This is a genomic window from Mesoflavibacter sp. CH_XMU1404-2 (assembly GCF_037029465.1).
Classification (GTDB): Bacteria; Bacteroidota; Bacteroidia; order Flavobacteriales; family Flavobacteriaceae; genus Mesoflavibacter.
In genome coordinates, this window is record NZ_JAYMEM010000028.1 from 113137 (window position 1) to 170807 (window position 57671).

57 protein-coding genes and 1 tRNA gene (2 of these 58 only partly in view) are annotated in these 57671 nt (G+C 31.0%); 22 read left to right on the top strand and 36 right to left on the bottom strand.

Translation table 11 applies throughout. The annotated features are described in order from the left end of the window. The 25 genes from WA327_RS12100 to WA327_RS12220 form a co-directional block, all read right to left on the bottom strand. Window positions 1-1372, bottom strand: the 5' portion of a protein-coding gene (locus WA327_RS12100; RefSeq protein ID WP_336070111.1) for an Eco57I restriction-modification methylase domain-containing protein. 224 nt of this gene lie to the left of the window's left edge; only the first 1372 of its 1596 coding nucleotides appear in the window; it begins with the start codon at window positions 1370-1372; its stop codon lies beyond the left edge, outside the window. Beyond that, window positions 1369-1986 carry a hypothetical protein gene (locus tag WA327_RS12105; protein ID WP_336070113.1) on the bottom strand — a complete coding sequence of 206 codons (618 nt, stop codon included), beginning with the start codon at window positions 1984-1986 and terminating at the stop codon, window positions 1369-1371. Before WA327_RS12105 ends, WA327_RS12100 begins: the two co-directional genes overlap by 4 nt. Beyond that, window positions 1986-2645 carry a response regulator gene (locus WA327_RS12110; RefSeq protein WP_336070115.1) on the bottom strand — a complete coding sequence of 220 codons (660 nt, stop codon included), beginning with the start codon at window positions 2643-2645 and terminating at the stop codon, window positions 1986-1988. Before WA327_RS12110 ends, WA327_RS12105 begins: the two co-directional genes overlap by 1 nt. Window positions 2646-2647: 2 nt before the next feature. Next, on the bottom strand, window positions 2648-4993 hold the full coding sequence (locus WA327_RS12115) for a sensor histidine kinase (RefSeq protein WP_336070117.1): 2346 nt from the start codon (window positions 4991-4993) through the stop codon (window positions 2648-2650). Then, window positions 4993-5196, bottom strand: coding sequence for a helix-turn-helix transcriptional regulator (locus WA327_RS12120; RefSeq protein ID WP_336070118.1), 204 nt, complete (start codon window positions 5194-5196; stop codon window positions 4993-4995). Before WA327_RS12120 ends, WA327_RS12115 begins: the two co-directional genes overlap by 1 nt. A gap of 61 nt (window positions 5197-5257) precedes the next feature. Then, window positions 5258-5920, bottom strand: a complete 663-nt coding sequence (locus WA327_RS12125) for an ATPase (RefSeq protein ID WP_336070120.1) — start codon at window positions 5918-5920, stop codon at window positions 5258-5260. Continuing rightward, window positions 5917-6453, bottom strand: coding sequence for a hypothetical protein (locus WA327_RS12130; RefSeq protein ID WP_336070121.1), 537 nt, complete (start codon window positions 6451-6453; stop codon window positions 5917-5919). The genes WA327_RS12125 and WA327_RS12130 overlap by 4 nt, the downstream gene beginning before the upstream one ends. A gap of 39 nt (window positions 6454-6492) precedes the next feature. Then, window positions 6493-6771 (bottom strand): helix-turn-helix domain-containing protein, encoded by a 279-nt coding sequence (locus WA327_RS12135; protein WP_036124021.1) that lies wholly within the window; start codon window positions 6769-6771, stop codon window positions 6493-6495. A gap of 363 nt (window positions 6772-7134) precedes the next feature. Then, a complete protein-coding gene (locus tag WA327_RS12140) occupies window positions 7135-7980 on the bottom strand; it encodes an RteC domain-containing protein (RefSeq protein WP_336070123.1) in 846 nt (281 codons plus the stop codon). Window positions 7981-8005: 25 nt separating this feature from the next. Then, complete coding sequence (locus WA327_RS12145; RefSeq protein ID WP_336070125.1) at window positions 8006-9649, bottom strand: serine hydrolase domain-containing protein; 1644 nt, start codon at window positions 9647-9649, stop codon at window positions 8006-8008. A 119-nt stretch (window positions 9650-9768) separates the two neighbouring features. Then, a complete protein-coding gene (locus WA327_RS12150; RefSeq protein ID WP_336070127.1) occupies window positions 9769-10881 on the bottom strand; it encodes an AraC family transcriptional regulator in 1113 nt (370 codons plus the stop codon). Between the two features lie 75 nt (window positions 10882-10956). Then, window positions 10957-11829, bottom strand: coding sequence for a hypothetical protein (locus tag WA327_RS12155; RefSeq protein ID WP_336070129.1), 873 nt, complete (start codon window positions 11827-11829; stop codon window positions 10957-10959). A gap of 258 nt (window positions 11830-12087) precedes the next feature. Beyond that, the gene (locus tag WA327_RS12160; protein ID WP_336070131.1) at window positions 12088-12453 is read right to left on the bottom strand and encodes a hypothetical protein; all 366 of its coding nucleotides are present in this window, start codon (window positions 12451-12453) and stop codon (window positions 12088-12090) included. Between the two features lie 126 nt (window positions 12454-12579). Further along, entirely contained in the window at window positions 12580-13692 is a 1113-nt protein-coding gene (locus tag WA327_RS12165) for a glycoside hydrolase family 3 N-terminal domain-containing protein (RefSeq protein WP_336070132.1), read from the bottom strand. 11 nt (window positions 13693-13703) lie between these two features. Beyond that, complete coding sequence (locus WA327_RS12170; RefSeq protein ID WP_336070134.1) at window positions 13704-15182, bottom strand: serine hydrolase; 1479 nt, start codon at window positions 15180-15182, stop codon at window positions 13704-13706. Between the two features lie 11 nt (window positions 15183-15193). Continuing rightward, window positions 15194-16468, bottom strand: a complete 1275-nt coding sequence (locus WA327_RS12175) for a hypothetical protein (protein WP_336070136.1) — start codon at window positions 16466-16468, stop codon at window positions 15194-15196. An 18-nt stretch (window positions 16469-16486) separates the two neighbouring features. Further along, a complete protein-coding gene (locus WA327_RS12180) occupies window positions 16487-18679 on the bottom strand; it encodes a S41 family peptidase (RefSeq protein WP_336070138.1) in 2193 nt (730 codons plus the stop codon). Window positions 18680-18747: 68 nt separating this feature from the next. Then, a complete protein-coding gene (locus WA327_RS12185; protein WP_336070140.1) occupies window positions 18748-19440 on the bottom strand; it encodes a DUF6624 domain-containing protein in 693 nt (230 codons plus the stop codon). Between the two features lie 190 nt (window positions 19441-19630). Then, window positions 19631-20020: a DUF6326 family protein gene (locus WA327_RS12190; protein WP_336070142.1), complete on the bottom strand. Its 390-nt coding sequence runs from the start codon at window positions 20018-20020 to the stop codon at window positions 19631-19633. 10 nt (window positions 20021-20030) lie between these two features. Then, on the bottom strand, window positions 20031-20651 hold the full coding sequence (locus WA327_RS12195) for a hypothetical protein (RefSeq protein WP_336070143.1): 621 nt from the start codon (window positions 20649-20651) through the stop codon (window positions 20031-20033). A gap of 94 nt (window positions 20652-20745) precedes the next feature. Then, window positions 20746-22638 (bottom strand): serine hydrolase domain-containing protein, encoded by a 1893-nt coding sequence (locus WA327_RS12200; protein ID WP_336070144.1) that lies wholly within the window; start codon window positions 22636-22638, stop codon window positions 20746-20748. A gap of 328 nt (window positions 22639-22966) precedes the next feature. After that, complete coding sequence (locus WA327_RS12205) at window positions 22967-23242, bottom strand: hypothetical protein (protein WP_336070146.1); 276 nt, start codon at window positions 23240-23242, stop codon at window positions 22967-22969. 77 nt (window positions 23243-23319) lie between these two features. Beyond that, the gene (locus tag WA327_RS12210; protein ID WP_336070148.1) at window positions 23320-23901 is read right to left on the bottom strand and encodes a cyclic nucleotide-binding domain-containing protein; all 582 of its coding nucleotides are present in this window, start codon (window positions 23899-23901) and stop codon (window positions 23320-23322) included. 57 nt (window positions 23902-23958) lie between these two features. Beyond that, window positions 23959-25194: a site-specific integrase gene (locus tag WA327_RS12215; RefSeq protein ID WP_336070149.1), complete on the bottom strand. Its 1236-nt coding sequence runs from the start codon at window positions 25192-25194 to the stop codon at window positions 23959-23961. 236 nt (window positions 25195-25430) lie between these two features. Further along, window positions 25431-25505: transfer RNA gene (locus tag WA327_RS12220), tRNA-Pro, on the bottom strand. A 114-nt stretch (window positions 25506-25619) separates the two neighbouring features. On the opposite strand from WA327_RS12220, the gene WA327_RS12225 reads away from it, so the two are divergent. The 15 genes from WA327_RS12225 (at window position 25620) to WA327_RS12295 (ending at window position 41350) form a co-directional block, all read left to right on the top strand. After that, window positions 25620-26726 (top strand): PQQ-dependent sugar dehydrogenase, encoded by a 1107-nt coding sequence (locus WA327_RS12225; protein ID WP_336070150.1) that lies wholly within the window; start codon window positions 25620-25622, stop codon window positions 26724-26726. Further along, a complete protein-coding gene (locus WA327_RS12230) occupies window positions 26723-27136 on the top strand; it encodes a cytochrome c (protein ID WP_336070152.1) in 414 nt (137 codons plus the stop codon). The genes WA327_RS12225 and WA327_RS12230 overlap by 4 nt, the downstream gene beginning before the upstream one ends. A 44-nt stretch (window positions 27137-27180) precedes the next feature. Further along, window positions 27181-27789 carry a uridine kinase gene (gene udk, locus WA327_RS12235; RefSeq protein ID WP_336070153.1) on the top strand — a complete coding sequence of 203 codons (609 nt, stop codon included), beginning with the start codon at window positions 27181-27183 and terminating at the stop codon, window positions 27787-27789. Next, window positions 27786-28085, top strand: coding sequence for a septum formation initiator family protein (locus WA327_RS12240; protein ID WP_336070154.1), 300 nt, complete (start codon window positions 27786-27788; stop codon window positions 28083-28085). The genes udk and WA327_RS12240 overlap by 4 nt, the downstream gene beginning before the upstream one ends. After that, on the top strand, window positions 28078-29409 hold the full coding sequence (locus tag WA327_RS12245; protein WP_336070156.1) for a methylmalonyl-CoA mutase subunit beta: 1332 nt from the start codon (window positions 28078-28080) through the stop codon (window positions 29407-29409). The genes WA327_RS12240 and WA327_RS12245 overlap by 8 nt, the downstream gene beginning before the upstream one ends. A gap of 18 nt (window positions 29410-29427) precedes the next feature. Continuing rightward, the gene (locus WA327_RS12250; RefSeq protein WP_336070158.1) at window positions 29428-30141 is read left to right on the top strand and encodes a hypothetical protein; all 714 of its coding nucleotides are present in this window, start codon (window positions 29428-29430) and stop codon (window positions 30139-30141) included. A 16-nt stretch (window positions 30142-30157) separates the two neighbouring features. Continuing rightward, window positions 30158-32281, top strand: a complete 2124-nt coding sequence (gene scpA, locus WA327_RS12255) for a methylmalonyl-CoA mutase (RefSeq protein WP_336070160.1) — start codon at window positions 30158-30160, stop codon at window positions 32279-32281. A 170-nt stretch (window positions 32282-32451) separates the two neighbouring features. Continuing rightward, window positions 32452-35307, top strand: a complete 2856-nt coding sequence (locus tag WA327_RS12260; RefSeq protein ID WP_336070162.1) for an insulinase family protein — start codon at window positions 32452-32454, stop codon at window positions 35305-35307. 135 nt (window positions 35308-35442) lie between these two features. Further along, window positions 35443-36207 (top strand): AAA family ATPase, encoded by a 765-nt coding sequence (locus WA327_RS12265; protein WP_336070164.1) that lies wholly within the window; start codon window positions 35443-35445, stop codon window positions 36205-36207. A 3-nt stretch (window positions 36208-36210) separates the two neighbouring features. Further along, window positions 36211-37119, top strand: a complete 909-nt coding sequence (locus WA327_RS12270) for a ParB/RepB/Spo0J family partition protein (protein WP_336070166.1) — start codon at window positions 36211-36213, stop codon at window positions 37117-37119. Continuing rightward, window positions 37109-37753 carry a DUF5683 domain-containing protein gene (locus tag WA327_RS12275; RefSeq protein WP_336070167.1) on the top strand — a complete coding sequence of 215 codons (645 nt, stop codon included), beginning with the start codon at window positions 37109-37111 and terminating at the stop codon, window positions 37751-37753. The genes WA327_RS12270 and WA327_RS12275 overlap by 11 nt, the downstream gene beginning before the upstream one ends. Before the next feature lie 47 nt (window positions 37754-37800). Continuing rightward, window positions 37801-38499, top strand: coding sequence for a 4-hydroxy-tetrahydrodipicolinate reductase (gene dapB, locus WA327_RS12280; RefSeq protein ID WP_336070168.1), 699 nt, complete (start codon window positions 37801-37803; stop codon window positions 38497-38499). Window positions 38500-38712: 213 nt separating this feature from the next. After that, a complete protein-coding gene (gene lepB, locus WA327_RS12285) occupies window positions 38713-40404 on the top strand; it encodes a signal peptidase I (protein WP_336070169.1) in 1692 nt (563 codons plus the stop codon). A 21-nt stretch (window positions 40405-40425) separates the two neighbouring features. Further along, window positions 40426-41052 (top strand): WbqC family protein, encoded by a 627-nt coding sequence (locus WA327_RS12290; RefSeq protein ID WP_336070171.1) that lies wholly within the window; start codon window positions 40426-40428, stop codon window positions 41050-41052. Further along, window positions 41045-41350 carry a DUF6122 family protein gene (locus WA327_RS12295; protein WP_336070172.1) on the top strand — a complete coding sequence of 102 codons (306 nt, stop codon included), beginning with the start codon at window positions 41045-41047 and terminating at the stop codon, window positions 41348-41350. Before WA327_RS12290 ends, WA327_RS12295 begins: the two co-directional genes overlap by 8 nt. Here the strand turns inward: WA327_RS12295 and WA327_RS12300 are convergent, their stop codons facing one another. From WA327_RS12300 to WA327_RS12335, 8 genes are all read right to left on the bottom strand, one after another. After that, a complete protein-coding gene (locus WA327_RS12300) occupies window positions 41351-42373 on the bottom strand; it encodes an endonuclease/exonuclease/phosphatase family protein (protein WP_336070174.1) in 1023 nt (340 codons plus the stop codon). Window positions 42374-42399: 26 nt separating this feature from the next. Continuing rightward, complete coding sequence (locus tag WA327_RS12305) at window positions 42400-43257, bottom strand: rhomboid family intramembrane serine protease (RefSeq protein ID WP_336070176.1); 858 nt, start codon at window positions 43255-43257, stop codon at window positions 42400-42402. Then, window positions 43258-44010: a rhomboid family intramembrane serine protease gene (locus WA327_RS12310; protein WP_336070178.1), complete on the bottom strand. Its 753-nt coding sequence runs from the start codon at window positions 44008-44010 to the stop codon at window positions 43258-43260. A gap of 3 nt (window positions 44011-44013) precedes the next feature. Next, complete coding sequence (mutL, locus tag WA327_RS12315; RefSeq protein WP_336070180.1) at window positions 44014-45885, bottom strand: DNA mismatch repair endonuclease MutL; 1872 nt, start codon at window positions 45883-45885, stop codon at window positions 44014-44016. Window positions 45886-45888: 3 nt separating this feature from the next. Further along, window positions 45889-46170 (bottom strand): riboflavin synthase subunit beta, encoded by a 282-nt coding sequence (locus WA327_RS12320; protein ID WP_106689176.1) that lies wholly within the window; start codon window positions 46168-46170, stop codon window positions 45889-45891. A 2-nt stretch (window positions 46171-46172) separates the two neighbouring features. Then, complete coding sequence (locus WA327_RS12325) at window positions 46173-46391, bottom strand: hypothetical protein (protein WP_336070186.1); 219 nt, start codon at window positions 46389-46391, stop codon at window positions 46173-46175. Window positions 46392-46652: 261 nt separating this feature from the next. Further along, window positions 46653-47132: a 6,7-dimethyl-8-ribityllumazine synthase gene (gene ribH / locus WA327_RS12330; RefSeq protein WP_336070188.1), complete on the bottom strand. Its 480-nt coding sequence runs from the start codon at window positions 47130-47132 to the stop codon at window positions 46653-46655. Between the two features lie 6 nt (window positions 47133-47138). Then, window positions 47139-47909 (bottom strand): tetratricopeptide repeat protein, encoded by a 771-nt coding sequence (locus WA327_RS12335; protein ID WP_336070242.1) that lies wholly within the window; start codon window positions 47907-47909, stop codon window positions 47139-47141. Window positions 47910-48042: 133 nt separating this feature from the next. On the opposite strand from WA327_RS12335, the gene recF reads away from it, so the two are divergent. From recF to WA327_RS12355, 4 genes are all read left to right on the top strand, one after another. Beyond that, window positions 48043-49122 carry a DNA replication/repair protein RecF gene (recF, locus tag WA327_RS12340; protein WP_336070190.1) on the top strand — a complete coding sequence of 360 codons (1080 nt, stop codon included), beginning with the start codon at window positions 48043-48045 and terminating at the stop codon, window positions 49120-49122. Window positions 49123-49133: 11 nt separating this feature from the next. Next, window positions 49134-49547, top strand: coding sequence for a lipocalin family protein (locus WA327_RS12345; protein WP_336070192.1), 414 nt, complete (start codon window positions 49134-49136; stop codon window positions 49545-49547). Beyond that, entirely contained in the window at window positions 49547-49843 is a 297-nt protein-coding gene (locus WA327_RS12350; RefSeq protein ID WP_336070194.1) for a DUF721 domain-containing protein, read from the top strand. The genes WA327_RS12345 and WA327_RS12350 overlap by 1 nt, the downstream gene beginning before the upstream one ends. A 112-nt stretch (window positions 49844-49955) precedes the next feature. Then, window positions 49956-50147, top strand: coding sequence for a cold-shock protein (locus WA327_RS12355; RefSeq protein WP_336070195.1), 192 nt, complete (start codon window positions 49956-49958; stop codon window positions 50145-50147). 82 nt (window positions 50148-50229) lie between these two features. Here WA327_RS12355 and WA327_RS12360 read toward each other — a convergent pair whose 3' ends face one another. Both WA327_RS12360 and WA327_RS12365 read right to left on the bottom strand, forming a co-directional pair. Beyond that, on the bottom strand, window positions 50230-52773 hold the full coding sequence (locus tag WA327_RS12360; RefSeq protein ID WP_336070196.1) for a M4 family metallopeptidase: 2544 nt from the start codon (window positions 52771-52773) through the stop codon (window positions 50230-50232). A gap of 85 nt (window positions 52774-52858) precedes the next feature. Beyond that, a complete protein-coding gene (locus tag WA327_RS12365) occupies window positions 52859-53278 on the bottom strand; it encodes a nucleoside-diphosphate kinase (RefSeq protein ID WP_027880679.1) in 420 nt (139 codons plus the stop codon). Between the two features lie 132 nt (window positions 53279-53410). On the opposite strand from WA327_RS12365, the gene WA327_RS12370 reads away from it, so the two are divergent. Genes WA327_RS12370 through WA327_RS12380 form a run of 3 tightly spaced genes read left to right on the top strand, consistent with a single transcriptional unit; the run spans window position 53411 to window position 56185 of the window. Then, on the top strand, window positions 53411-54430 hold the full coding sequence (locus WA327_RS12370; protein ID WP_336070199.1) for a bifunctional oligoribonuclease/PAP phosphatase NrnA: 1020 nt from the start codon (window positions 53411-53413) through the stop codon (window positions 54428-54430). Further along, window positions 54420-54968, top strand: coding sequence for a gliding motility-associated peptidyl-prolyl isomerase GldI (gene gldI / locus WA327_RS12375; protein ID WP_336070200.1), 549 nt, complete (start codon window positions 54420-54422; stop codon window positions 54966-54968). The genes WA327_RS12370 and gldI overlap by 11 nt, the downstream gene beginning before the upstream one ends. A gap of 32 nt (window positions 54969-55000) precedes the next feature. Beyond that, window positions 55001-56185, top strand: a complete 1185-nt coding sequence (locus WA327_RS12380; RefSeq protein WP_336070202.1) for a peptidylprolyl isomerase — start codon at window positions 55001-55003, stop codon at window positions 56183-56185. Window positions 56186-56919: 734 nt separating this feature from the next. Here the strand turns inward: WA327_RS12380 and WA327_RS12385 are convergent. Beyond that, a protein-coding gene (locus WA327_RS12385) for an aminoacyl-histidine dipeptidase (RefSeq protein ID WP_336070204.1) crosses the window boundary here: on the bottom strand, window positions 56920-57671 show its 3' portion. It continues 709 nt past the right edge of the window; 752 of the gene's 1461 nt are visible here — the last part of the coding sequence; its start codon lies off the right edge, out of view; its stop codon occupies window positions 56920-56922.

The following is a 57671-nucleotide window of genomic DNA, read 5'->3' on the forward strand; positions in this document are numbered from 1 at the left end:
AAACGCCACCGCCATAGTAACGTCCTTCCAGTTCTGCAAAAGCTAATGTTAATGAATTATAGAATGAAAATATAAAATCATTTAAATTATTACCTTTTTTAACGGTTACATTATAGGCACTATCAGTTACAAATACATTCGCTTCATTTTTTAATAATTTTGGGTATTCGTGAGCACGTTTAAAGAAAAAAGCTTTTGATTGTTTAGCAATATTGGGCACTTGATACCAATGGTCTCTTTGTTTACATTTGAATCTGTCTTGAAGCTCTTCCAGTTCACCTAAATCTATATAATCCTGCACATTAGAAGGAATATTTTCAACATCCAAATTATTAAAGTCCAATAAAAAAGCGGGTTTATTTTCCTTAATTAACTTTGAATAATCATGCCTATTAAAAGATACAGAACCATTAACAAAAAAACCTTTTTGTACTATTGGTTTTGCATATTCCTCTAAACCATATTTATCTAAAGTTTCTTTATCAATAATGAAATAATTATTGGCAGCAGTAACTATACCTGCTTTATTATCTACATAATCAGAAACAAGATTTAGGTCTTTTTTTATGTTCTCAAGGAATGTATGCTCTTCTGGCGTTATAAAATGATGTGTCCATTTTTTACTTGACTCTGATACACTTTCATTACTATACAATCTAAAACTTCTATTTTGAAGCTCATCCATTGATTTAATTGTTGTATAAAATGTACCTGGTACTTTATGCTTTTTATAGCCAATTAACAATACTGTATCTTGACCTTTACACTCCAAAAATTGAAGCTCGTCAAACATAAAAATCTCGATACGCTCAAAAGACATTTTAAGCAAATCTCGAATTTCTTCAGTAAACTTTACTTGTAGCAGTTCTAATGGAAGTACAAAAGCTAAAAGACCATCTTTCTGTAGTTTAGAAATACCGCTAACCAGAAATGATGTCCAAATATTGTTTATTTTCCTATCAGCAAGGTTTTGCTCTAAATGAATTTCTTTAGCTAGTGCCTTTTGCTCATCAGTGAGGTAATTACTTTTTACATAAGGTGGATTCCCCAAGATAGCTGAAAATTTCTTTTTGCTATCAGAGTGGAAAAGAAGATAATCTTTGTTAAAAGCAGATACTTTTATAGAATCATTCGTATTCTTACTTTTTGCCTTTTTTAATTCTTCTTTTTCCCTTTCAACTATGGTTAAATTAATTTTATTGAAATTATTTAATGTTTCAATTTCATTTATAGCCTGTACAAAATTGCCATCACCAACACTTGGTTCAAGCACAGAAATATTAAGCCTATCTATTTGAGATAAACAATAATCTGCAATAAATTTTGCTAGATTAAGAGGTGTGTAATATGAGCCTATGCTTTTTTTATTCATTTTCTAATTTCAGCCAATTTATATGGTCTTATATTATTTCGTTTTTGGGTTGTCTTAAGCAATTCAATTACTCCTTTATTAGACTCCTTTAATAACTCTTGTGTATCTATCACTTCTTGCAGCGCCTCAATAGCTTTCGTAACATTTTCTGCTCTTTGCTGTAAAACTGTTTCACGCCTTTCATACAACAATTGAGGTCGATTTAAATAAAGCCTTTCTGTCATATATCTGGTACTAACATATTTACCATTAACTTTATAATCATCACTACTAACATCAAATAATTCTGAATAATTATATTCAGAGGGATCTGGATAACAAATTATATCTAAATCATCTGCATCATTTGGCCAGTCATTACTCTTAAACCTGTTGCATATTGGACAGCTATAGAATAAGTTGCAAATATCATTCTCTAAAGCTTTAAATCTTTCAATTGATTTTGGCTTATAATGCTCAATGTGATAATGGTCAATGCCTCCAAATTGTGCTTCATTAATTGAACAATAAATGCATTGAAAAAAACACTCTTCTGCTATTTGTTCTTTCCAATCTGTATATGTTCCTTTTTCCGGTTGATTAGCCTTATCTTTAACTATAAGTTTCCAATTCACTACTCCTTGATTTTATTTTCAATTTTCTTCTGAAGTTCTTCTAAAAATTGAATTTTACTTTCATACTCATCTAACCAATCCTTCCTTTCACCTAAACCACTATCAATTTGAACATTTAGCTTAAGTTGTAACGCTTTCAAACGTATTAAATCATTTTCGTCACTCTTACCTGATGCTACTAACTCTGACAAATGCTTTAATTCTGAAAGCTCTGAAATATTTTCATCTAAAAAACTTTGACTTGCACGAATAAACCTCTTTACATATTTCTCACCATCATTAATAAATTCTTCTCTACCTATTATATCTTCAAATTCACTAAACTTTTCCTGTAAGTCATCATCGTTTTTATGTGACGTTATTACATAGATTGGAATATCTTTAAAATATTTTCTTATCTCTAAAACGAGCTGATTTCCTCTATAACCAACAGGACCTTTTCCTCCTTCAGAATCATTATGCATTTGTTCATCAAAAATTAAACAAACTATATCATTTTGCTCTACCCAATCTTTGTATTGAGCTATTGAATCATCAGGAAAAGGAAATGTATCAACCACCTCAATACTAGAATCAAAATTTTCTAAATGAGATTCAAGAATTGATTTTAACGTTTCTCTTTGTGCTTTATCATCATCTATGATGCCTATTTTACTCATAACTAATTTCTTTGTTTTCTTTCTTTTGGAAGCCAAATTTTAAACCTAGCTCCTTTTAATACAGGGTCTTTATCAAAAGAAATATTACCGTTTAAATCGTTTACTATAGAATTGACGACTGTAAGACCAAGACCAGTACCAATACTCTTACTGCCTTGTGTTGGATTTACTTTAGTTGAAAAAAGCGGTTCAAATAGCCTGTGCTCAAACTCTTTAGAAACACCTGGACCAGAATCAGAAACAATGAGAGAATATCCATTTTCAATCAATTTTTTTGGTTCCTTCAAGTCTTCTTCAATTAATCTAACTTCTATCAATCTCTTACCAGACTCCAAAGTAGCAGCGGTATAAGCGTTTGTTAAAAGGTTAATTAAAACTGTTTCAATATCCATTTGAAACGTATATGTATAAATATCTTTAAGTTCTGTATTAATGCTTATTGAAGCTGCTTTATATGCCGGTTCTAACTCATTAACGACAGACTGTATAATTTTAGCAATATTTACATTTTTTTTATTACGTTTCTCTCTTTGAACTCTTGTTAATGCGTAAGCACCCCATGCAGCAACTCTTTTCGATGATTTTACAGCTTTTTCGATTTCCACTATCGCATCATCAACTTTTGGAACTTTTCTAGATAATGCAAGTTTTGCTGCCATTACAGAACCTTTAAGTTGAGTTATAGAACCTTCCGTTTCATGACCAAAAACCGCAGAGGATATACCTATTGTTGCTAAACCACTTAAGGTTCTATTCCAATTAAGAAGTTCTGTAATTGTTTTTTCAACTTTATCAGTTGTACCACTTAAATCATTTACATTTTTTTGAACCCTCTCTTTAATGTGACTAGCTACATCAGAGTTATTTTGAATCTCTAAATTGATGCTATACAAATCCTTTTCAATACTATTTAAAGCTTTTATTATTCGTTCAGTTCTTGACTCTTTACTACGTGATTTTCTTTTAGCCTCGTTAATTTTTGGTATTAATCTCGTTCTGTAAGACTCAAGCATATTTATAGTACCCATTACCAAACTTTTTAAATCATAAAAAGCTTCTGATTCTACCAACCCTTCTCTTGCAGCACTATCCGCTAATTCTACATTAGAATCTCTAGCTATAAAAACAGCACCTACTAATTGATTTGGTGTAACACTATAATTTGCAGACCTACTAATACCAGCTGGATCTTTAGCTTTTCTATCAGCTAATCCTAACCAATCATACCCAAATTGAGAACTAGGGAAGCCATAAGGTTTAACAACTATTCTGTCACGATATATTTTTATACCAGCATTGTTATCGAGAAACTCTCTTAATTTGGTTAGATTAAATTCAAAATCTTTTACTGATGCACTTTCTCTTAAAAAGAAATAAAGTTTAATAGTAGCTGAACCAGATCTAATTTTATTTTCAATTAAATTAGTGGTATCAATACCTGTTCTTGTTAATAAGTTAGACCATTCAATTTTTTCAATAACTTCTTTGTCATTATACTTGTCCCAGTAAGTATAAATTATTTCTGTACCCGTACCAGGATAATAAGCTTCAATTTTAATTTCAGCTGCATCAAGATAATTTGAGTTAATTTCTTCTGATGGAAGAGGATAGACATCGTTAACTAAAGAAATATGAAAATCTTGAACATCTTCAAAAGGCGGTGTTAAGGCAGATAGTTCTTGAAAAAGATTTTCAATATTTGTCTTTGTCCATGATTGACGTTGCTCTTCAATTAATATTTCCGTACCCGTTGCCGAAGGTTTACCATCAGTTAGAGGTAAATTGATTTCTTTCGGCTCAAAAATTTGAACATGAATATCTGAAAGAGATTTACCTTCAACATCAAAATCATCCCAATTGACTTTTAAGCCTATAAGTTTTTCATCTTTAGATTTTGTTCTCAATTCTAGTTTTGAACCTAGTCTATCAGTGGATATACGTCCAATTCCTTTTTCACCAGTTTTTCTACGTCCTAATTTACTTTTCGTTGAAACCCTTTTACCTGAATACCCAATTCGTAACCAGCTATTCTTCAATTCCTCTGGTTTCATGCCAAAACCATTATCAGCGACACGTATTATGTCTTTAGTTTCAGAGAAAATCTCAATATCTACTTTTGTGGCATCAGCATCATAGCTATTTTTTACTAATTCTAATAAAGCAGTTGAATGATCTTTAATACTATCTCTTCCTAAATGAATTAAAGTTTTAGCATCAATATAAAATCTTTGATTTGTAGGGTCTAGCTTTGCCAATTCTGTAGATAATGAAACAATATCATCTAAATTTGGCGGGTTACTTTGTATGGCCAAGAGTAATTTTGCTTGTATTTCTTCTGATTTACTCACTATGAATTAATTAGATTTCTTGGATTCATGTTTAAAACCTTTGCTATTTTGAATAGTGTAGGCAGTGATGGTTGCCTATGATTTGTACACCAATTAGATACGGTTGTTTCACTCATATCCAACTTTTTCGCCAACCATTTATTGGACTTGTTTTTTTCTGCTAGAACAATTTTTATCCTATTGTAACTATTAAATACAGGCATATTATTTACACTAAAACACAAATATATTTAAGTTTTAGCATATTTTATTAAAATATCTTAACTATCTGCGTTTATCTAAACTTTCCTTATCAAAAGCTATCAAATTGAAGAGCTGTCGCATTCTGGAACGTACTCTGTTTCCGTATTTTTCTTCCAATTCTTGAGCATTTAAGTTTGTTGTGGCGTGAGTTCTAATTTTTCGCTGAAGAAATAAATCGTAGCGAGATAAAAGGATTTCGCCCATAACATTGCAGTCTTTTCCAAAATGTCTGCCAGTTGTTTCTACTCCTAAATCATCAAAACAGTAGAAACCACTGTTCCCGTATTCTTGAATGGTTTTGTAGCCAATATTGTTGAAAGCAAACGTGATGTTTCTTGCCGGTATCAATTCGTAAGATTTTTGGTGTGGTACGATGTGTCTTAATAATTTCATTAAACTGGTTTTTCCGCAACCCACAGGACCAGATAATAGAATGCCTTTATTGGGATCTATATTTAGTTTTGCACTGGCTTCAAAATCGCGAATAAAATAAATGCACAGTTTGTAAAGAACGACCTCATCTTCTTCATAAATCTTAAAATTTTTGCCAAATAGCAACTTTCCTTTAGCATCGAGATAAATGAGTATGCTTTTGAAATCGTATTGAATACAATTGTCTTTTAACTCGCCAAGTTTGTATTGGACACCTTTTTCTACAATGATATGTGGTCGCTGATTTTTCATAAAGGTTCGTTGTAGTTTTTATTTTTAGTAGTCTTGAGGTTGTCCGAATTTGGGACACTGCTATTTTGGTTTAAATCATTTTCAGAATCGTTAAAATCTAAATTTTTTAAATTTTTTTGTTTATTAATGTTTTTGTTTTCTATAGTTTGTATATGTTTATATATAGGTACCAGTGCTTGTCCACTGCTTGTCTCGATTTGAGTAGAGTTGTGTCCCACTACTTGTCCAGTACTTGTCCCAAATTTGAACATCTTAATTTTACTCCCTCTATACGGATTGTGAGATGGGAAATACACGATATATTTCCAATGATTTAATTCCTTGATGCATCTGTGATAGGTAGACTTTGAACCTATTTTAGATAATTGCATAACCTCATCACGGTTTATATAAAACTCTTCCAAAAATCGATTTAAATTCCATAACTGAAATAAGGCTATGTATAGGCTTATGTGGGTTGGGTTTAATCGACTATCTTTAGAAAATTGGTTAAAAACTGCGTTGAGATGTTTGATATAGTTTACTTCATTCATACAAATGGATTCCTGCATACGCAGGAATGACAGTGAGCGTTAAAACTTATTATGGATGCGATTTTCTTCCATTACTTTTAGGATTTCTTCGTAATCGTAATAGATAACACCACCAACTTTTGTGTATGGCAATGTTCCATTGATACGAAGATTTTGTAATGTACCTGGTGAAATACTTAAGAGGTCGCGTACCTCTGGTGATTTGAGCCATTTTTTGGGCGCGAAACCTGACTGGTGGTTAATGATTGCTTTGATGTCTTCCAGTAATTCTTCTTTGAATTCTCGAAGATCTTCTGTAGTGATAATTGTTGCTGCCATTATAAACGATTTAAGATTAAAAAGCTACCGCTTTGAACTTTTAGCTTCGCAGCAGTAGCTATTAATGATTTTTAATTATATCCTGAAACAAATTTCAGAATGACAAAAAAACTCTCACAAATATTTCGACTGTGCTCAATATGACAGTGAGAGTTTTATAGTGATTTGACTTTCGTTTGGCAAATATGAAGTGGATTAATGAAGTTTATTCACAAGACACACCCAAGTTGGGTGATTTTAACCAGTCATTTTTAATGGATTACATTGTTGTGTATTGGAATTTAGATTGATTAGTCAATCAATCAAAAAGAAGTAAAAATTATGCCAAAAATAAACACCCAAGATGTACCCAAGTTGGGTAATCTATTCGTCTAATTCTTCCATTTTTTGAAGCAATGATTCTCGAAGGTTATCGATAAATTTTGTAGGACTAATTTTCCTTGAACGAATCTCAAGAAAAGTACGATAGAAGTCTCCTAATTCTATGTTAAACAATTGCTCACAAGCCATTGCCATTTCTTTAATATCGGCAGTTCCACTATTTATACAACCAGAACTTTGTAGTGCGTAAATCAATTCAATTAAGTCTGTTTTGTTTGCTGTCCAAAACAATCTTGACTGACTTTGAAAAGGATTAATTGTTGTTTCCATTCCATTACTATTTTCGAGTTTATTAATTTCTGTTTTTAGATATACAATTAACATATCGTAAGCTAAAATGGTAGCTACTGTGCTATCATGACTTGTAGAAAATTTATCATCAATAAAAAGTGTAAATGTATCGGGAAATAAACGAATGTCTATTTTTCCACGAACAAAATAGTGTTCGTCTAATGATGTTCCACCTCTTCTATAGTAGTGATAAAACTCAAGGTGATCGTTAAAATAATTTTGTAATCTATCTATATGTTTGTTGAAATATTTGATTTGAGATTTATTACTAGACCTTGGCCTTTTACTTTCGATATTAAATATTTTTTGATAGTAAATAAGCTTACTAAATACTTGTGGTTTTAAATTTTTAAAGAAATGAATTTCATCATTTACATTTTTAAATTTTCTTTTTATAACATTTGCTCTTAATTGTTCTAATGCTCTTTTGGTTATTAAAATACCTTCTTCTGCTTTTTCCAAAATATCTTCGTTTTCTGACTCTAAAAAGTCGAGAGATGTTTCTAAAGCAGTTATTATGTTATCGTAGAACTTCAATAGTAAATATAAAATGCTGTTTGTATTATTTGTTTAACTTTTCAAAAAGAATTTCATTAATATTTTGCCCTGAAACTTTGAAACCCTGTATTAGGTTGTTTGTATCATAAATAAAATTTACTTTACCAAAAAAAGCTTCTGACGAATAAAAACTATTTTCAGATAGAGGGTTAAGTGTTATTTTGTAAGTTGTGTTAAGAATAGCAACCAATTTATTGGCTAAAACCTTTATTTCGTATATGATATTCAGTTCTTCGTTTTTATAGAACCCTGTATATTTTTCTAAATCCGATAGTTTGTTATCTACCTCTTTAATTAAATGTATTCTTTTACAATACCTCACAATATCTGCAATTTGAAATTCTATTCTGTTTATATGAAAAATAAATTTTGAATGGGGATAAGGGGGAAACTTAAATGTATTTTCATCAATCATTGGTAGTTCAACTTTACCATCATAGCCTATTTGTTGCCAATATAATTTTTCACCTTCTGTTGTAATGTTATAATACAATCCAGGGTATATTTCATAGGTGCCCTCATATTTCTTTAATGTGCTATTAGAAATAGGGTTTTTTAATTTACTTTCTAATAAACCTCTCTTCAAAATGATCTCTAAAGATTTATATACTATATCTAGCCCTAACATGCTAGCTTTATTTGATAGGAAAATAATTGATATATCATGTTTTGGGGCATGCAAAATATAAGAACGGTAGCTTTCGGTACCGCCTCCATGAAAAACCACGTCAATCCCTTTATGCTTATCGACCTGTAAACCTATTCCATAGTTGGTATTTATTTGGGTAGAGGTAGTTGTGATTTGTTGCATTTTATCAAAATACTCTCGTTTTCCAACTTTTGTTTTTTGATAATTTTTGGCCCACAAGCTTAAATCATTTATAGAAGTGTAAATACCTGACGAACCTATTGTTGCTAACTGAACCGGGAAGTTAATATACACTCCGTTTATAGATTTGTATGAATACGCTTTGTTTTTAATAACATCATCCGTGTATTCTACTAAATGTGTTTGTGTCATTCCAAGTGGCTTGAAAATTTTCTCTTGCAGCTGTTCTTCAAATGATTTTTTACCAACACGCTTTATAATCTCTGCTAATAGTATATAACCAGTATTATTATATTCAAACATTGTTCCTGGTTTAAAGTTTATTTCTCTAACACTTAATAACATATCAAGAACCTTATAATGATGCATCGTTTTAACTCCTTTTAATTGTGCCAATTCATCTGGATTAGGTAATCCATGAGTGTGATTGGTAAGTTGTTTGATGGTAATTTTGTAAGGAAGGTGTTTTAACTCTGGAAGATGTATTCTTATATCATCATTGAATGACAGCTTACCTTCATCTTCTAGCAATAAGGCTAGATATGCTGTAAATTGTTTAGATACCGAAGCTATGTTAAAAAGCGTTGTGTTAGTAATTGGAATTTGATGTTCCAAATTTGCCAAACCTATTTGGTTTGAATACACTATTTCACCATTTTTGATGACAGAAAGAGCTGCACCTAGTTCTAATGGTTTATAATACGATTTTAATACCGAATCTACTTTATGGTATTCTTCTTGTTCAATATTTTGTCCTTGAACTTGACAACCCGATGAAATAAAAAAAATTATAATTGTTATTATTTCTTGAAACCTCATTTTTACATGTTTGATAATTATACTGTAAAAATGAAGTATAATTATAATTTGTACGACCGATTTTAGAAAGTCGGTCTAAAAAATGGTTTCAGTATGCATTTTAATCGTTCGATTTTATGCTAAACCTTTGATTTTCTGTATTCAGTAGGTGTTACTCCTACAAGTTTTTTGAAGGATGTATTGAATGATGATTTAGAATTAAACCCAACTTCATATAGAATTTCTAAAACAGTAAGTTGGCTTTTAGAATTTTCAGATAATAGTTTTTTAGCATTTTCTATACGGTATTCGTTTACAAAATCAAAAAAGTGTTTCCCGATTTGTTGATTTATGATTACCGACAAGTCTCTAGAATTTATTTGTAATTGACCAGCTAATTTTTGAAGTGTTAATGATGGATCTAAATACGGTTTTTCTTTTTCCATAAACTCAAATATTTCCTGAACTCTTTTATCTTCAACTTCTATTTTTTTATCTGATAAAGAAGTGATACTGGAATCTATACCTTGAAAAACTTTTGGTGCTAATAACGCCTTGCTAAACAACCAACTCATCAAACCAACACCAAATAGCAATGTTAAAATTCTAATATTATTAATGACAACTGTATCTTCTGTATTAAATTTTAAAACGTTTTTAATGAAGGTTAATAATATACCTATACTTATTATAATTAAAAACTGCTTTAGCCACTTGTAATTTATCAAACTATTTGGGTTTGAGTAGTTTTGCTTTACTATCTTTCGATACCTTACAACCTGGTATATTTCAGCGACTAAATACGCTAATACCAAAATATACTGCATACCAGTAATAATTTTAATCTCTGGTTGCGAATTATAATTATTGTAGAATATTTCTTGTTGTGAAACAGTAACATCAAAAAAATTAGGGTATAAAATCACTAAACTTATTAGTATTGGTATAAAAAATATTAGATGTGCTACTTTAAGTTTAAAATTGTCATAAATAACTGATAAGATATATAGATAAAACAAAGGTTCTTTGAGTCCAGATAATATTTGAGTTCTTAACATTTCAAATGTGTAAGAAACAGAGATGAATTTATGATAAAAAAAAGAAGATATATCTAATGCAGTAACGATTAGAAAAATTGCAAAAAGTATATTACTTAATTTTTTTGTTGTCTTAACATTTAATAGGTACAAAGCAAAAAACAACAACAAAAAGACAACTAAAAAGCTTAAAATTTCAATAGTGTTAAATGTCATGCAGCAAATATAATAGTATTATTTACTACCAAAATTTATTATTCTTTTAATTTATTTAATTAGTAAGATAACCAATTAATTTAGTTTATATTGTGCCTTTACTTCGTTTTGAATTTCTTGTTTTGCAATTTTCACACCTCCTTGACTTCCAAAAATTTGATAGCCATATTTTGCAGTATATATTCTATCTATTAGCATTTTTAGAGGTGCTTCTGCTAGTTCTTTTTGCTTTACTGCAGCATGAACAATTGGCAAGTATTTTTCCATCATAAATAAATTTGAGTGCTGAATAACCTCCCACATTACATGCTCAAACTTTTCGCCTACTAAAGATTTACCAATATAAGTATTGTACTTATTGAAAAGAGAATCTATTTTTTGTTGATTTATGAGGTCTAACTTATCTTGTATTTTTGGATTATAGCGGTCATATTGATCGTCTTGGTCAATTTCATTAATTATTTTCACTAAACTTTCATCTAATTTATTCTTGATGGCATAATCCTTTATGTTAAAGGATTTATTCTTTTTCTTTGGTTGCTCTACTTGACATAGCTTTAGTTGTTCTTCTAATTTGCTTTTTACAAAAGCACTATAATTTTTGAAATATTTTTCAAAAGAAACCACATATTCACAACTTCTTTCATCTAAAACGAACTTTGCGAAAGCAACAGCCAAATTTTCTTGTGATTCATTAAAGCAGTCTAAAGCTGTTAGTATGTTCCAATAGTCAGCGACATCAAAATTCCCATTCTTCTTCACTCTAGTTTTTGTTTCTTCTAAAAACTTTTCTCCATTTTTAAAATTATTATTTGAATGAACATTTTTCATGGGGGTATATACCAACATTTCTTGATTGAAGTTCTCTAGAGTGAATTGTTTAGCCTTGCTTTGAGATAAAACACTTATGGTAGAAATAATAAATAATGTTAGGATAGAAAATTTCATATTTATTTTTTAAAAATTATTTATTAAGCCTTATCTTATTTAAAAATTTATATATAGCAAAAAAGCCTATCGTGATTAGCAGAAAATGTAAAATGTTTAATAAGGTTTTGGATTGAATGTATAGACCAATGTAAGGTATTGTCAATAAAGATAGACCTATGCTACTTATTAATGATAAAAGTATTTTAAGCACCTTTGCAATCATTTTTTGAGAATTTAAGTTATTCCATAATACATTGAAATTCAAATAATTATTTTCTAACGCTTCCAATGCTTTAAGCTAAAATTGGTTATCATTGAGTCTTTATCAAAATCTATATATAATTCTTTCACCTCTATTGGATCAATGTCCCAGCCGTAGTTGACTGTTATTTCATAAATGATTTCGAAATTATTTTCATTTTGATAATTTCTAGGCTCTCCCAATAATTCAATGACTTTCTTTAATTCCATTCCTTCCTTAAGATGGTTTTTCATTACGTCTTGAACCATATTTTCTCGAAATTCATAAAATCCATCGAAGCTTTTATTCCATTTTGATTTCTCAAATTTCATTTCTTCTACTCCACAACTTAATAGGAGGACATAAGCTAATAAGATTACTATTTTAATTAAGATTTTCAATTTATAAGATTTTGATTTTCAATAAGGTAAATGTTCTTGTGAAATCGTCTTGATTATTTGTTTTTTGGGGGTTACATTATAACAAAACAGTCATTAATGATATAATAAAAGTGAAGATGTAATTTTTCATAATTCATTTTTATTAATTAAACCTAGATACATTTTTAGGCGAATGATTTTTTTTACCGAAGTATATACCTGTTGTTTATAGACTTCATCTTGTTCCATTTCTTCTAAAATTGAGTTAATAGTTTCAGTTTCATCAATGGGCATTAACAACATATCATTACCTGCCTTTGAGGCTAATAAGGGAGCATTATTAATAATAGTAACTGCTTTCATAATATTTAAAGCATCTGTAATTACTATGCCTTTAAAACCCAGAGTATCTTTTAACAATCCTGTTACTATATTTTTTGAGCAACTTGCAGGAAGTCCATTTGTACTGTAGGTTGGGTTATTTTTTATTGTAATATGTGCCATCATTATAGATAAAACTCCTGCTTCTATAAGTGGGGGATATACATCTAACTCTTTTAAGTCACCATCTATATATACTGATTTTTTATGTGTATCTCCTTTAACTAATCCGTGACCTGGAAAATGTTTAGCTGTTGCAACAATGCCTTGTGATTGTGTTGTTTTTATAAATTGTTTACTTAACTCAACTACTTGTTTTTTATCGCTCCCAAAACTTCTATCTTTTATGGCTTCGTTTAGTGGGCTAACATCTACTACAGGAGCAAAATTTTGATGAAACCCGATGTCGAGTAATTGGTTATTAATTATCCTAGCGATGGAGTCAGCCTGTTTATCTGTTTTAATGTCAATAGTATTTATTAAAGGAGAAGTTCCTTGTAACCTTCCATTAACTAAACTGGGCTCTGCATCAATTGAAAAAAGTAAGGGTATTTGGTTGCTTTTATTTGAAATGGCGTTGAGAGTATCTATTAAATTCTTGTGATTCTCTTTTGTTCCTTTAAGAAATACAATTCCGCCTATTTTATTTTTCTCAACTAAATCTAGAACCACATCATTTGGTTTACCTAATTCTCCAGCTGAAGTGATAATCATTTGAGCGACTCGAGTTGTATCATTTAATGAATTAAAAACAAGATCTACTGCATGTTCAATATCTGGATTATAATCATAGAAATTTTCTATAGATGTTTTTTTTGATTGTCCATAAGTAAAAAAACAACTAGCTATAAAGATATATTTGAAAATTAATTTCTTCATAATTTTTGCTATTACTCATTTAGCTTAATAAACTCTACTGGTTTTGATTGTAGATTTATGGTAAACGAAGTTATTTCGCCCCAATTGCTAGTTCTAAAATTCACTGGAAACTCTGGATTCATAATATCAGAAATATCCTCTAGCGGCTTCATAACAAATATGTCGTGATGAAGATGTTCTAAAAAGAATTTGTAATCTGGATAGATAGCATATAAACTATCATGCTCTAAAACAATCTTTATTTTTCCATACCCTTTATGTTCATACTCTCCAACGTATGATTCTAATTGATGTGTTGGTGGTTTTTCTTTATTAATTGATTTGTTTACTGGATTAGTTTGGTAAATATCTGTAACCAAAACTGGATAATCTTTACTTTTCTCTTTCTCTAACATTCTATTCTTAATAATATCAGCAATCACATAAGGTAGAATAGAATCATCTTGATTTGTTAATACTGTAATGCCTAGATTTTTAAACGGATATGTAACAACAAGTGTGCTAAACCCAGAGGTATTACCTCCATGATACACTTTAAATTCTCCGTTTTGAGTTTCAACTCGCCATCCTAATCCATAGCCTGTTAAGAATAACGAGGACTCATAATCTCCTTCTCTTGTATTGTGAAACTTTCTTGCATTTTTAACAAATGCTTTAGGCAGTACCTGGTTATTATTTCTTGCTCCATTGTTCAACCATGCCAACATCCAATGCGCCAAATCAGTCGAAGTACTTCTTATTCCTCCAGCTGGCTTGTAATCATGATATTGTTCAAACTGAACTTGTTTAATATCATTTTTAATTAGTCCGTAACCAAATGAAAAATTATTGGTTTTTTTAGCGGTCTCTAAATCTGTAAAAGAGTGGGACATGTCTAAAGGGTTAAAAATTTTATTTTGTATTAAGTTCTCCCAACTCTCTTCTGAAACTTGTTCTGCAATTGCTCCAGCAATGGTAAATCCCATGTTACTATAAATACTACTTTCTTTAACCTTGCCCTCTGGCTCTATATACTTTAATTTTTCTAAAACTTTTAACCTATTGTCTTCTGGAAATAGTACCAAAGTCCCATTTATATCCCCCAAACCACTTTTGTGTGATAATAAATCCTCAATAGTAATTAATTCATCCATTTTGGAATTATAAAACTGAAGCTTTGGTATATACACAGAGGGTTTATCTTTAAGGAAGAGTTTATCCTCTGCTTCTAAAATTCCTAATAAAGAAGCAGTAAACACTTTGGTGCAAGAAGCAATGGAAAAAACAGTGTTTTCATTAACCCTTTTTTTTCTATCTAAATCTCTATATCCAAATCCTTTATTGTAAAGTATCTTGTTATTTTCAACTATTGATACAGACAATCCAACAGCCTTATAAGTGTTCATCCATTGTTCAATCTCTTGTTCAAGTCCTTTTAATCTATTGTCTTTAATTTGCCCATTCACAGAATAAACTATAAGGATTAATAAGATTGATAAATTTATTTTCATTTTTAACTATTTTATTTATTAAAAGGCCATTCGTTAATCCAATTAAAACCTCTATTCATTAACAAGAAATCCTTTTCTGTTTTACGAATAAAATTGCCGGTTAAAGTATCATTGTCCATAATTACTTTAAAGTTATATATAGAATCTTGTTGTTTATAATTAACTATATATGATTTTGTAGAGTCACTAAACTTTGTTAATGTTATTTTCCTTTCTATTGTGTCTATATTATGTTTAAAGTATAGAGTTTCATTAAGCTTTTTTATGGATAACCATTGGGGATTGGATATCTGTATGTTTTCCCAACGAACCGTATCTTTGAAATGAATTAATTCCTCACCGTTTTTGTTAAAATTTTCCATTTCAAAAAGACCATAGAGTTCTGGTTTTTCAAAATATTTCGGATAAACCTTAAATGTATAATAGTATACGTTATAAAGTGAAAACCCTATAATAAGTACTTTAAGAATATTTAGAGCTTTATTTACTATCTCATTTTTAAAATAAGGTCTTTTAGGATATGATAAAAGTGCCATTTTATTATTAAAGAAAAACTTGACCAGTACATGAAAGTTCTCTGCTAATAAAAATAGAAGCATAAGTACTAAATGTGTTGAAATAATTTTTACAGGTACATCAAAAAAATAATTAACCGCCATTACATTCAATGCAGTCATTAAAGAAATTATAGCACCTATTGTAACCGTTTTTCTAAACAATAGCAATACTGCAGCGACTTCTGCAATACCCATGAAAATATTGTACCCATTAGAAAAACCCATGAACGTCCAAGCAAGACCCATTGGCGAAGAGTCACCATAAGTTTCAGAAAGCCTTAATAAAGATGGATACGGAAATTGTGTTTTAAATAATTTAGCAAAACCATAATTCATAAGCATAAATCCTACATAGAATCTTATAGCCACGGTTAACCAATAATACAATTTATTATAATTAGATGATTTTCTATCTATGATTGACCAGATGAGAGTAGTTAAAATTGCACTCAAAAATATTGTAAAAAGCAACACATAGTCATAAGTAGTATCTCCACTTCCATTAGGACCTGTTCGAATAGTATAAGTTATTCCTAAAAGTGTTTTCCCTACCCAAGGGATAAAATCATAGAGGAAGTTTTGGTAAAGTGCTGAAATACGATGAAATTCAGGAAATGTACTATTGTTATTTATAAAAATGAATAATAAAAAATATATGAAAAAAAACCTGAATGTTATTTTTTGGGTTAAACTCCAAGGTCTTGCTATGTGATTAGTATCTGTTTCCATAGAGATATAGGCTACATTTTATTCATTAATAATTTCAATGGCTTTTTCTAACACCTCATCTTTACCTTCTTTAATTCCCTTAATAGTTGGTTTTATGGTTATATCAGGGACAATGCCTGCACGTTGTGTATTAGTGCCATCAGGATAGTAAATACCTATTCCTGAAATCATTGTTCTTAAACCTCCTGGTAAAATTATTTGTGAAACATTACCATCTGCACCTGCTGTGGTACTACCAATTACGATTGCATTTTTACTAGCTCTAAAAGCCATGGCTTGATACTCGGCACTACTTTGTGTCTTTTCATTAACTAAAATAACTAGCTTGCCACTGTAGTAATTTTCACTTGCAGGAATCTTCGGCACATCACTAAAGGTAAACTGTCCAGGATTATTGATGTTTCCTTTACTAATTTTTACAAAATCTGTAGGCTTATCCATAAAAAAACTCCCTAATGTGTATGGAACAAAAGTTGATGGATAATTACGAATATCGATTATAATTCCTTTGGCGTCTCTTAACTGTTTTTTTATTTCGGGGATGTCTTCATTTTTAATATTTGCTAATGTTATATATCCAATATTTTCGTCAATTATTTTGTAGCATTTCTCATTTTCATTGACCTTAAACCAATAATATTTATCAAGTTCAGTGGTTTTATACAATACTAAATGATGCGTGCGTTTCTTATTATCAGTGATGTACTCAACCTCTATTATATTATCATTAGAACGTAACAAATCTTCAGATATATCTCTTAATCTAGCAGGCTTATTTGAAGCTGGATAATAAATACTTAAACTATCCACTAAATGCTTTATTGACTTACCTTTAATTTTAGTAATTACATCACCAATTTTGAGTTTTGAAACACTTGCCAATTCTGGATTGTAATAATCTGTAACAACAAATTTATTTTCTACAAATTCAGCTTTAAAGGGCGCATAATAATTACCTCTTAATTCTCGAACTTTATCTCCGCCACCCCATAAGTTTGCATGAGTATCATTTACATCTCCAATTATTTGCAAAGCTGCTAACTCATATTCAAGTTCTGTCTCGGCATTTAAAAATTTAGGAATATACTCCTTAAGAACTGTATCCCAGTCTTTATCTGTTATATGTCTATTAGGGAAAAAGTAATTGATGATGTTCCAATATCTATATAGTGAAAGCAATCTAAATCCCTCATCGGGAAAGGGCATATCATAATATGCTTTCTCGCTAGAAAAATCAGGGTTTTGAACTTCTTCCATTAGAGAAACATAAAAATTATCACCTTGATTTCTGTTGTTATAAATATGGTTAATTGAATTCTTCAACTCTGTTGAAACATTGTAGTTTTCTATCCAGGAGAGGTCTGTTTTAGGACCAATGCCCTCAATACTCTTGTTACAGTTTTCACAAATAGGTATTGTAGAATATTTTTTTATCCAATCTGTTAGAACTTTATCTCTTTCATTATTATCACTAACTTTAAGATAGTTTGGTAATATCCTAAAAAGTTCATAATCCCAATTGTATTCTCCAGCAGCAATAGTAGGATGATGATATTTGATAAATCCCCAAACCTTACCTAATAAATCAAGATTATTAATTGTTTCCTCATCTAAATCTGAAAACGAAATGTTAGAACCCTTATCGAAAGTTATATCCTCTTCAGCAGGTTTCAATTCTCTATTGAATATCTCTATATTGCCATCTTCGATACTTTTACCATCTACAGTAATCTGAAGATTGTCTATCCACATCTTTCCTGGTCCCACTAATAATGCACCAAAAACAATTTTATCAGTTTTTTCAGGGTTCATCTGTAATTCTATTTCATATTTCTGCCAATCAGTAGTGCCTTTTACTCCGTTATACATCATATTATCAAATGCAACTTGAGGATCTATTCGCATCCATAAACCAGCATACCCTTTTGTAACATTTTCAGTTTTTATATAGCCCGAAAAGACAATAGTTTTCCCTTTGTAATTTTCAGAAAAGCTAGATACTAAAACATTTACATTATCAGCCTCATCATTACCCTCTATAACTAGCGAATAATTACCACTTTGAACTGTAGTTGAATCTAATTGAGACGTATAACTGCCTTGAGCATTATTTTTCCAATTTTCAGGAAACCTATTACTATTGATTACCTCAAAATCAAGATTTAGGTTTTTATTTGTTTGAGAGAATGCCAATTGCGCAATAAAAAACATTACAAGGGCTTTAAAAATTTGGTTTTTCATATTAGTTTATTTAATTCTAGCTTATCTTAATATTAATCTTATTCTATTATATATAGTTCTGGTTTTAAAACTCCCATTTCTTTATACTGTTGCTTATTCATTTCAAAGTGAATTTTTGTCATTTCATTTAAGTATACCTCTAAAGGTTCTAGCTCTATTTCACGCCTTCTTTTATTAACATTAATGCTATCTGCCAGATTTAATGGATATGCTTGAGCTATTTTAGTATTGTACTCTACTTGAGTTCCATAAATTTGCTGTTTACCAGTATTTATATTCACACGATCTACTAAAAATGCATAGCTATTTGGGTTTGCATTATTCTTGTCGATAGCTAATTTCATTTTTTTAAGAACTTCTTTTTGGAATTCCGGTTCATGGTCACTATGTTGTACCAATAACCAAAAATTTTCAGCTCCCTTTTTACCAGCTAAATCATATCCTACAAACCCTTTAGACTTAAATATTTCTTGTAATTGTCTTTCGTTTAGTTTGTAAATACTGTCTTTAAATTGCTCCCATTGATGTTGTGTTAAATGAGAATAACTTTTTGGAGGAAATGCGTTAGAAGCTACTAATTGATCTAAAGCAACCATTTGCTCAAGTTTATCAGCTAAATCTTTATCAAACTTTTTTTGCGGATTATCATTACAGCTTATGAGAACTAAAACAATAATCAAGATTTGATAAAATTTGATAGAAATTTCTTTGAAAAAAAATATAATATTCATTTAATGATTAATGTAAATACAAATATGCTTTGTGATTAAAGATTTTTCGACCGATTACGTGAAGTCGTACTAAAAAATAGTTTGATTTGGTTCTTTTTGTGTGATAAATACTGGCATTTTCATTTCTTATTGGCACTATTTTTTAGAATTAAACTATAATGTTTGATTATGATTTACTCCACAACTTAAATTATAATTGTTTTAATTTCCACTTCATAGAAAACCATAATATGATTGATAGCGTTATTATTTCAACTAGACTGAAAAAGAGATAATGCAGCGTATTGTTTCCTTCAATCAAACTCCCAACTTGAATGATGATCATAAAAATACTTGCCATGATATTACTTAATCTATTGGGTTTGTAGTTTAATACTCTAGAAAACAAAATCATTAACAATGGCATTTCCATAATGATTGCAAATACGAGAAGAAATTCTTGTGTGAATTCTATTGCTCCTTTTTTACCAGCTATAAGTTGGTTTAAGGTTTCAGAATAATACAATGAAAATACATCACAGAAAAGATAATTTACCGTTAGAAATATCCAGAGTGTTGACAACAGGGGTTTTGTTTTCATTTCTTATATTTTAAAAATTAAAGCCAAAATGCAACCCTGGTTCGCCAAAGAAGAATTTAGAGTACTTTTCATCTTGAATTCTAAACGATTCAGGCATAGTGGTATGATATGGACGATGAGTGATTGCTAATGATGGTTCAATAAAAAACTTCCCTTTAAATAGTTTAATATGATAACCCAATCGATATGTATTAAAAATTTGAAAACCATTGTCAATATTGTTTCCCTTTTTATCTATAAAAGATTGCCAAGCATTCATTACATGTATGGCTGCGTAAAACCGTTTCCAAATAAATCTTTGATATGCGATTGCGAAACCTTTTTCCCTAATATAACCAGGGAAATTTTCTTTAGGATCTGATTTTAGTTTTCCATGAGGAATTCCAATTGGCTCAAAATACCTCCATGTTTTCAATTCTAACGAAACCACATCTTTTGTGGTGATTCGATAACCGAAATTTACCTGAAAGAATTCTGGAGTTTCATAAGAAGAGAGGTTCATTAACATAAAGGCAGAACTACTAATAAAACAAGGATTTGATTTTGTTTCTTCTAGGGTATACTGTGCAAATAACTTGCAAAAAGGAAAACACAAAATTGAAATGATTAAAGCAGTTGAATTAAGACGCATATTTTTAGATTAATAATATGCTAAAGTAATTTAGGTCACTTAAAAAATAGTTCACTTAAGTTAAGAAGTAACACTTGCCTGTTTTAAATAAAAATTAATAATTCCATAGCCTTATAGCGAACCAGCCATAGGTCACACAATAAAAGACAAGGTAAGAGATACTAAAAAACGTAATTATATATCCTATTTTAATAATAGACTTTTTTAAAGTTCCCCATTTTTTAAATAAACTAAAACCTCCTAAAACTAAAACTAAAGGATAAAATAATGTAAACGTAAAAATAGCTGCTGATGTTAAACTAATATTCCCTAAATTATCTAAATCATGATATGTAGAATTTGATAGATACAATATAACAGATGCTACAATCAACCAAAAAGGAAGAATGACTAAAAATGTTAAGTAAGATAATTTTTTAGCCTTGGTGTTAAAAAAAATAGATACTAGTTGAATTAAGAAAACAATAGTTAAAAAAATACCTGTTATTAAACTTAAAGCTAAAAAAAATAGATTACTATAATGAAAGAAAGGGGTAGTTTTAACTAAAGTGTCTTCGTTTAAGGATAATATTTTTTCACCATCAAATTCACATAAAAATATAGAGCGACCATGTTTATCTTGAAAATGATTTTCCTTTACCCATTCATAAACTTCGGTATTGCCGAGGAATCTTTTAACCAAGATATTTTGACCGCTTTTGGTTAATTTTAAAATGTGAGCAGGAGCATTTATAAAATGAATTAATTCATTATTACCATTTAACATTTTGTAACTGCCTGCCCATTCATCAATATTTATCAATTTGGTTTCTAAATCTTTTTGATTTGACTCAATAAGTGTATCATATTTAGCAAAATTATCAACAAGTAAGTTTAAAATTTTAGAGTTTGATGTTTGAAAAAGATTTCTTGAAACTGCTATTCCCAAGTTCAATTCTGGATTAAAAATAAAATCACTACTAAAACCATCAATGGATCCGTTATGCCCCTTGAAGTTTGATTTGTCAGCACCAAAATATCTATCATACATTCCTAGAGAATAACCTGAATTAATATTGTTGAAAATTTCAAATTCAGATTGAAGAGTTTGCATTTTAGCGATTAAACTAGAAGATATAATATTTAGAGAATCTTGCTTACTTTTATTTATAAAGAATTGTAGAAATTTAGCCATATCTCTTTGTGTACTTACTAAACCTCCTGCTGACTCGCCAATCATTTTAGGGTTACTAACATTTTCAACAACGTTTTTTCTTATTTGAAACCCCTGAATTATTTCGCTAGTATTAATCCGCGATAAATAGTCTGAATTGTGCATTTCAAGAGGGATTAAAATTTCATTTTTAATAAATTCTTGGTATGAAATGCCACTGATTTTTTCAATAATATATCCTAAAATAACATAACCTGGATTTGAATATGAATGCACTAATCCTGGTTGCCAATTTGATACATAAGAATTTTTAAAAGTTTTCACTTCATCAGAAGCATTCATTTTTAAATTCCGTTTTTGAATTAAACTTGAAATGTGAATATCATCAAATCCAGACCTATGTGTTAATAGATGTTTGATTTTAACTGGATGTGTACTTTCCCATTTGTTATCAAAATCTATTTCAGGAGCTATTTCATTTAAATGATCTTCTAAAGACAGTTTTTTTTCATCAACTAACTTTAAAATGGCCAACGCAGTAAATGTTTTTGAAATAGACCCTAAAGCAAACTTTTCATTTTCTGAAGAATTTGGAAAATCTAAATCAAATAAAACACTATCCTTTTTTACAACAGTTATAAATGCATTAGGAGTACGTGTTGATTTTAACAAAGTAAAAATACTATCTCTTATTTCTTCATTTGATAATTGGGGCAAATTGGCATTGGAATCATTTTGTTGAGCTTTTGAAGAAAAAATAAAGCAAAACAGTACTATAATGAAAAAGTGATACTTTTTTATAAAAATTTCTTTGTTAAAAAACATTGTTTTCATGTAATGATTTGTTTAATATGCTAATACAAATATGCTTTGCGATCAAGCATTATTCGACCGACTACGTGATGTCGTACTAAAAAAGCAGTTAGATTTAGCGTTTTAATAAGATAAAATCTATATTTATTAGATGTTAAAACAATTAACATTCAACAAAAAAGATTCCTTGAGTCAAGAAATAGAGCTAGTTTATTTTTAAGGTATAATAGAAAAATCACATACCAATCAATTCTTATGAAGGAATAAAAATTTTTTACAATCCTAATTATTGATTGCATGATAAAATAATCACTAATAATTTACTTAAGAAAAAAGCGAGTACTATCTTTTATTTTTTTGATTCAATTATTGTTTCAGTTTTTGTTTCTAACACTTCTTCAGATATTAAATTATGTTCTTCTTCTGTAATAATTTCTTTTGATTTCATGCTTTTTTTCACATTGGAAAGATTTTCTTCTTCTTCAATTGTTTCAAATGCCACTTCGTAAATAACCTCTTGGTTTTTTTCAGAATTTTCAAATATTACATTTGAAGACTTTACATCTGTTTCACATCCTAAAAGACATGTTGAAATAAAAATTATTAGAAAGACTTTAGTTTTCATGGTACATTAATTTTTAATTTGTACCAAATTAGTTCTAAATAACTGCGCTTACATTCACTTAAGTTAAGAAATGATATTTAGCTTTTATTTTTTTTGATAACTCTATTTCTTAATCTACTTAATGATTGTGGTTTAATGCCCAAAAAGCTTGCAAGTTGATATTGAGGAACCCGTTGAATTAAATCTGGCCTTTTCTCTATTAATATTAAATATCTTTGTTCGGGGCTTGATATTTTAAAACTATCAAAATCTATTTGCTGCTTTACTATTAACTCTTCAGAGAATTTATGGCACATAGTTTCAAATTTTGGAAACTTCTTTAAAATTTCGTCTTCTCTACTAGGGCTAGAAATAACAAGTAGTGAGTTTTCCGTACAAGATAAATTATATTCAGAAGGTTCTCCACTAATAATACAATGAGGAATGATATTATCCATTTCGGTGTAAAAACTTGTTGTTTTTTCTTCACCATTTATTGTGTAAAAAGATCTAACACATCCTTTTAGAACAAAAAAACTATTATTCATATATTGTCCTTGCTTTAATAGTATTGTGTTTTTTTTGACTGAATGAAAAATATCTAAAGAGAGTATCGCTTTTTTTTCCTCTTCATTTATAGAAATATATTTTGATATAAAATCAAATAATAAATTTTGCATTGTAAATTTTAATTTTAAAAGCTAAAATATAACATTCGCAACCTAAATTTATTCTTATTAAACATTCTTAACATTTTTGTAAGTATTCTTATCAACAAGTTTTCTCTTCAATAATTCCATATCCTCACTGATTTTCTTTTCAACCACTCTGGCGTAGATTTGGGTTGTTGATAGCTTGGTATGTCCTAAAAGCTTTGAAACGGTTTCGATAGGCACACCGTTGGATAATGTTACCGTTGTAGCAAATGTATGACGTGCAATGTGAAAGGTTAAGTGCTTTTCGATTTCTAATTTTTCAGCTACTTCTTTTATATATTGGTTCATTTTTTGGTTAGAATAAACTGGCAATAACTTTTGTGTTTGTACGCATCGAGGATTGTTCTTGTATTTTTCGAAAATTCTTAAAGCAGCATCTAAAAGCGGCACACGGACCTTGGTTGCTGTTTTCTCTCTTCGTGTGCTAATCCATTTGCTACCATCAATACCTAAAACAATATGTTCTTGAGTTAGTGAAAACACATCACAATACGCCAAACCTGTGTAACAGGAAAACACGAAAATATCCCTTGCAATTTTATGGGTTTGTTTCTCCAGAGTTGAAGTTTCTAAAGTGTTTAGCTCTTCTTCTGTTAGGTAATCTCGTTCCACTTTATCAAAATGCAATTGGTAATTAACAGCAGGGTCTTTTTCCAACCATTCCAATTTCATACCTAGTTTACAAAGCTTTTTAAAGCGCTCAATGTGCTTCATTAAACCATTGTTGTTGAGGTTTGGTAGTTTGTGTAAATACTGCTCAAAATCTATTACGAAAGCATAGTTAAGTTGTTTTAATTGAATATCATCAACTTTGTATATTTTCTTGACAAACTTTTTAAGATAGTTTTCAGTGGTTTTGTAGTTTTTGAGTGTTCCTGGTTTAAGAACCGTTTGCATTGTCTTGTTATGATAGCTTACCAACTGTAAAAGGGTTCTATGCTGTTCGTCTGTTCCCAAATAACGGGATTTAACTGTGGCTACAGTTATTAGTTTTCCTTCTTTTTGAAGTTCACTATAACTATCGTAAAGTTTGTTTCTAACTTGTTGGATGTAATTGTTTAAAGCTCGCGCTTCTGGGGTATTGCCTTTTACTTTGCCTTTGTTTTTGTCCCAGAGTTTTTGCGAAACATTTCGCTTTAAACTGATTTCGGAACGCTTACCATTAACAGTAATACGAACAAAAATTAAGGCATTGTCAGTCTTTTTGGAATTGAGGCGTGTAAAAAACGTTACGCCAAAAGTGGTTGAAGTTTTCATCTTGAAAGTGTTTTGGTTGAACAAAATGTTCGTAACACGAAAATCAAATCACTTTCAAAAAATTCTTATGTCTTGGTGAGCCTGTCTACTGACAAAGGTAAACTCACCGAATCACTCACCTATAAACTCACTTTTGTTTTAAGCGGGTTTGTTTTACAAAAATAGCCAAATCCTTTGTTTATAAGGTATTCGGCTATTTTTTGTGGGTTTTTAGTTTTTTTTAAAACCCTTAAATGTCGGGGTGGCAGGATTCGAACCTGCGACCTCCTGCTCCCAAAGCAGGCGCGATGACCGGGCTACGCTACACCCCGAAAAAGGGTCATCAAAACAAAACTTTTAATTTTGCAGGCTGCAAATATAGTAGTTTTCATCTATTTAAAAACATTTTTTATTATTAAATTGTAAATTCATCTAAAAAAATAAAAATGAAACTCAAATTTACTCATTTTATAATCATACTTATAGCTTCTGTTTTTGCTTGCGCACAAGACAAAAACCCTGTAAACACAAAGCATTCTCATGAAGTTATTGTAAAAAACCTCAACAATCCTTGGGGATTTACTTTTCTTCCTGATGGATCAATGTTGATTAATGAGAAAGATGGTCGTATCATTCATTTTAAAAATAAAACAAAGACAGAAATTAAAAATCCGCCACAAGTATATTTAAGAGGTCAAGGTGGATTATTGGATATTGAGCTTCATCCTAATTACGAAAACAACGGTTGGATTTATTTTTCTTTTGCGTCTTCCGAAGGAGATGGCGAAGGCGGAAACACTTCAATAATGCGTGCAAAAATTAAAAACGACAGCTTAGTGGATAAAGAAATTTTGTACAAAGCAGTACCAAATACAACTAAAGGGCAACATTTTGGATCAAGAATTGTTTTTAAAGATGGTTATTTGTTTTTTAGCATTGGTGAACGTGGAGAAAGAGACATCAATCCGCAAGACTTAACTAGAGATGGCGGTAAAATTTATAGGTTAAATGACGACGGAAGTATTCCAAAAGACAATCCTTTTGTAGAAACTAAAAATGCTAAAACGGCTATTTGGTCTTATGGACATAGAAATCCTCAAGGCATGAAAATAAACCCTTTTACTAACGAGATTTGGTCGCACGAACATGGACCACGTGGCGGTGACGAGGTTAACATCGTTAAAAAAGGTACTAATTACGGTTGGCCAGTCATTACTTACGGTATCAACTATTCTGGGACAACAATTACAGACCAAACCAAAAAAGAAGGTATGGAACAACCACTACATTATTGGGATCCATCCATTGCTCCTTCTGGTATGGCTTTTATAAACAGCGATAAATATGGGGATTGGAAAGGCAGTTTATTAGTTGGCTCTCTTAAATTTCAATATTTAGATTTATGTTCTCTTAAAAACGGAAAAGTTGTTAAAGAACAGCGCCTTTTAGATGGTTTGGGTCGCGTAAGATCTGTAGAACAAGGTCCAGATGGATACATCTATGTTGGTATAGAAAATTTAGGTATTGTAAAATTAAAACAAGATAAAGAATGAAAAAATTAGGACTAATCTTAACCATTTCAATATTAATAATAAGTTGCAAATCTTCAGAAAAAAAAGCTAGTCCAGAACTAAAATCGTCTATTTCAGAAGGCGAAAAAGTCTATCAAAATTTCTGCATAAACTGTCATATGCCTAACGGCGAAGGTATTGAAGGCGCTTATCCGCCTTTAGCAAATTCTGATTACTTAGAAAACAATCTAAAAGCAAGTATTATTGGAATTAAAAATGGAATGAAAGGTGAAATTACCGTAAACGGAAAAACCTACAATAACATTATGACTCCGATGGGTTTAAGCAATCAAGAAGTAGCAGATGTAACTAATTATATTTCAAATAGCTGGGGAAACAAAAAAGATACTTTAATAACAGCGAAAGAAGTTTCAAAAATACTACCCAAATAAGACTGTAAATTCTTAAATTTGAAGCACAAAATTAAAAACTCAAAATGCTAATTATAGGAATTGCTGGCGGTACAGGTTGCGGTAAAACAACAGTTGTAAATCAAATATTAAACGAATTACCAGAAGGCGAAGTTGGTGTAATCTCACAAGATTCTTACTACAAAGACACAACTCACCTTTCTTTTGACGAGCGTGTAAAAATCAATTTTGATCATCCACGATCGATAGATTTTGAACTTTTAGAACAACATCTAAAAGAATTAAAAAAAGGTAAATCTATAGATCAGCCTGTGTATTCGTTCATAAAACACAATCGTACAGGAGATGTTATTGTAACAAAACCCAGAAAAGTAATGATTGTAGAAGGAATTCTAATCCTTTCACATCCAGAAATCAGAGATCTTTTTGATATTAAAATATTTGTACACGCAGATAGTGACGAGCGTTTAATAAGACGTCTAAAAAGAGATATAAAAGACCGTGGTCGTGATATTGACGAGGTTTTAACACGTTACCAAAATACCTTAAAACCAATGCACCAACAGTTTATAGAACCAATGAAAGAGTATGCAGATATTATCATACCTAACAACAAATACAACACGGTTGCAATAGACATTGTAAAAACCATAATTAACGAGCGTTTAAATTGAAGTATTTAAAAAACATATACATTTTAATACTTGTTGTCTTTGTGATTTGGATGGTATTTTTTGATACTAATTCATTAATTATACATAGTCAATACAATTCTGAAATTGACGATTTAGAAGCCGAAAAAGAATACTATAAAAAAGAAATTGAAAAAGATCAAGAAGCCATAGATGAATTGAGTCGCGAAGAAGGCATAGAAACCTTTGCACGCGAGCAATACTATATGAAGAAAGATAATGAAGACATTTATATAATAGAATATCAAGACAGCCTAAAGACCAAAGAAGATGAGTAAACAACTATTTTCAGATTTTGAACCAGTATCTGCAAAAGCTTGGAAACAGAAAATACAAGTAGACCTAAAAGGTGCAGACTATAACGACACTTTAGTCTGGCAAACTAATGAGGGCATAAATGTAAAACCTTTTTACCATCAAGATACTTTAGAAAACACTTTAGAAGTTGCTCCTCAAACATGGTCTGTTGGTCAAATTATTTTTGCTCAAAATGCTGATGCAGCCAATAAAAAAGCAGTAAATGCAATTGAAAAAGGAGCAGAAACTATAAAATTTGTTGTTCCTAATAACGAAATTGAAATTTCAGAATTAACTAAAAATATTAATTTAGAAACAACTAATATTCAACTAGAACTGTTGTTTTTAGACACAGATTGGATTTCAAAAGTAGATCAAAATATTAGTGTTCAAGTAGATCCAATTCATCATTTAGTAAAAACAGGTAACTGGTTTTCTAATTTAGAAAAAGATACTGAAGCTATTAAAAAAACAGTAGCTACAACAGGTTGCCTAACTATAGACGCCACAACATATCAAAATGCAGGCGCTAATAACACGCAACAGTTGGCTTATACTATTTTACATGCTAATGAATACTTTAATATTGTAGATACTTCAGCAGTAAAAAAGGTGATTTTTAATGTTGCTGTTGGCACAAATTATTTCTTTGAAATTGCAAAATTAAGAGCGCTTAGAGCATTATTTGATAGCCTAATTTCAGAATATAATATTTCTGTTGAATGTGTTATAAACGCCATTCCTTCAAAAAGAAATAAAACGATTTACGATTACAACACAAATATGCTACGCACAACAACCGAGTGTATGAGTGCAATACTTGGCGGTGCTAACACAGTATTTAACTTACCTTACGACGCTATTTACCACAAAGACAATGCTTTTGGAGAACGTATTGCCAGAAACCAGTTGTTAGTATTAAAAAATGAAAGTTATTTTGATGCTGTAAATAACCCTTCAGATGGTAGTTATTACATAGAAAGTTTAACCAATCAACTTGCAGAAAATAGTCTTGAACTTTTTAAAGACATTGAAGCTAACGGCGGATTGTTAAAACAATTAAAAGAAGGCACTATTCAGAAAAAAATAAAAGAAAGTGCTACAAAAGAACAAACGCAATTTGATGAGCAAAAAATCATTCTTTTAGGAACCAACAAACATCCTAATAAAGAAGATAAAATGAAAAACGATTTAGAGCTTTATCCTTTTGTAAAAACTAATCCTGTCAAGACGTTAATAGAACCTATTATTGAAAAACGTCTATCAGAACAAATAGAACAAAAACGATTAAAAACCGAAGAATAAACTATAAAAATTAAAAAAATGAACTCACGTATTTTAAAAACTGTATTTCTATTTTTTATCGCATTAAACTTTAGCTGTAAACAAAACAAATCAGAAGCTACTTTAGCTGAGTATAAGTACGCAGATCAACCAGAAACGATTAGCTGTGATCCTGCAATTGATAAGCTAATGAAAGAAGCTTTATATAGTTTTGAAAACGATATGCTTAATCAATATGATCCTAACGGAAAGAATAAACTTAGAGCCTATCGTACCTTTGTTAATAAAGCTGTCGCAAACCGTGTAGACGTAGCCAATATGATGTCTAAACATACAAAAGCTGTTTTTGACGTTTTAAAAACAAAAACAGAACTTTGGGATGGCACAACATTAAACTATAATAGTGATTTAGTTAAATGCTTATCTAATAACATACAAGACAAAAACCTAAAAACCACCTTTGATGCATTAGTAAGCACTAACAGTATGAACCAACAATTATTTGGACCTGCATTAAGAAGTAACACGTCTTACACAAGAGACATATATTTACAAACTTTTTTAGCTTTAGATTATTATTACGCAAAAATGTTAGTATTAGACTTTGCTCAAATAGATTTAGAAGCTAACGAAGCAAAGCAGCAAACCAACAGTAAAATAGATTTCAATAAAAAACCGCAATTGGCTCCTAAAAGAGACTTACAATCTTTCAAAACCTCAAAACCAGATGATCACGCTGGCCACAATCATTAATTGAAAAACATTCTGTATGTCAAGAAAAAATCTTCAGCATATAACGCTAAAAATCAAAGACAGTAAAGAAGCCAATCAAAAGGTTTCAACTTTTAATACTGCGGAAGATATTCCTGTAAAATCAACGTATTCTAAATCAGATATTGAAAATTTAGAACATCTAAATTTTGTTGCAGGAATTGCTCCAAACCTTCGCGGACCATACAGTACTATGTACGTTCGCAGACCTTGGACCATACGTCAATATGCAGGTTTTAGTACAGCTGAAGAAAGTAACGCCTTTTACAGAAGAAACCTCGAAGCTGGTCAAAAAGGACTTTCAGTTGCTTTTGATTTGGCAACACATCGTGGTTATGATTCTGATCACGAACGTGTCGTTGGAGACGTTGGCAAAGCTGGTGTAGCTATTGATAGCGTTGAAGATATGAAGGTTTTATTTGACCAAATTCCGTTAGATAAAATGTCAGTTTCAATGACTATGAATGGTGCTGTGTTACCAATTATGGCATTTTACATTGTCGCTGCTGAAGAACAAGGCGTAAAACCTGAACAGCTAGCAGGAACTATTCAAAATGATATTTTAAAGGAATTTATGGTGCGTAATACTTACATCTATCCACCAACGCCTTCCATGAAAATCATTTCAGATATTTTTGAATATACTAGCCAGAACATGCCAAAGTTCAACAGTATTAGTATTTCTGGTTACCACATGCAAGAAGCTGGCGCAACTTGTGATATCGAATTAGCATATACACTTGCAGATGGATTAGAATATATTAGAAAAGGATTAGATGCAGGAATGGATATAGATACTTTTGCTCCAAGATTATCCTTCTTCTGGGCTATTGGTATGAATCATTTTATGGAAATTGCTAAAATGAGAGCTGCAAGAATGCTTTGGGCTAAATTGGTGAAACAATTCAACCCTAAAAACGCTAAATCTTTAGCATTACGTACACATTGTCAAACAAGTGGTTGGAGTCTTACAGAGCAAGATCCATTTAATAACGTAGCAAGAACAACTATTGAAGCTGCTGCTGCTGCTTTTGGTGGCACACAGAGTTTGCATACCAATGCATTAGACGAAGCGATTGCATTACCAACAGATTTTTCGGCAAGAATTGCACGTAACACGCAGATTTTCTTACAAGAAGAAACACATATCACTAAAACTGTAGATCCTTGGGCAGGTAGTTATTATGTTGAAAAACTAACTCATGATATTGCCGAAAAAGCTTGGGATTTAATACAAGAAGTAGAAGATCTTGGCGGAATGACTAAAGCAATAGAAGCTGGTATACCAAAACTTCGTATTGAAGAAGCTGCTGCGCGTAAACAAGCAAGAATAGATTCTGGTCAAGACATAATAGTTGGAGTAAACAAATACCAATTAGAACAAGAAGATCCTTTACATATTTTAGAAGTAGATAACCAAACGGTAAGACTACAACAAATAGAAAGCATTAATAAAATTAAAGCAACTCGTAATACTGAAAACGTAAAAAAAGCTTTAGAAAATTTAACCAATGCTGCAAAAACAGGTCAAGAAAATTTATTAGCTTTAGCAGTAATAGCAGCAAAACAACGTGCTACTTTAGGAGAAATTAGTGATGCTTTAGAAACTGTATTTGGACGTTATAAAGCAAATATAAAATCATTTTCAGGTGTGTATAGCAAAGAGATAAAAGACGATAGTAGCTTTAAAAAAGCAAGAGAACTAGCAGATACATTTGCTGAGCAAGAAGGCAGAAGACCTCGTATTATGATTGCAAAAATGGGACAAGATGGTCATGATCGTGGAGCAAAAGTAGTTGCTACTGGTTATGCAGATGTAGGTTTTGATGTAGATATTGGACCATTATTTCAAACACCTCAAGAAGCGGCAAAACAAGCAGTAGAAAATGATGTACATATTTTAGGTGTATCAAGTTTGGCTGCAGGACATAAAACTTTAGTTCCGCAAGTTATCGAAGAGCTTAAAAAATATGGTCGCGAAGATATTATGGTCATTGTTGGTGGTGTTATCCCTAAACAAGATTATCAATATTTATTTGATGCAGGTGCTGTCGCCGTTTTTGGACCAGGAACAAAAATTAGCGATGCTGCTATTAAGATTTTAGAAATTTTGATAGATTAATTATAAAAAGAGCCACTAAAAAAGTGGCTCTTTTTTTTATAATAATTTAAAATTCTTCTCGTTTGATTATTGAATAAATTTTCATTTTAACATAAATTTCAATATTTAATTAAACTTAAATTATACTTTTATAAACATTCCTTACTAATTATTAATTAAAACAACCAGAAATGAAAAAATCACTATCAATTTTTACAATGGTGTTGTTTGTATTAACAGGTACTATTAAATTAAATGGGCAAACTGTTACTAAAACATCACTTAAAACAAATCAAACTTCAACATTTAATTCCGCAGAAAAAATCCCTTTCAATCCAGAAGTAAAAAAAGGAGTTTTAAGTAATGGATTAACTTATTATATTAAAAACAATGGTAAACCTGAAAACAAAGTAGAACTTAGACTTGTAGTTAAAGCTGGTTCTATTTTAGAAGACGAAGACCAAAGAGGTTTAGCTCATTTTATGGAGCACATGAACTTTAACGGAACCAAAAATTTCAAGAAAAATGAATTGGTAGACTATCTACAAAGTATAGGTGTAAAATTTGGTGCTCACTTAAACGCATACACCAGTTTTGACGAAACAGTTTACATGCTTCCAATACCAAGTGATAATCCTGAAAAATTAGAAAAAGGATTTCAAATATTAGAAGATTGGGCACATAACGCGCTATTAACAGAAAAAGATATTGATGAAGAAAGAGGTGTTGTTTTAGAAGAATTTAGATTGGGTCAAGGTGCAGATGAAAGAATGATGCAAAACTACCTACCAAAATTAATGTATGGTTCTAAATACGCAGAAAGATTACCTATTGGAACAAAAGAAAATCTTGAAAATTTTAACTACGAAAGCTTAAGACGCTATTATAAAGATTGGTACAGACCAGATTTAATGGCAGTTATAGCTGTTGGAGATATTGATGTAGAAACTTTAGAAAACAAAATCAAATCTCATTTTGGAGGAATAAAAAATCCAGACACACCAAAACCTAGAGAAGTTTTTTACGTTCCAAATCATGACGAAACTTTTGTAGCTATAGAGACCGACAAAGAAGCTTCATTTTCTCAAGTTAGAGTACTTTTTAAAGATGAAGGCAATAGCAAAGAAGATGAAACTTTAGACGAGTATAGACACTCTATTATAGAATCACTTTTCTCTCAAATGATTAATAATCGCTTAGACGAATTAAGAAATAGTGAAAATCCTCCATTTGTTTATGGGTACTCTTATCATGGAGGCACATGGGCAGACACTAAAGAAGCTTATCAATCTTTTGCAATGACTAGTCCTGATGGACAATTAAAGGCATTAAAAGTATTACTTGAAGAAAACGAAAGAGTAAAAAAATACGGTTTTGGACAAGGTGAATTTGAAAGAGCAAAAAAAGATTTAATCGCAAGATTAGAAAAATCTTTTAAAGACAAAGATAAAACCGAGTCTAACAGAGTTTTAGGAGAATACATAAGAAACTTTTTGGTTAACGAGCCTATGCCTGGTATAGAATGGGAATATAATTTCCATAAAGAACAATTACCAACAATAAAGCTTAATGAAGTAAATCAATTAATTTCTGACTATATAAAAGACACGAACAGAGTTGTAGTTTTAACAGGTCCTGATAAAGAAGATATTAAAAAAGTAACAGCAAAAGAAGTAAGAGATTTATTAGAAACCGTTAAAAACGAAAACATAAAACCTTACGAAGACAAAGAAGTAGCTTCTTCTTTAATTACAAATTTACCTCCAAAAGGTTCTATCGTAAAAGAAACACAAAATGGCAAATTAGGTACCACTACCCTAACCTTAAGTAACGGCACAACGGTTACTTACAAAAAAACAGACTTTAAAAACGATGAAATTTTATTTGACGGCTTCAGTTTTGGTGGTAGTTCTTTATATTCTGATGAAGATTACCTAGAAACAGTATTTGCTAATAATGGACTTACAGATGCTGGTGTTAACGGGTTTAGCAAAGTAGATTTAGGCAAAATGATGTCAGGAAAAATTGTAAGTGTAAGACCAAGAGTTGGTGGTATTACAGAAGAAATTTCAGGATCTTCAACGCCAAAAGACTTTGAAGAATTGTTTCAACTAACGCATTTATATTTCACCTCTTTAAATAAAGACGAAAAAGCTTTTGCTTCTTACATAAACAAACAAAAAGCCTTTATTGGCAATATGTTATCAAGTCCACAATTCTATTTTCAAGATCAATATTCAAAATTTGTATACGGTGCAAACCCAAGATATTCTGGTTTCCCAACGCCAGAAAAATTAGATCAAGCTAATTATGATTTAGCTTATCAAAAATATAAAGAACGTTTTGCAAACGCTGGAGATTTCAATTTTTACTTTGTAGGTAATATTGATGAGAACAAAATAAAGGAATACTCAGAAAAATATTTAGCTAACTTACCATCAACAGGTAAAGAAGAGACTTATAACACAACAGATTTTAGACCACTTAGTGGATCGCATACTAAAATTGTAGAAAAAGGTACAGACCCAAAAAGTTCTGTTAGAATCGTGTACCAAGGTGAAACAACTTATGACGCAAAAGAAGATTATGCATTAAGTAGTTTAGGTGAAATTTTAACCATAAAACTAATCGAAAAACTACGTGAAGAAGAAGGCGGAGTTTATGGTGTTGGAGCTAGAGGAAACATTAATAAAATTCCTTACGGATGGTACAGCTTTAGTATTAGTTTTCCTTGTGGACCAGAAAATGTAGAAAAGCTTAAAAACGCAGCTATTGCTGAAGTTGAAAAAATTGTAGCTAACGGACCTACAGAAGAGGATTTAGCCAAAGTAAAAGAAGCACAGTTATTAGAAAGAAAAGAAGATTTAAAAGAAAACAGATTCTGGTTAAGACTTCTTAAAAATGCAGATTATGAAGATAAAGACGCTAACAAAGTCTTAGAGTATGAAAATATGGTAAATAACCTTAGTAAAGCAGACATTCAAAATGTTGCTAAAAAGTATCTTACAAACGGTTATATTTTAGGTATTCATAACCCAGAAAAATAAACAAATTCAATATTAACAAAAAAGAGGTTGCAAAGTTAAATTTGCTACCTCTTTTTTTTATTTATGTTATCAACAAAGGTTTTTATTCCTCATAAATAATTGTATTTTTACGCTTACAAAAAACCAAATTGATTAATGGGTAAAATTATAGCAATTGCCAATCAAAAAGGTGGTGTTGGTAAGACAACTACCTCTGTAAACTTAGCTGCATCTTTAGGTGTTTTAGAAAAAAAAGTATTGCTTATAGACGCAGATCCACAGGCTAATGCAACTTCTGGGCTAGGTATTGATGTAGAATCTGTAGAGATAGGAACCTATCAACTTTTAGAGCATACAAATACTGCTATAGAAGCTGCAATACCTACAGAAACTCCAAACTTAGATATAATACCAGCTCATATTGACCTTGTTGCTATCGAAATTGAATTAGTAGATAAAGATCAGCGTGAATATATGCTTAAGAAAGCTCTTGAAGAGATAAAGGACCAATATGATTATATACTAATAGATTGCGCTCCTTCTTTAGGACTATTAACCCTTAATGCGCTAACTGCTGCAAATGCAGTAATTATTCCAATTCAGTGCGAATATTTTGCACTAGAAGGTTTAGGAAAATTATTAAACACTATTAAAAGTGTACAGAAAATACATAACAAAAATCTAGACATAGAAGGTTTATTGTTAACCATGTACGATTCGCGTTTAAGACTATCTAATCAAGTCGTAGACGAAGTTCAAAAACACTTTAATGATATGGTATTTAGTACCATCATACAGAGAAACGTTAAACTAAGTGAAGCGCCAAGTTATGGCGAAAACATCATTAATTACGATGCATCAAGTAAAGGTGCTAGCAATTACTTAAGTTTGGCTAAAGAAATTATTACAAAAAACTCCTAATTTATGGCGAAAGCAACTAAGAAACAGGCTTTAGGACGCGGACTTTCAGCATTATTGAAAGATCCAGAAAACGATATACAATCTGCAAAAGACAAAAACGCAGACAAAGTTATAGGTAATATTGTCGAGTTAGAATTAGATCAAATTGAAATGAACCCATTTCAACCACGTACTAATTTTAACGAAGAATCGCTGCGCGAACTAGCCTCGTCTATTAGAGAATTAGGTGTTATCCAACCAATTACAGTTAGAAAATTAGGTTTTGAAAAATACCAATTAGTCTCTGGTGAAAGACGTTTTAGAGCTTCAAAATTAGTTGGCTTAGAAACCGTTCCTGCGTACATAAGAATAGCTAACGATCAAGAAAGTCTAGAAATGGCATTGGTAGAAAACATCCAACGCCAGGACTTAGACCCAATAGAAATTGCTTTATCCTATCAACGTTTAATAGACGAAATTAACCTTACACAAGAACAAATGAGTGAACGTGTAGGAAAAAAACGAAGCACCATTGCTAATTACTTACGTCTTTTAAAGTTAGATCCGATTATCCAAACAGGTATGCGTGATGGATTTTTATCTATGGGACATGGTCGTGCTATTATAAATATTGAAGACCAAAACACGCAACTTGAAATCTATGAAAAGATTTTAAGCGATAAACTTTCTGTTAGACAAACCGAAAATTTAGTTCGTAACTATAACCAAACTAGCGAGGTAAAAGTCCCTACAAAACCTACAAAAGAAGAATTACCAAAATATGTTAAAAAGGGCATAGCTGCTTTTTCAGAATACTTTGGGCATAAAATTGACGTTAAAGTCTCTAGCAATGGTAAAGGAAAAATTACAATTCCATTCCATTCAGAAGAAGATTTTAATCGTATAAAAAAGCTAGTCCAAGGTGATAAATAAGCGCTATATCCTTACACTTTTTTGTGTTATTTGTTGCTGTTTTCTACAAGCACAAGAAGACAATAATAGTCAAGAAGCAGACACCTCTAAAACTGCTAAAAACCAATTACCAGATGGTTTAAAAGAAAAAGACGATGTTGTTTTAACAGACTCCAGCAAAATTAAAAAGGTAAAACTTCCTAGAGAATACGATCCTTTAGCGCCTTCTCGCGCAGCATTCTATTCTGCCATTTTACCTGGTTTAGGACAAGCTTATAATGGTAAATATTGGAAAGTACCAATAGTTGTTGGTGCTATTACAACAGGTATTTTATTTTACGACCATAATAACAAACAATACAATCGTGTAAGAGACGCTTATAAAAGAAGACTTGCTGGTTTTACCGATGATGAGTTTTATGGCAGACTTACAGATGATGGGTTAAGAGAAGCGCAAAAAACCTTCAGACGTAATAAAGAATTATCATTATTAATTACTTTTGGTTTGTACGCCTTAAACATTGTAGATGCTAACATAGATGCGCATTTATTACAATATAACATAAATGAAGATTTAAGTTTAAAACCTCATTATAAATTAAACGAAATAGATAATCAAGGTGATGTAGGTTTAACACTTAATTTTAAATTTTAACTTCAGAAAATATTGAAGCAATCGTGCTTCTTTCAAATATATAAACGATGAAAATTGCATTATTAGGTTATGGTAGAATGGGTCAAGCTATTGAACAAATTGCCATAAACCGTGGACATGATATTGTAATAAAAACTAGCAAAGATTCTGGTTACAATATTAAAGATGCAGATGTTGCTATAGATTTTAGCATTCCTAATGCTGCTTTTAATAACATTTCTAACTGTCTAAATAATAACGTTCCTATAATTTCAGGTACTACAGGTTGGTTAGATAAATATAACGACGCTGTTTCGCTTTGCAAAAAAAATAAAGGCGCATTTATATATGCTTCAAACTTTAGTTTAGGCGTAAACATTTTTTTTGAGCTAAATGAAATATTAGCAAAAATGATGACTAAGCTTGAAGATTATAAAGTTGATATAGAAGAAATTCATCATACAAAAAAACTAGATGCACCAAGTGGTACAGCTATAACTTTAGCAGAAGGCGTAATAAAAAACCACAGTCAATATTCTAATTGGAAATTAGATGAAAGTACAGAAAACACACTACCAATAACTGCAAAACGTATTCCTGATGTACCTGGAACACATATTATTACTTACAAAAGCGCTATTGACACCATAAAAATTGAACACGAGGCGCACAGCAGACAAGGTTTTGCTTTAGGTGCTGTGATTGCTGCCGAGTGGATTATTGGGAAAACAGGTGTTTTTACTATGAAAGATGTGCTTTCTCTATAATGATTAATGCAGAATGAATAATGACTAAAGATTTAAAAGAAAGAACAAAAAACTTTGCGATTAGACACTTTAAAAGTACTTTAGAAAAATGTAAATCTTTGTTAAAAGAGTCTGATGAACTAACAAGAATTTTTATTTCATCTAGAAAAACTGCAAATTTGAACATTAATACTAATCAATAATAATTAGACATTAGTCAATAAAACTAAAATTATGAGTGGAACTCAGTGGATTATATTTTTCTTTGTCATTCAACTTTTACATGGATTAGCAACTTGGAAATTATACGTTAAAGCAGGAAGAAAAGCGTGGGAAGCATTTGTGCCAGTTTACAATGCTGTTGTTTTAATGAAAATCATAAACAGACCTTGGTGGTGGACCATCCTTTTATTTTTACCAATTGTTAATCTAATTATATTCCCTGTAGTTTGGGTAGAAACTGCTAGAAGTTTTGGTAAAAACAGTTCTCAAGATACTTTCCTAGCCATTATATCATTAGGGTTTTATAACTTCTATTTAAGTTACGGTGCAAAAGATTTAAAATACAGAGAAAATAGAAGTCTACATCCTTTAACCGAGCTTGGTGATTGGGTAAGTTCTATTTTATTTGCAGTTGTTGCTGCTACAATTGTTCACACTTATTTTATTCAACCTTTTGTAATTCCAACTTCTTCTTTAGAAAAAACTTTATTGGTTGGTGATTTCTTATTTGTTAGTAAAGTAAATTATGGCGCGCGTACACCACAAACTACAGTTGCTGTTCCAATGATACATGATGCTGTACCAGGGACAACAATTCCTTCATACATTAAAAAACCACAATTACCATATTTTAGATTACCTGCTTTAGAAGAAATAGAGCATAATGATATTGTCGTTTTTAACTGGCCAGTAGATACATTGGTAGATATTAATAATCCTTACGGAGAAGTTAGATACAAACCTGTAGATAAAAAGACTAATTACGTAAAACGCTGTGTTGGCTTACCTGGCGACTCTTTATCTATAAAAGAAGGTTACGTATACATTAACGGAAAGAAAAATGAATTACCTGACAGAGCTAAACTTCAGTTTTTCTATACGGTAATATTAAAGAATAATGTCTCTCAAGAGTTTTTAGATCAGTACGGTATTACAGAATACACAAGAATATTTCAACTTAAAAAATCAATTTTTGAGAACGAAAAAATTCAACAATACATCAAAGCAAACGGAATTAACTTAACTGTTGTTTCAGATGATGGTGATATGGTTGCTTTTAAAGGTAATGTGTCTCAAGAAATGTACGATAAATTAAAAGTAGGTTTTTCAGATAAAGCTTTAAATATCAACTTAACAGAAGATTTAGCTGCAAAAATAAAGAGCAATCCTAATGTTATTTCACTAAAGAAGGATTTATCTACAGAACCAGAAAATGATATTTTCCCTCGTTCTCCAGAATATAGTTGGAATAAAGATGAATTTGGCCCAATTTACATCCCAGAAGCAGGAAAGACAGTCGACTTAAATCTAGAGGTTTTACCGCTTTACAAACGCATAATTACTGCTTACGAAGGAAACACTGTTGATGTAAAAGGCAATCAAATTTTAATTAATGGTGAAGTTGCTAACACATACACTTTTAAGCAAGATTACTATTGGATGATGGGTGACAACAGACACAATAGTCAGGATGCAAGAATGTGGGGATATGTACCATTTGATCACGTAGTTGGAAAACCAGTTTTTGTTTGGATGAGTTGGGATAGCAACGGTAAAGGATTAGACAAAATACGTTGGAATAGACTATTTACTACCGTTGGTGGCGAAGGTAAACCAACATCATATTTCATTCCATTTTTAGTGGTATTAGCAGGTATTTTTGCGTTTAATAAATTTAGAAAACGTAAGAAGAAAACAGCTTAGTTTATTGATTTTTAAGTTAAAATGAAAGCACTTCTTCATCCTACATATTTCCCTAGTATTGCACAATGTGTTGCTATTGCTAAAGCTGAAGATTTAGTGTTTGAAAAACATGATAATTTCCAGAAGCAAACCTACCGCAACCGTACCTACATTTATGGTGCAAATGGAAAATTACAGTTAAGCATACCTATAATTCACAGCCATAAAAACAGACAATTATACAAGGATGTAAAAATTAGTAATACCGAAAAATGGCAACAAATACACTGGAAAAGTCTTGAAGCTGCTTATCGTACGTCACCTTTTTTTGAATATTATGAAGATGAATTTATTCCGCTTTTTGAAAAACGTCACGAGTTTATTTATGATTTCAATTTAAAATGTTTTGAAGTTGTTAGCGATTGCCTTCAATTAGATTTAGATATTAACTTTACTGAAAGTTATCAAACAGAACAAAAAGGACTCACAGACTTTAGACCACTTGTTAATGCAAGAAAAGAGCCTAATTTCAACTTTGAAAACTACAGACAAGTCTTTTTTGATAAATGTGGATATATAGATAATTTAAGTGTTTTAGACTTATTGTTCAATGAAGGTACAAATGCTTTAACTTATTTAGAAAATCAAGAATTACCAACGCATGTATAAACCAATTATACATTACGGAATTCATTTTATATTACCTTTAATAGTCGCGCTTTTTCTTTTTAAAAACCAATGGAAAAAAGCCTATATCATTATGATTTTAGGTATGCTAATCGATTTGGATCATTTACTAGCAACGCCTATTTTTTCACCTAATAGATGTAGCATTAATTTTCATCCGCTTCACTCCTATTATGTTATTGCTATATATTTTATCCTTTTAATTCCTAAAAAAACACGCTTGATTGGATTAGGATTAGTCATTCATATTTTAGCAGACACTGTAGATTGTTGGCTTTAATTATTCATTAAAGCTTAAGCGCGTCATAATTGGATAATGATCTGAATACTCTACATCAAAAGTTTTAAAACTATCTACTGTAAAGCTTGAATCTACAAGGATAAAATCGATCCGTAGCGGAAAAAACTTGAAATTATAAGTACGTCCAAAGCCATTTCCTTGTTCTTTAAAAGCATCTTGTAAATCGCCTTTAACTTGACTATAAATATAGGAGAATGCAGAGTTATTAAAGTCTCCAGAGATGATCATTTTGTAAGGACAATTGGCTTTATGTTTTAAAAACAATTCGGCTTGTGTTTGTTGATGTTTAAAGGTTTCTCCTATGCCATTAAAAATCTTTTCACCTTCTTCCTGCGTTAAGTTTTCAGCATTGGTATTAAGTCGTAACGACTGAAAATGCACATTATAAACTCTTACAGTGTCATTACCTTTTACAATGTCTGCAAAAATGGCGTTGTTTGCCGTATTTGGGAAATTAACCGATCCTGAATTAACTATTGGATATTGCGAAAAAATAGCCTGACCATACTTTGTTTTTTTGCCTTCCAGTTTTTCAAATTTGTGTTTAAAAAAAGATAAATCTACAGATTGATGTGGATGAAACTCTTGTATACACAACACATCTGGTTGTTCTTTTTTTACAAAATTAGTAAGCTTCGTTTGAATGTCTTTTTCGGGTATCCAATCGTACAAGTTAAACAAACGCACGTTATAATTCATCACAGATAAACTACTATCTGTTACTTTTTCAGAATTTGAAAACTTATAAAAAGATCCAAATAAAAAGTAACCAATTGCTATTACAAATAATGAAAGTATAAGCTGTTTTTTAACCTTAAACAACCAATACACAAAAAATAAAACGTTTAATAAAATTAAAAAAGGAACACCTAAACTTAGCACAGAAAGTGTTGCAAAGGTTTTTGGTGGTACATGTGGTAAAACATAAGATAGTAACAGTAAAAATGCCACAATAGAATTGAGGAAAAAAACGACTTTTTCAAAAAATTTTAAATTTTTCATATCATGATTTCCTGTTATAATAGCTTTTATTTTCCTGCTCTAAAAAGAAAATCTTTCTCTTCTTTGGTCAGACTATCATAACCACTTTTACTTATTTTATCTAAAATAGAATCTACTTTTTTTTGTGTGTTTAGCTCGTTAAATTCCTTTTTATCATAACCAGCCACTTTACTTTTTCTTTTATGAACGGTTTTTAAGTTTGATTTATTATTGGGCTTAAACCAACTAGCGATACTATCTATAAAACGACCAAAACCAGCACCAATATCATTACCTTTTTCTAGTTGTTTAGCATAAATAAAACCTAATAAAGCGCCACCTAAATGTGCTAGACTTCCGCCTGCATTATATCCAAACAAACCTATAATATCAAAAACTACAAATGCAGCAGCTATCCACCATAATTTTAAATTGAAAGTAAAAAATCTAATATCCTTATCTGGCATATATGCACTTATAAAAATCAATAATGCACTAACACCACCAGAAGCTCCAATTAGATAAGCATTTCCTGTAAAAAAATTAGAAAAAACATTATAGCCAAATAAAAAGGCTAAACCACCAACAATTATTCCTAAAAAATAAATGTTAAGTGCCATTTTAGGACTGAATAAGTTCATAAATATTCGTCCTAAAAGATATAACCAAAGCATATTAAAAATCATATGAAATAAACCAAAATGCACAAATCCATAAGTAAAGATTGTCCATGGTTTATATAATACATCATAAAAATCGCTTTGTAGTCTTAACCATTTAAAAACACCAGGAGCAATAGGATTTAAGATTAATGCTAACAAAAAGACAATCACATTAATGACTATAACTTTTTCTAGCACATTAAGCCTAGCGTATTTATATTTTAATTGATCTATTTGACTCATTTATCTATCCCAACGGTTTTGATTGAATTGGTTTTTCTTCCAATACCACATAATAAAAAAGCCAACTAAAGCACCACCAACATGCGCTAAATATGCTGTATTACTTGGACTAAAAAATGATTGACCTGTTACTGCAGATATCACATCTAAAATAATTATTCCAGGTATAAAGTATTTTGCTTTTATAGGAATTGGTAAGAAAATCATCATTAATTCAGCGTTTGGATTCATCATACCAAAAGCAGCTAAAATTCCCATTATACAACCTGATGCTCCAACCATTGTACTGTTGTAAGAGCCATAAACCGTTTGAAGCGCAGGTATTAAATCACTAGATGTTCCACTTAAAACCTTATTTGTTTTCATCATTTCTACAATTTGATCTGGAGATAACCCAGAAGCTATCAACTCATCATATGCTGGTAAATAAGTAAAATAGTAACCTGCTAACTGAAACAACGCAGCTCCTAAACCAGCAGAGAAATAGATAAACAAAAATTTATTTCTTCCTAAACGATATTCTACAGGAGAACCAAACATCCACAACGCAAACATGTTAAAAAAGAGATGTCCAATACCACCATGCATGAACATATGCGTAACTATTTGCCAAGGTTTAAAGCTATCACTTGCAGGAAAATGAAGTGCAAACCACTCATAAAATGTTTCTCCGCCACCAACAGTTAGTGTCCCAACAAACATAATTACATTAATAATTATAAGGTGTTTTACGGTATCTGAAATTCTCATCATAGCTTACATAAATTTCTTTTCAAGTTCATCTACAGTCATCGTAATAAACGTCGTTTTATTGGTCGGTGACACACTTGGTTCTTTACAAGCAAACAACCTGTTTACTAAGTGTTCTTGCTCTATATTTGTTAGGGTTTGTCCAGTTTTTATTGCTAAACTTTTTGCCATAGATTTTGCTAATAAATCTGCTGCCGAAAAGTGACTATCTGGCACTTCATTTTCTACATCACTTATTAGCTGCTCTAAGATTATAGAGACTTCGCTTTCTGGTACATTTACAGGCACACCAGTAATCACTACAATTTCATCTTTAACATGCGTAAAGACAAATCCTGTAGCTTCTAAATCTTCTTGTAATTGTTGAATTAATTGAATTTCTTGCTTAGAAAAATGTAATTCTAACGGAAATAATAGCTGCTGACTTACGCCTTCTTTTACAGTAATATTTTGAAGATATTCTTCATACAATACACGCTGATGTGCACGATGTTGATCTATAACCAACATACCAGATTTTATAGTACTAATAATAAATTTATTGTTAAGCTGATACGTGGTTTGCTTATGCTCTACTTCATTTTCGTTGTCAAAAATTGAAGCGGTTTCTGGTTCGCTTTCAAAAGTTACTTCGCTAAAATTTGAAGCCGATTGATTGCCTTTAGATTCTAATCCAACATACAAACTTTCCCAAGATGTTCCTCTATCTTTTTTAAATGAAGGCGATCCTGAAAATGAGGATACAGATGAAGACGACTTGCTAGTAACAACCTCATCTTTAAACGGATTAAAACTACTATCTACCTCTACTGAAGGTGCAGATTTTTGTTGATAATTATAAGGCGTATCTAAATTGGCATCGCGTTCAAAGTCTAAAACTGGTGCAATATTAAACTGTCCCAAACTATGCTTTACTGCCGATCTTAAAATGGCATACAATGTATGCTCGTCGTCAAATTTAATCTCAGTTTTTGTTGGGTGAATATTAATATCTATGGTTTGCGGATTTACAGTTAAGTTTAAAAAATAACTTGGTTGCGCACCATCTTTAAGCAAACCTTCAAACGCTGAATTTATAGCATGATTTAAATAAGCGCTTTTAATAAAACGATTATTTACAAAGAAAAACTGCTCGTTACGACTTTTCTTGGCAAATTCTGGTTTACCAACAAATCCAGAAATGGTCAGTACCTCTGTAGCTTCTTCTACGGGCACTAATTTTTCGTTGGTTTTAGTCCCAAAAATATTAACTATACGCTGCCTATAATTGCTTTCTGGAAGATTAAATGTTTCGCTTCCGTTATGAAACATAGAAAATGTTATGCTTGGATGTGCTAATGCCACACGATGAAACTCGTCTATCACATGACGTAATTCGACAGCATTAGATTTTAAGAAATTTCGTCTTGCTGGAATATTAAAAAATAAGTTTTTTACAGCTAACGACGTTCCTTTTGGTGTTACGACTACATCTTGACTTTTAACTTCACTACCTTCAATTTCTATGCAAGTACCAAGCTCGTCATCCTCTTGCTTTGTTTTTAACTCAACATGAGCAATTGCAGCGATACTGGCTAAAGCTTCACCACGAAATCCTTTAGTATTTAATTGAAATAAGTCTTCTGCATTTCGGATTTTTGATGTAGCATGACGCTCAAAACTTAATCTAGCGTCGGTTGCACTCATACCTTTTCCGTTATCGATAACTTGTATTAATGTTTTACCAGCATCTTTTACAATTAGTTTAATTGTAGTTGCTTCGGCATCAATTGCGTTTTCTAAAAGCTCTTTTACGACAGATGCAGGACGTTGTACTACTTCTCCTGCAGCAATTTGATTAGCAACATGATCTGGTAATAATTGAATAATATCTGCCATATACTAATTTGGGAAGAATATAGATAGGTCAAAACCGATTATTAACAAAAATAAGAATACCAAAACAGCTACGATGATTAAAATACGTCTGTTTGCAGCTTCATCTGGACTATGCTTTAACTCGTCTAAAGCATTATTAAACTTTTGTTTTATGTTTTTGTTATCGCCTACCGTTGTTCTAAATTCGTCAAATTTGTGTTTTATTTCATACGGACTTCCTTCACCTTTGTAATATCTTGGTGTGTAACTAAACTTTTTATTTTTTCGTCTTGTTAGAAGTCCCATAATTATTTAATTTTTGTATCTAAGTAATACATTAAGATAGCAATAAATACTAAAAGTCCTATTAAGAGGAATAAGGTATTGCTCTTTTTTCTTCCAGAAACAGAAGGTCTTGCCTCGTTCCAACTAGATTTCATGCTTTCTTTTAACTGAGAAGCAGAATCTTTGTCTTTATCAAAACGAGATTTGTAAGTAAATGTTTTATTTTTTCTTTGACCGAACAATACTAAATGATATTACTAGTAAATTCAAATTTACTGAAAATACTAGAGATTGCTGGTTAGAGAATGCTAAAAATTGTTAACAAAAGGGAATGATTTGCTGTTAGCTGTTAGCTGTTAGCTGTTAGCTGTTAGCTGTTAGCTGTTAGCTGTTAGCTGTTAGCAATATTAAACAAACTATGATAGACTGAATACTGAATACTGAATACTGAATACTGAATACTGAATACTGAATACTGAATACTGAATACTGAATACTGAAATCTAAGCGTTTCTTCTTAATTCTGCCATTTTTAATGCAGCTACTGCAGCTTCTACACCTTTGTTACCATGTTTTCCTCCAGAACGGTCTATGGCTTGTTGCATATTATTATCGGTAAGCACACAGAAAATAACAGGTGTTTCACGCTGTACATTTAAGTCTTTAATACCTTGCGCTACAGCTTCGCAAACAAAATCAAAATGTTTCGTTTCACCTTGTATAACACTACCTATTGCAATAACAGTGTTAACCATTTGCTCTTGCATTTTTTTGCTTCCGTAGATTAACTCGTAACTACCTGGCACGTGCCAAACAATAATATTTTCTGGTTTTACACCGTGCTCTAAAAGTGTGTCTTTGGCACCTTTTAAAAGACCTTCGGTGATATTGTCATTCCATTCTGAAACAACAATCCCAAACCGAAATTGCTTTCCGTTTGGGATTGATGCTTTATCGTAAGCTGATAAATCTGTTGTTGCCATGTTATATTATTTTGACATCGCTTGTGCTTTTCCTATAAATACTTCTGAGTTTTTAGCTTCAGGAGCATCTGGATAATTGTCTTTTATTTTATTAAAAAACTCTAACGCTTTAGAAGCATTACCCATATTTAAAGCAGTTACACCTGCTTTGTATAAAAAGGTTGGAGTTGTAAATTCGTTTTGACGTAAATTAGCCGCTTTTGTGTAATAATCTAAAGCTTGATCTGGTTGGTTTAATTGCATAAATGCATCACCTATTGCACCTTTAGCCATTGGCGCTAAAGCTTCGTCTTCGCTATTAAAATCATCTAAATAAGCGATAGCTTTTTCGTAATTTTTTAAGTTTAAGTAAGCCATACCTGCATAGTAGTTTGCAAGGTTACCTGCTTCTGTACCACTATATTGGTCTACAATATCTGTTAAACCTAATTTTCCTTCTCCACCACTTAAAGCTAAGTTGTATAAAGAGTCTTGGTTAGCAGTTGCTGTTACAGCATCATTAAAATACTTTTTTGCTTGGTACATTTCATTCATAGCAGTTACATGTTTTGGTTTTGCTATAAATTGTTGGTAACCTAAATATCCTAAAACTAAAGCAGCTACAACACCAATTACAATAAAAATGTTCTTTTGGTTTTTCTCTACAAACTCTTCTGCTTTGTTTGCAGACTCGTCTAATGTATTAAATACTTCAGCTGTTGCAGATTCTTCTTCTACTTCTATTTCTTTTTCAACTTTCGTCTTAGGTTTGTATCCTCTTTTCTTATACGTTGCCATACTTCGTTTTATTAATGCGCACAAAAATATAATTTTTCTTCATAAATAAAAGCCTATTTATTTGATATTTTTCAATAATTTGCACTTCTTATTGTGGCAACCCTATTTAGCACACTTTTTTTATATTGTATCTATGATTTTAAAATCACTTTCGCTTTTAAATTATAAGAATTTTGACACTAAAACTTTTGAGTTTGACGCTACCATTAATTGTCTTGTAGGTAATAATGGTGTAGGAAAAACAAATGTTTTAGATGCTATATATCATCTTTCGTTTGGCAAAAGTTATTTTAATCCGGTCTCTTCACAAAACATTAGACATGACGAAGAATTTTTTGTGGTTAATGGCGAATATGAGAAAGACAATAAAACCGAAAATATTGTTGTTAGCCTAAAAAAAGGACAAAAAAAAGTTATAAAACGAAATGCAAAAGCTTATGATAAATTTAGTGATCATATAGGTTTTTTACCGCTTGTTATAATTTCGCCAGCAGATAGAGATTTGATTATAGAAGGTAGTGACACAAGAAGAAAGTTTATTGATAGTGTGATTAGTCAAAATGATAAAAACTATTTAAATCACTTGATTAACTATAATAAAGTATTGGCGCAACGAAACTCTTTATTAAAATTTTTTGCTGCCAACCACACCTTTAATAAAGACACAATTGATGTCTATAACGAACAATTAAACACTTACGGAACACAAATTTTTGAAAAACGTAAAACCTTTTTAAAAACCTTTGTTCCTATTTTTAAAGAACGTTATAAAGCCATTAGCGATAATAACGAAGCTATAGATTTAGTTTACAAAAGCAACCTTTTTGATGACGATTTAAATACACTTTTACGTCAAAATATTAATAAAGACAAAGCTTTACAATATACTAGCGTTGGGATACATAAAGATGATTTAATATTTAATATTGATGATCATCCGATTAAAAAATTTGGTAGTCAAGGACAACAAAAATCATTTTTAATCGCATTAAAACTAGCGCAATTTGACAGCATAAAAGCAGAAAACGGAAGCAACCCTATTTTACTTTTAGATGATATTTTTGATAAACTAGATGAAACTAGAGTTGCTCAAATTATAAAATTGGTAGATGACGAAAATTTTGGTCAAATATTTATAAGCGATACACATGCAGATCGTACCGAAAGTGTTGTGAAACAAGTACATCAAACCTATAAAATTTTTAAACTTTAATTTTTTTTAAAATGAAAAAATTAGCCTTATTATTAATTCTAATAATCTTTAGTTGTACGGAAGATAAATCTCATTTTACCGAAAACATAGATGGTTATTGGGAAATAAAACACGTTAAATTAAACAATGGTTACGAAAAAGAATACACCGTAAACGAGACCATTGATTATATCGAAATTACCTCAGACACGTCCGGATTTAGAAAAAAAATGAAACCACAATTTGATGGTACTTTTAAAACCTCAAACAACTCAGAAAATTTCACTTTTAAAATTGAAAACGACAGTTTTAACTTACATTATAAAACACCTTATTATAGTTGGAAAGAAACTATTTTAGAGATTTCTAAAGACGAAATGAAAGTAATAAACCAAAGCAAAGACGTATATTTATATAAACGTTACACACCAATAAATGTTGAATAATGGCCAAACGCAATAACGATATACTTAATTTACAAGATGTACTTAAAGAATTTGTTACAGAAAACAAATTAGAAACTGGCTTAGACAAAGTACAAGTTAGAGATGCTTGGGCAAAACTAATGGGTAATGGCATTAACAATTACACCTCTGATATTCAACTAAAAAGAGATACACTTTACATTCAATTAACTTCTAGTGCTCTAAGAGAAGAGCTTAGTTACGGAAAAGAGAAAATAATAAAAATGATTAACGAAGAACTAGGCAAAGACATCGTTAACAAAATAGTACTCAGGTAATTGAAAATTTTTCACCGAACTTTTATTTTTTTTGAAAAATTTTAAAAATAACGTTGAGTTAATATTATAAACTCTATCTTTGAAACATTATTAACAAATTTTTTTTATTACAATGGCTCAAGGCACAGTAAAATTTTTCAATGATTCTAAAGGTTATGGTTTTATAACTGAAGAAGGATCTAACAAAGACCATTTCGTTCATATCTCAGGTCTAATTGACGAAGTTAGAGAAGGAGATAACGTAGAATTTGATCTACAAGAAGGACGTAAAGGCATGAACGCAGTAAATGTAAAAGTAGTATAATATATATTTTCTATTTAAACGATTACAAAAAAAGCCTTTCCAAATTTGGAAAGGCTTTTTTAGTTGGATAAATCTTTTACTACTATTTTTTAATTACTTTTTTAGTAATCGTTGTAGTTTCTGTATGTATTTTCAAAAAGTAAATACCAGAGTTTATATTACTTAAATCAATACTTGTTGTGTTAATTTTTGAATTAATATTTATTATTCTTCCATTAATATCCAACACCTCTATTGAGCTAATAGTTTGCTTACTTTGATTTTTAATATTGAAAATCCCATTTGAAGGATTTGGATAAACAAAAATATCATTCGCATTAAGATCAAAATCATTAACAGACAATAGATCTACGGAACAGTTGTACACATAAACTTCATCAAGATACCAACCTACAGTACCATTACATCCGTCTGTACCAACTTCAAACCTAAATTCTACACTATCACCTGCATTTACATTTATATTTGAAAGATTTATAACACTTGTTCCCCAACTACCGGTTAATCCTCCTTCGTCATAACCAGTAAAAGCTGCTTGTCCTGCTAGAGGATTATCATTACCTTCACCAGAACCATTTATAGCATCATTGTAAGGGTTTGCGGTAAAAGCAGATACAGGAACCAGAGTCCAAAAGAATCCTCCATTTTTTCTGTATTTAACATTAGCACCATCCCATTCAAATTCAGTTGATATGTTATGATTAAAAGCCAATTCAAAATCACCAGTTACACCTGATGGTAAATTAATAACTGGACTTTGTAATCTTATAACTCCATTCTGTAAATCAGATGAACAATCTCCGTTAATAGGATTTGCTCCAAAAATACCAGTACCTGGTCTACTCTTAGGTAAATTAGACTCTAAAATCCAATCTCTATCTTCCCAAGTAGTAGGATTTGATGGCACGTTACTTACAGTCCAGCCATCAAGACCATTCTCCCAATCTTGAGTATATAAAGCACCATTGGTTGCATTAGAACATAATGTTACTGTTTGATCTAATAGTGATACAAAACCACAAGAATCAGGATTCATTCTTAACTCTACTGCTAGAAGTGCATTATTTAATTGTGCCAAATCTGAAGCAGTTATAACCTCTCCTGATAAACCTACTGAAGCTCCTGTTGATAGCCCCATTAAATTTACTCCTAACAAATCATTAGCAGAAGCCTCTAAAGCATCTGCAAAAACAGAAAAGTCACTTGTTTGAGTTAGATATTGACTTTGAGCTCTCCAAAAGATATGAGCTGATTTTGTAAAACCAATTCCTGTAACTGTAACACCATTATATGTTCCTCCGTCTACTAATAACGCATAAGCATGGTTAGGTACTCCCGAATTGATATGAACACCTCCGGAATCTGTTTCAGCACACCAATAATTCCCCGAACCAACTCTTCCTGGATCTCCATTACATGGAGGGTAGTACATGTCTCTAATTGCTCCTCCAAAAGCAGAAGCATCTTCCCCTATTTTCCATCTTAAAGAAGGATTACAAGCTGTACTTGATCTTATAGATAAATCTTCTCCTGCATCTTCATAATTATTCAACATATCAACTGTTTCTCCCCATACGTCAGAAAAAGATTCATTTAAAGCACCTGCTTGATAATAATATATTAACCCACTTGTATATTCAGTATAAGCGTGTCCCCATTCATGTGCTATCACATCATCTGCAGCTGTTCCATCACAATAATTAGCAGAATAACCATTCCAATTAGCATTTGGACAAGAAATATTAGGATTGTTGTTTATAGTAATCATAGTAGCATCTTGATTATCATAAGACACATAACCAAAAGCATTTTCAAAGAAGTTATATATATCCTCTGAAGCTACTACTTCATTTTGTTGCCAGTTTGTTAACGCACCAGGAAAAGCATCCCCTTCTTGCCATACCAAATTTGAAGTATTACTTTCATAAACTTCTCTGTTAACATGCGCTATTCCTGTAAATTGCTGTACCAAATCTCCTGTTAATGCATTTATAAAAAGAAACTCTCTAACATCTACATTGTTTCTAACCTCAACTTCATAAACAAGAAAGTCTCCTAAATTTTTATTTTCAATAAGACCTTTCTGAAATACATATAAATTACTTTTTATAACCATTAAACCTGCTCCAGAATGATTTATATTTTGAGTATTTACAATTTCTATTGCTTTATTTGAAGCTTGCAACGTACTAATCTGCGGATTAGTTTTTACTTTTAATCCAGAAATTAAGCTTCCGTTAATTGCTGTAATCTGCTTATCTGCATTAAAATGAATTCTTAATTGTCCATCAAAAACTTTTACTCCGTTATGGTATTGATTGAAAATTACATGTTCAAAACCGTAATTATCTAACCTCGTTTCTTCTAAAATTAAATTAGAATTATCTACACCCAATACAGATGTATATTGAGTTATGAAATTCTCTGACTTTTCCTTAACAGAAGACCCATTTATAGAAAATGGTTGGTCAAAAGGAAAAATAATAAACTCTGGTGTATTATTAATTTGATTAATTGAAATTGAAGCGTTTGTAGATTGTAAAAAACGCTCTAAATCTTTATTACTAGTTTGCGCAAAAAGCACCTGTGTAGCAATAAAAAGAACTAACAGTAATCTCTTTTTCATTTGTTTAGCTAATTGGGCTGCTAATATATCAAAAAAGCCTGAGAAGTTCTCAGGCTTTTTTATAATATGTTTAAGTTATAACTCCTTAAAACATCTCTCTTCCAGAAAAATGGAAAGCACCTTCTATAGCTGCATTCTCATCACTATCACTTCCGTGTACTGCATTTTCTCCTATAGATTCTGCGTACATTTTTCTAATAGTTCCTTCTGCTGCTTCTGCTGGATTTGTAGCTCCAATTAAAGTTCTAAAATCTTCTACTGCATTATCTTTCTCTAAAATAGCAGCTACAATAGGACCACGTGTCATATACTCTACTAACTCTCCAAAGAAAGGTCTTTCTTTGTGAATAGCATAAAATGCTTCTGCATCTTGCTTAGTCATGTGAGTTAATTTCATTGCTACGATTCTAAATCCTGAAGCATTAATTTTTTCTAAAATTGCGCCAATGTGTCCTTTTTCTACAGCATCTGGCTTAAGCATTGTAAATGTTCTATTAGTTGCCATTTTATTGTTTTAGTTTTAATTTCAACTTTTAATAACAAACCTATTTTCAGCTTGTTAATTTTGTGCAAAAGTAAGGCATTTATTAAGAAAAACAACAAATTCAATTATTAAAAAATTGTATATTCGTGCGCTATGACAAAACAAGATATTTCTGAAATTAAATCGCTTTTAGCTTCGCCTAAAAAAATAGTTATTGTAACTCACAAAAATCCTGATGGAGACGCTATTGGCTCTAGCTTGGCGTTATTTCATTACTTAACAAAAATCAATCATTTTGTAACTGTTATTACACCTAATGATTACCCAGATTTTTTAAAATGGGTTCCTGGTCAAGACTTAATTTTAAAGTTTGATTCGCAAAACAGTCAATCTGTAGAAGCTTTAAATAACGCAGATATTATCTTCACTTTAGATTTTAATGCCTTTCATAGAGCTGGAGATATGGAGAATACACTTGCGGAAAATAAGTCATTAAAAATTATGATTGACCATCATCAACAACCAGATCCTTATGCCAAATACACCTATAGTGATGTTAGTATGAGTTCTACCTGCGAGATGATTTATAATTTTATTGAAATGTTAGGCAATTTAGACCATTTAGATAGCAATATGGCAACAGCTATTTATTTAGGTATCATGACAGATACTGGTTCTTTCAGATTCAATTCAACAACTAGCAGAACACACCGCGTTATCGCAGATTTAATCGATAAAGGTGCTGAAAATACTTTTATTCATAATCAAGTTTATGACACCAATAGTTATAACCGTTTGCAGCTATTAGGTTGTGCGTTAAGTAACTTAAAAGTATTGCCAGAATATAGAGCTGCTTATATAACGTTGACACTAAGCGAACTTCAAAAATTTGATTACAAAAAAGGCGATACAGAAGGATTTGTAAATTACGCTTTATCATTAAATAATATTGTTTTAGCTGCTATTTTTATAGAAGACGCACAACAAAATATTGTAAAGATTTCTTTACGCTCTAAAGGAGATTTCTCTGTAAATTTAATGTCTAGATCTCATTTTGAAGGTGGCGGACATACTAATGCTGCTGGCGGAAAAAGTGATTTACCAATTAAGGAAACTGTTGAAAAATTTATTAGTATATTACCACAATACAAATCGGCATTAAATGAAGCTTAATCACTATATATTTATTTTTTTTGGACTGCTTATTATAGGCTGTAAAAGTCCCGAAGCACGTAAACCAATTACCGTGTCTTCAGGAAGTTTTATAGACCAATCTGTTGCCCGTAACAAAGCTTTAAACCAAAAAGAAATTGAAAAAATAGAAACCATAATTGCCAGCCAACCTGATAAAGAATTTAAAAATTCAGGAAACGGTTTTTGGTACTATTACAATACAAAAGTTGAAAACGATAGTTTGCAAACACCAGGTTTTGGCGATATAATTAACTTCAATTACAATGTAAAAACCTTAGATAGCAATGTTATTTACACTAAAGAAGAAATAAAAACGCAAAACTACGCTATGGATCAAGAAGAAATTTTTACTGGTCTTCGCGAAGGTTTAAAACTTTTAAAAGAAGGAGAAACTGCTACATTTTTATTCCCTTCGCAAAAAGCATATGGTTATTATGGAGACGAACACAAAATAGGTATTAACACACCAATTATGTGTCAAGTAACCGTAAATAAAATCACTAAAAATCAAGACTAAACCAAATAACAATGAACCTAATAAAAAAACAAATGAAATTTTTACTTATCGCTTTTATTGCCAGCTTTTCGGCAATGTCGTGTCAAGACAAATATCCTGATTTACCAGACGGACTTTACGCCGAGTTTAAGACCAACAAAGGTACTATGGTTGCTAAATTATTTTATGACAAAGTACCTGTTACTGTTGCTAACTTTGTAGGTCTTGCAGAAGGAACACATCCAAAATTAGCAGACTCTTTAAAAGGTAAACCATTTTATAATGGCATTACTTTTCATAGAGTGATGGACAAATTTATGATACAAGGTGGCGACCCAACAGGAACTGGTATGGGTAGTGCTGGCTATAAATTTTATAGTGAATTTGACACTAGCCTAAGCCATGATAAAGCAGGTATTTTATCCATGGCTAACTCTGGTGGATTAGACACTAACGGAAGCCAGTTTTTTATTACCGAAGTACCAAAAACTAACCTAGATGCTTTTTATGCAGACGGAAGTTTTAAAAACTGTAACATGCCAAGAACAAGCTGTCATACAGTGTTTGGAGAATTAGTAAAAGGACTAGAAGTACAAGATACCATATCTAATGTAAAAACAAATAACACCAAACCTGTTGAGCCTGTTATTATAGAAGAATTAAATATTATAAGAAAAGGTGCCGATGCAAAAGCATTTGACGCTGCAAAAGTATTTACCGAAAAAGAACCTTTATTACCTCAACGCTTAGAAGAGCAACAAGCTGCTATGCAAGAAAAAATTAAAGAGCAAGCAAAAATAGCTGGTAAAGCCTTTATCGAGAAAAATAAAGATATGGAAGGTGAAGTTATAGAGTCGCCTACTGGATTAGTGATGATTTTAAACAAAGCCAAAGATGGTGTAACACCAAAAAGCACCGATAATGTCTTAATACAAAGTACAGGTTACTTTGAAAACGGAAACTTGTTTTACACTACAGATGCAGAAGTAGCAAAAGCTACAAACACCTATAACGAACAAGCAGATAAAGCTGGTGCATATGAGCCTTTCCCTATGATTTATAACGAGTCTGCTACGCTTGTACCAGGTTTTAGAGAAGCTATGCTAAAAATGAACATTGGCGACAAAGCCCGTATTTTTGTACCAAGTTATTTAGGGTACGGACCAAACGGACGCGCACCACGTATACCACCAAATGCTAATTTAGTATTTGATTTAGAAATTGTTGGTATTAAATAACACCACAAAAAAACATAAAATAAAAAACCACCTTTTTAGGTGGTTTTTTTATAAATATACGTAGACCTACGTATTGATTTTCATACATAATAAGTTAACTTTGTTTAACAATCGGTAATGCGAATTGTAAACTCGCTTTATCTTTACATTGCCAATAATTAGGAAAAACAGAACCGAATTATAAACTAAGATGAAATTTTATTTATTAGCTTTAATATTAATCATTTTTACTTGCTCTAATACAAGTCGAAATTTTAAGTTTTTAAACTCTAAACTAATTCAACAAAAAAATGATACGATTCAATTCATTCCTAAAAGGAATTTTAATGGGAAATGTAATAACGACTGTGTTGTGTTTGTTGCAAATAATGAATCTGTTAAATCAGTTAATGGAATAACTAATAACGCCGAATATGATTATCAACTATTTATAGGTTGTCCAACCAAATATAGACTGATAAAAAATCGTGAATATACATTTATTGCCCAGGAATATTTTACGAGTAAATGCGCTATCTCTACTGATAGTTTAATTAATACGAAGAGATACAAATTGATTAAGATGATTGAAAAATAACTACTGGCAACAATGTATAAATTCACTGCAATTTTCTATCTTTCAGCTCAATCGGAAAATCGTACCGATTTTCCGCAACTGAAATTTATACGCTAACGTTAAACGAAACAAAAAAAGCCCAGCAAAAACTAGGCTTTTTTTATTATTATCTACTTCCCTATTTCTTTGGGATTTCTTTTAAGATTTCTAACACAAATTTCCAATATTTTTGAGCAGAGCTTATTTGAGCGCGCTCATCTGGGCTATGTGCACCTTTAATATTTGGTCCAAAACTAATCATTTCCATATCTGGATAATTTTGTCCTAAAATACCACATTCTAATCCTGCATGGCAAGCTGCAACGTGTGGCTTTTCGTTATTTAAACGCTCGTAAACATTTGTAACCACTTTTAAGATAGATGCATCCATATTTGGTGTCCAACCTGGGTAATCTCCAGAAAACTCTACTTCGCAACCTGTTAATTCAAACGTTGCGCGTAAAGTATTGGCTAAATCTAGTTTAGAACTCTCTACAGAGCTACGTGTTAAACACGCAATTTCTATCTCGCCATCTTTTATAGTTACTCGTGCTATATTATTAGACGTTTCTACTAATTCTGGAATATCTGCACTCATACGGTATACACCATTTAATGCCGCATAAATTGCTCTGGTTACACCTTCTTGCACACCTAAATCCATAATTTTTTCTGGTGTTTCAGTTTTAGTGACCAAAATCTCTAAATCTGGCTCCATGGTTTTAAGTTCCTTCTTTATGGTATTGGCTTGCTCTTTCATTTCAGCTAAAAAAGCTTCTTCATGTATAGCATCTATTGCTACAATTGCTTTACTCTCGCGTGGAATAGCGTTACGTAAACTACCGCCTTCAATTTGAGAGATACGTAAACCAAAGTTTTCAAAACCATCAA

Coding starts and splice junctions, on each gene's coding strand:
- WA327_RS12225 (WP_336070150.1), top strand. CDS start 25,620: ATGAAACTCAAATTTACTCATTTTATAATCATACTTATAGCTTCTGTT.
- WA327_RS12360 (WP_336070196.1), bottom strand. CDS start 52,773: ATGAAAAAGAGATTACTGTTAGTTCTTTTTATTGCTACACAGGTGCTT.
- udk (WP_336070153.1), top strand. CDS start 27,181: ATGCTAATTATAGGAATTGCTGGCGGTACAGGTTGCGGTAAAACAACA.
- WA327_RS12230 (WP_336070152.1), top strand. CDS start 26,723: ATGAAAAAATTAGGACTAATCTTAACCATTTCAATATTAATAATAAGT.
- WA327_RS12260 (WP_336070162.1), top strand. CDS start 32,452: ATGAAAAAATCACTATCAATTTTTACAATGGTGTTGTTTGTATTAACA.
- WA327_RS12155 (WP_336070129.1), bottom strand. CDS start 11,829: ATGAAATTTTCTATCCTAACATTATTTATTATTTCTACCATAAGTGTT.
- WA327_RS12135 (WP_036124021.1), bottom strand. CDS start 6,771: ATGGCAGCAACAATTATCACTACAGAAGATCTTCGAGAATTCAAAGAA.
- WA327_RS12180 (WP_336070138.1), bottom strand. CDS start 18,679: ATGTTTTTTATTGCGCAATTGGCATTCTCTCAAACAAATAAAAACCTA.
- WA327_RS12210 (WP_336070148.1), bottom strand. CDS start 23,901: ATGCAAAATTTATTATTTGATTTTATATCAAAATATATTTCTATAAAT.
- WA327_RS12185 (WP_336070140.1), bottom strand. CDS start 19,440: ATGAATATTATATTTTTTTTCAAAGAAATTTCTATCAAATTTTATCAA.
- WA327_RS12345 (WP_336070192.1), top strand. CDS start 49,134: ATGAAAAAATTAGCCTTATTATTAATTCTAATAATCTTTAGTTGTACG.
- WA327_RS12195 (WP_336070143.1), bottom strand. CDS start 20,651: ATGCGTCTTAATTCAACTGCTTTAATCATTTCAATTTTGTGTTTTCCT.
- WA327_RS12265 (WP_336070164.1), top strand. CDS start 35,443: ATGGGTAAAATTATAGCAATTGCCAATCAAAAAGGTGGTGTTGGTAAG.
- WA327_RS12190 (WP_336070142.1), bottom strand. CDS start 20,020: ATGAAAACAAAACCCCTGTTGTCAACACTCTGGATATTTCTAACGGTA.
- WA327_RS12335 (WP_336070242.1), bottom strand. CDS start 47,909: ATGGCAACGTATAAGAAAAGAGGATACAAACCTAAGACGAAAGTTGAA.
- gldI (WP_336070200.1), top strand. CDS start 54,420: ATGAAGCTTAATCACTATATATTTATTTTTTTTGGACTGCTTATTATA.
- scpA (WP_336070160.1), top strand. CDS start 30,158: ATGTCAAGAAAAAATCTTCAGCATATAACGCTAAAAATCAAAGACAGT.
- WA327_RS12290 (WP_336070171.1), top strand. CDS start 40,426: ATGAAAGCACTTCTTCATCCTACATATTTCCCTAGTATTGCACAATGT.
- WA327_RS12355 (WP_336070195.1), top strand. CDS start 49,956: ATGGCTCAAGGCACAGTAAAATTTTTCAATGATTCTAAAGGTTATGGT.
- WA327_RS12110 (WP_336070115.1), bottom strand. CDS start 2,645: ATGAGTAAAATAGGCATCATAGATGATGATAAAGCACAAAGAGAAACG.
- WA327_RS12305 (WP_336070176.1), bottom strand. CDS start 43,257: ATGAGTCAAATAGATCAATTAAAATATAAATACGCTAGGCTTAATGTG.
- WA327_RS12170 (WP_336070134.1), bottom strand. CDS start 15,182: ATGAAAATAAATTTATCAATCTTATTAATCCTTATAGTTTATTCTGTG.
- WA327_RS12150 (WP_336070127.1), bottom strand. CDS start 10,881: ATGACATTTAACACTATTGAAATTTTAAGCTTTTTAGTTGTCTTTTTG.
- WA327_RS12165 (WP_336070132.1), bottom strand. CDS start 13,692: ATGAAGAAATTAATTTTCAAATATATCTTTATAGCTAGTTGTTTTTTT.
- WA327_RS12120 (WP_336070118.1), bottom strand. CDS start 5,196: ATGCCTGTATTTAATAGTTACAATAGGATAAAAATTGTTCTAGCAGAA.
- WA327_RS12380 (WP_336070202.1), top strand. CDS start 55,001: ATGAAATTTTTACTTATCGCTTTTATTGCCAGCTTTTCGGCAATGTCG.
- WA327_RS12295 (WP_336070172.1), top strand. CDS start 41,045: ATGTATAAACCAATTATACATTACGGAATTCATTTTATATTACCTTTA.
- WA327_RS12175 (WP_336070136.1), bottom strand. CDS start 16,468: ATGGAAACAGATACTAATCACATAGCAAGACCTTGGAGTTTAACCCAA.
- WA327_RS12320 (WP_106689176.1), bottom strand. CDS start 46,170: ATGGGACTTCTAACAAGACGAAAAAATAAAAAGTTTAGTTACACACCA.
- WA327_RS12205 (WP_336070146.1), bottom strand. CDS start 23,242: ATGAAAACTAAAGTCTTTCTAATAATTTTTATTTCAACATGTCTTTTA.
- WA327_RS12245 (WP_336070156.1), top strand. CDS start 28,078: ATGAGTAAACAACTATTTTCAGATTTTGAACCAGTATCTGCAAAAGCT.
- WA327_RS12310 (WP_336070178.1), bottom strand. CDS start 44,010: ATGATGAGAATTTCAGATACCGTAAAACACCTTATAATTATTAATGTA.
- WA327_RS12145 (WP_336070125.1), bottom strand. CDS start 9,649: ATGAGGTTTCAAGAAATAATAACAATTATAATTTTTTTTATTTCATCG.
- WA327_RS12365 (WP_027880679.1), bottom strand. CDS start 53,278: ATGGCAACTAATAGAACATTTACAATGCTTAAGCCAGATGCTGTAGAA.
- WA327_RS12215 (WP_336070149.1), bottom strand. CDS start 25,194: ATGAAAACTTCAACCACTTTTGGCGTAACGTTTTTTACACGCCTCAAT.
- WA327_RS12250 (WP_336070158.1), top strand. CDS start 29,428: ATGAACTCACGTATTTTAAAAACTGTATTTCTATTTTTTATCGCATTA.
- WA327_RS12200 (WP_336070144.1), bottom strand. CDS start 22,638: ATGAAAACAATGTTTTTTAACAAAGAAATTTTTATAAAAAAGTATCAC.
- WA327_RS12300 (WP_336070174.1), bottom strand. CDS start 42,373: ATGAAAAATTTAAAATTTTTTGAAAAAGTCGTTTTTTTCCTCAATTCT.
- dapB (WP_336070168.1), top strand. CDS start 37,801: ATGAAAATTGCATTATTAGGTTATGGTAGAATGGGTCAAGCTATTGAA.
- WA327_RS12125 (WP_336070120.1), bottom strand. CDS start 5,920: ATGAAAAATCAGCGACCACATATCATTGTAGAAAAAGGTGTCCAATAC.
- ribH (WP_336070188.1), bottom strand. CDS start 47,132: ATGGCAACAACAGATTTATCAGCTTACGATAAAGCATCAATCCCAAAC.
- WA327_RS12270 (WP_336070166.1), top strand. CDS start 36,211: ATGGCGAAAGCAACTAAGAAACAGGCTTTAGGACGCGGACTTTCAGCA.
- WA327_RS12370 (WP_336070199.1), top strand. CDS start 53,411: ATGACAAAACAAGATATTTCTGAAATTAAATCGCTTTTAGCTTCGCCT.
- lepB (WP_336070169.1), top strand. CDS start 38,713: ATGAGTGGAACTCAGTGGATTATATTTTTCTTTGTCATTCAACTTTTA.
- WA327_RS12130 (WP_336070121.1), bottom strand. CDS start 6,453: ATGAATGAAGTAAACTATATCAAACATCTCAACGCAGTTTTTAACCAA.
- WA327_RS12350 (WP_336070194.1), top strand. CDS start 49,547: ATGGCCAAACGCAATAACGATATACTTAATTTACAAGATGTACTTAAA.
- mutL (WP_336070180.1), bottom strand. CDS start 45,885: ATGGCAGATATTATTCAATTATTACCAGATCATGTTGCTAATCAAATT.
- recF (WP_336070190.1), top strand. CDS start 48,043: ATGATTTTAAAATCACTTTCGCTTTTAAATTATAAGAATTTTGACACT.